Source organism: Phaeobacter sp. CC-HEC084 (genome assembly GCF_059429255.1).
Window position 1 is genome coordinate 111487 of the sequence record NZ_JCAIJQ010000004.1, and the last position, 53212, is coordinate 164698.

At 61.7% G+C, this 53212-nt stretch carries 65 protein-coding genes (2 of these 65 running past the window's edge); 26 read left to right on the top strand and 39 right to left on the bottom strand.

Annotated features, from left to right (window positions below):
- Window positions 1-443, top strand: partial view of a phosphoenolpyruvate carboxykinase gene (locus AC5SSZ_RS14455; protein WP_274833362.1) — the end only. It extends 1156 nt beyond the left edge of the window; only the last 443 of its 1599 coding nucleotides appear in the window; the start codon falls outside the window, past its left edge; its stop codon occupies window positions 441-443.
- A 75-nt stretch (window positions 444-518) separates the two neighbouring features.
- Here AC5SSZ_RS14455 and dgt read toward each other — a convergent pair whose 3' ends face one another.
- From dgt to AC5SSZ_RS14470, 3 genes are all read right to left on the bottom strand, one after another.
- A complete protein-coding gene (dgt, locus tag AC5SSZ_RS14460) occupies window positions 519-1874 on the bottom strand; it encodes a dGTP triphosphohydrolase (RefSeq protein WP_495438835.1) in 1356 nt (451 codons plus the stop codon).
- A gap of 75 nt (window positions 1875-1949) precedes the next feature.
- Entirely contained in the window at window positions 1950-2849 is a 900-nt protein-coding gene (locus AC5SSZ_RS14465) for a cation diffusion facilitator family transporter (RefSeq protein WP_495438477.1), read from the bottom strand.
- Between the two features lie 63 nt (window positions 2850-2912).
- Complete coding sequence (locus AC5SSZ_RS14470; RefSeq protein ID WP_495438479.1) at window positions 2913-3680, bottom strand: sulfite exporter TauE/SafE family protein; 768 nt, start codon at window positions 3678-3680, stop codon at window positions 2913-2915.
- 144 nt (window positions 3681-3824) lie between these two features.
- Between AC5SSZ_RS14470 and AC5SSZ_RS14475 the strand changes: the two genes are divergently transcribed.
- Window positions 3825-5510 (top strand): acyl-CoA dehydrogenase family protein, encoded by a 1686-nt coding sequence (locus AC5SSZ_RS14475; RefSeq protein ID WP_495438481.1) that lies wholly within the window; start codon window positions 3825-3827, stop codon window positions 5508-5510.
- Between the two features lie 276 nt (window positions 5511-5786).
- On the top strand, window positions 5787-6212 hold the full coding sequence (locus tag AC5SSZ_RS14480; RefSeq protein ID WP_495438483.1) for an META domain-containing protein: 426 nt from the start codon (window positions 5787-5789) through the stop codon (window positions 6210-6212).
- Here AC5SSZ_RS14480 and recO read toward each other — a convergent pair.
- The 12 genes from recO to folK form a co-directional block, all read right to left on the bottom strand.
- On the bottom strand, window positions 6196-6921 hold the full coding sequence (gene recO, locus AC5SSZ_RS14485) for a DNA repair protein RecO (protein ID WP_274835487.1): 726 nt from the start codon (window positions 6919-6921) through the stop codon (window positions 6196-6198). The genes AC5SSZ_RS14480 and recO overlap by 17 nt on opposite strands.
- Window positions 6922-6924: 3 nt before the next feature.
- The gene (locus AC5SSZ_RS14490; RefSeq protein WP_495438485.1) at window positions 6925-7254 is read right to left on the bottom strand and encodes a DUF1491 family protein; all 330 of its coding nucleotides are present in this window, start codon (window positions 7252-7254) and stop codon (window positions 6925-6927) included.
- Window positions 7251-8159, bottom strand: a complete 909-nt coding sequence (gene era, locus AC5SSZ_RS14495) for a GTPase Era (protein WP_065271520.1) — start codon at window positions 8157-8159, stop codon at window positions 7251-7253. Before era ends, AC5SSZ_RS14490 begins: the two co-directional genes overlap by 4 nt.
- Window positions 8156-8842, bottom strand: a complete 687-nt coding sequence (gene rnc, locus AC5SSZ_RS14500; protein ID WP_065271521.1) for a ribonuclease III — start codon at window positions 8840-8842, stop codon at window positions 8156-8158. Before rnc ends, era begins: the two co-directional genes overlap by 4 nt.
- A complete protein-coding gene (gene lepB / locus AC5SSZ_RS14505) occupies window positions 8839-9675 on the bottom strand; it encodes a signal peptidase I (RefSeq protein WP_065271522.1) in 837 nt (278 codons plus the stop codon). Before lepB ends, rnc begins: the two co-directional genes overlap by 4 nt.
- Window positions 9676-9734: 59 nt before the next feature.
- On the bottom strand, window positions 9735-10166 hold the full coding sequence (acpS, locus tag AC5SSZ_RS14510; RefSeq protein WP_495438488.1) for a holo-ACP synthase: 432 nt from the start codon (window positions 10164-10166) through the stop codon (window positions 9735-9737).
- A gap of 16 nt (window positions 10167-10182) precedes the next feature.
- Window positions 10183-10620: an ABZJ_00895 family protein gene (locus AC5SSZ_RS14515; RefSeq protein ID WP_495438489.1), complete on the bottom strand. Its 438-nt coding sequence runs from the start codon at window positions 10618-10620 to the stop codon at window positions 10183-10185.
- On the bottom strand, window positions 10617-11387 hold the full coding sequence (locus tag AC5SSZ_RS14520) for a pyridoxine 5'-phosphate synthase (protein ID WP_274868488.1): 771 nt from the start codon (window positions 11385-11387) through the stop codon (window positions 10617-10619). Before AC5SSZ_RS14520 ends, AC5SSZ_RS14515 begins: the two co-directional genes overlap by 4 nt.
- A 100-nt stretch (window positions 11388-11487) precedes the next feature.
- Window positions 11488-12210, bottom strand: a complete 723-nt coding sequence (locus AC5SSZ_RS14525) for a DUF2062 domain-containing protein (RefSeq protein WP_065271526.1) — start codon at window positions 12208-12210, stop codon at window positions 11488-11490.
- 33 nt (window positions 12211-12243) lie between these two features.
- Window positions 12244-14388, bottom strand: coding sequence for a RelA/SpoT family protein (locus tag AC5SSZ_RS14530; protein WP_065271527.1), 2145 nt, complete (start codon window positions 14386-14388; stop codon window positions 12244-12246).
- Window positions 14389-14426: 38 nt separating this feature from the next.
- Window positions 14427-14780: a DNA-directed RNA polymerase subunit omega gene (gene rpoZ / locus AC5SSZ_RS14535; protein WP_065271528.1), complete on the bottom strand. Its 354-nt coding sequence runs from the start codon at window positions 14778-14780 to the stop codon at window positions 14427-14429.
- 90 nt (window positions 14781-14870) lie between these two features.
- Window positions 14871-15443: a 2-amino-4-hydroxy-6-hydroxymethyldihydropteridine diphosphokinase gene (folK, locus tag AC5SSZ_RS14540; protein WP_274835490.1), complete on the bottom strand. Its 573-nt coding sequence runs from the start codon at window positions 15441-15443 to the stop codon at window positions 14871-14873.
- A gap of 135 nt (window positions 15444-15578) precedes the next feature.
- Here folK and AC5SSZ_RS14545 point away from each other — a divergent pair, with 135 nt between their 5' ends.
- A complete protein-coding gene (locus AC5SSZ_RS14545; protein WP_274830289.1) occupies window positions 15579-16151 on the top strand; it encodes a LabA-like NYN domain-containing protein in 573 nt (190 codons plus the stop codon).
- A gap of 169 nt (window positions 16152-16320) precedes the next feature.
- Here AC5SSZ_RS14545 and AC5SSZ_RS14550 read toward each other — a convergent pair whose 3' ends face one another.
- On the bottom strand, window positions 16321-18522 hold the full coding sequence (locus tag AC5SSZ_RS14550; RefSeq protein ID WP_065271531.1) for an ATP-binding protein: 2202 nt from the start codon (window positions 18520-18522) through the stop codon (window positions 16321-16323).
- A 267-nt stretch (window positions 18523-18789) separates the two neighbouring features.
- On the opposite strand from AC5SSZ_RS14550, the gene ispH reads away from it, so the two are divergent.
- The 6 genes from ispH to AC5SSZ_RS14580 all read left to right on the top strand — a co-directional run bounded on the left by ispH (window position 18790) and on the right by AC5SSZ_RS14580 (window position 22725).
- Window positions 18790-19785 carry a 4-hydroxy-3-methylbut-2-enyl diphosphate reductase gene (gene ispH / locus AC5SSZ_RS14555; RefSeq protein WP_495438492.1) on the top strand — a complete coding sequence of 332 codons (996 nt, stop codon included), beginning with the start codon at window positions 18790-18792 and terminating at the stop codon, window positions 19783-19785.
- A 142-nt stretch (window positions 19786-19927) separates the two neighbouring features.
- Complete coding sequence (locus AC5SSZ_RS14560) at window positions 19928-20542, top strand: LysE family translocator (protein WP_274830291.1); 615 nt, start codon at window positions 19928-19930, stop codon at window positions 20540-20542.
- Window positions 20539-20991: a DUF3429 domain-containing protein gene (locus tag AC5SSZ_RS14565; protein WP_274835493.1), complete on the top strand. Its 453-nt coding sequence runs from the start codon at window positions 20539-20541 to the stop codon at window positions 20989-20991. The genes AC5SSZ_RS14560 and AC5SSZ_RS14565 overlap by 4 nt, the downstream gene beginning before the upstream one ends.
- Window positions 20988-21581 (top strand): class I SAM-dependent methyltransferase, encoded by a 594-nt coding sequence (locus AC5SSZ_RS14570; RefSeq protein WP_495438493.1) that lies wholly within the window; start codon window positions 20988-20990, stop codon window positions 21579-21581. Before AC5SSZ_RS14565 ends, AC5SSZ_RS14570 begins: the two co-directional genes overlap by 4 nt.
- Window positions 21574-22044, top strand: coding sequence for a ribonuclease HI (rnhA, locus tag AC5SSZ_RS14575; RefSeq protein WP_065271536.1), 471 nt, complete (start codon window positions 21574-21576; stop codon window positions 22042-22044). The genes AC5SSZ_RS14570 and rnhA overlap by 8 nt, the downstream gene beginning before the upstream one ends.
- 57 nt (window positions 22045-22101) lie before the next feature.
- Entirely contained in the window at window positions 22102-22725 is a 624-nt protein-coding gene (locus tag AC5SSZ_RS14580) for a trimeric intracellular cation channel family protein (protein WP_274830294.1), read from the top strand.
- 5 nt (window positions 22726-22730) lie between these two features.
- Here the strand turns inward: AC5SSZ_RS14580 and AC5SSZ_RS14585 are convergent, their stop codons facing one another.
- From AC5SSZ_RS14585 to def (AC5SSZ_RS14605), 5 genes are all read right to left on the bottom strand, one after another.
- Window positions 22731-22967 carry a GlsB/YeaQ/YmgE family stress response membrane protein gene (locus AC5SSZ_RS14585; protein ID WP_065271538.1) on the bottom strand — a complete coding sequence of 79 codons (237 nt, stop codon included), beginning with the start codon at window positions 22965-22967 and terminating at the stop codon, window positions 22731-22733.
- Window positions 22968-23061: 94 nt separating this feature from the next.
- Window positions 23062-23967, bottom strand: coding sequence for a methionyl-tRNA formyltransferase (gene fmt / locus AC5SSZ_RS14590; RefSeq protein ID WP_495438494.1), 906 nt, complete (start codon window positions 23965-23967; stop codon window positions 23062-23064).
- A 14-nt stretch (window positions 23968-23981) separates the two neighbouring features.
- Entirely contained in the window at window positions 23982-24479 is a 498-nt protein-coding gene (def, locus tag AC5SSZ_RS14595) for a peptide deformylase (RefSeq protein ID WP_274835498.1), read from the bottom strand.
- Entirely contained in the window at window positions 24476-24982 is a 507-nt protein-coding gene (gene def, locus AC5SSZ_RS14600; RefSeq protein WP_495438495.1) for a peptide deformylase, read from the bottom strand. The genes def (AC5SSZ_RS14595) and def (AC5SSZ_RS14600) overlap by 4 nt, the downstream gene beginning before the upstream one ends.
- 36 nt (window positions 24983-25018) lie before the next feature.
- Window positions 25019-25540, bottom strand: coding sequence for a peptide deformylase (gene def / locus AC5SSZ_RS14605; protein ID WP_065271542.1), 522 nt, complete (start codon window positions 25538-25540; stop codon window positions 25019-25021).
- 98 nt (window positions 25541-25638) lie between these two features.
- On the opposite strand from def (AC5SSZ_RS14605), the gene AC5SSZ_RS14610 reads away from it, so the two are divergent.
- Complete coding sequence (locus AC5SSZ_RS14610) at window positions 25639-26811, top strand: MalY/PatB family protein (RefSeq protein WP_495438497.1); 1173 nt, start codon at window positions 25639-25641, stop codon at window positions 26809-26811.
- A 93-nt stretch (window positions 26812-26904) separates the two neighbouring features.
- On the opposite strand, the gene AC5SSZ_RS14615 is transcribed toward AC5SSZ_RS14610, so the two are convergent.
- Window positions 26905-27273: a hypothetical protein gene (locus AC5SSZ_RS14615; protein WP_495438499.1), complete on the bottom strand. Its 369-nt coding sequence runs from the start codon at window positions 27271-27273 to the stop codon at window positions 26905-26907.
- Window positions 27274-27496: 223 nt separating this feature from the next.
- On the opposite strand from AC5SSZ_RS14615, the gene AC5SSZ_RS14620 reads away from it, so the two are divergent.
- The 4 genes from AC5SSZ_RS14620 (at window position 27497) to AC5SSZ_RS14635 (ending at window position 31701) form a co-directional block, all read left to right on the top strand.
- Window positions 27497-28471 (top strand): glutathione S-transferase family protein, encoded by a 975-nt coding sequence (locus AC5SSZ_RS14620; protein ID WP_495438501.1) that lies wholly within the window; start codon window positions 27497-27499, stop codon window positions 28469-28471.
- 143 nt (window positions 28472-28614) lie between these two features.
- Window positions 28615-29577: a threonine-phosphate decarboxylase CobD gene (gene cobD, locus AC5SSZ_RS14625; RefSeq protein WP_495438503.1), complete on the top strand. Its 963-nt coding sequence runs from the start codon at window positions 28615-28617 to the stop codon at window positions 29575-29577.
- Complete coding sequence (gene cbiB / locus AC5SSZ_RS14630) at window positions 29574-30488, top strand: adenosylcobinamide-phosphate synthase CbiB (RefSeq protein WP_495438505.1); 915 nt, start codon at window positions 29574-29576, stop codon at window positions 30486-30488. The genes cobD and cbiB overlap by 4 nt, the downstream gene beginning before the upstream one ends.
- Before the next feature lie 43 nt (window positions 30489-30531).
- Window positions 30532-31701, top strand: a complete 1170-nt coding sequence (locus tag AC5SSZ_RS14635; RefSeq protein ID WP_495438506.1) for a lytic murein transglycosylase — start codon at window positions 30532-30534, stop codon at window positions 31699-31701.
- On the opposite strand, the gene AC5SSZ_RS14640 is transcribed toward AC5SSZ_RS14635, so the two are convergent.
- From AC5SSZ_RS14640 to AC5SSZ_RS14660, 5 genes are all read right to left on the bottom strand, one after another.
- Window positions 31698-32075, bottom strand: coding sequence for a hypothetical protein (locus tag AC5SSZ_RS14640; protein WP_495438508.1), 378 nt, complete (start codon window positions 32073-32075; stop codon window positions 31698-31700). The genes AC5SSZ_RS14635 and AC5SSZ_RS14640 overlap by 4 nt on opposite strands.
- A 78-nt stretch (window positions 32076-32153) precedes the next feature.
- Window positions 32154-32627 (bottom strand): YbjN domain-containing protein, encoded by a 474-nt coding sequence (locus tag AC5SSZ_RS14645; protein ID WP_495438510.1) that lies wholly within the window; start codon window positions 32625-32627, stop codon window positions 32154-32156.
- Window positions 32628-32732: 105 nt separating this feature from the next.
- A complete protein-coding gene (locus AC5SSZ_RS14650) occupies window positions 32733-36188 on the bottom strand; it encodes a chromosome segregation SMC family protein (protein WP_274838257.1) in 3456 nt (1151 codons plus the stop codon).
- 166 nt (window positions 36189-36354) lie between these two features.
- Window positions 36355-36642 (bottom strand): hypothetical protein, encoded by a 288-nt coding sequence (locus AC5SSZ_RS14655; RefSeq protein ID WP_495438513.1) that lies wholly within the window; start codon window positions 36640-36642, stop codon window positions 36355-36357.
- A 51-nt stretch (window positions 36643-36693) separates the two neighbouring features.
- Window positions 36694-37953, bottom strand: coding sequence for an aminotransferase-like domain-containing protein (locus AC5SSZ_RS14660; protein WP_495438515.1), 1260 nt, complete (start codon window positions 37951-37953; stop codon window positions 36694-36696).
- 205 nt (window positions 37954-38158) lie between these two features.
- On the opposite strand from AC5SSZ_RS14660, the gene AC5SSZ_RS14665 reads away from it, so the two are divergent.
- Window positions 38159-38929 (top strand): FadR/GntR family transcriptional regulator, encoded by a 771-nt coding sequence (locus AC5SSZ_RS14665; RefSeq protein ID WP_065271554.1) that lies wholly within the window; start codon window positions 38159-38161, stop codon window positions 38927-38929.
- Window positions 38930-38982: 53 nt separating this feature from the next.
- Here AC5SSZ_RS14665 and AC5SSZ_RS14670 read toward each other — a convergent pair whose 3' ends face one another.
- From AC5SSZ_RS14670 to AC5SSZ_RS14700, 7 genes are all read right to left on the bottom strand, one after another.
- Complete coding sequence (locus tag AC5SSZ_RS14670; protein WP_274830310.1) at window positions 38983-39357, bottom strand: CZB domain-containing protein; 375 nt, start codon at window positions 39355-39357, stop codon at window positions 38983-38985.
- Between the two features lie 191 nt (window positions 39358-39548).
- A complete protein-coding gene (locus tag AC5SSZ_RS14675; protein ID WP_495438516.1) occupies window positions 39549-39755 on the bottom strand; it encodes a hypothetical protein in 207 nt (68 codons plus the stop codon).
- A 211-nt stretch (window positions 39756-39966) separates the two neighbouring features.
- Window positions 39967-40527 (bottom strand): F0F1 ATP synthase subunit B, encoded by a 561-nt coding sequence (locus tag AC5SSZ_RS14680; RefSeq protein ID WP_065271557.1) that lies wholly within the window; start codon window positions 40525-40527, stop codon window positions 39967-39969.
- A 4-nt stretch (window positions 40528-40531) separates the two neighbouring features.
- On the bottom strand, window positions 40532-41080 hold the full coding sequence (locus tag AC5SSZ_RS14685; RefSeq protein ID WP_274833337.1) for a F0F1 ATP synthase subunit B': 549 nt from the start codon (window positions 41078-41080) through the stop codon (window positions 40532-40534).
- 85 nt (window positions 41081-41165) lie between these two features.
- Entirely contained in the window at window positions 41166-41402 is a 237-nt protein-coding gene (locus tag AC5SSZ_RS14690) for a F0F1 ATP synthase subunit C (protein ID WP_008205040.1), read from the bottom strand.
- An 83-nt stretch (window positions 41403-41485) separates the two neighbouring features.
- Entirely contained in the window at window positions 41486-42289 is an 804-nt protein-coding gene (locus tag AC5SSZ_RS14695; protein ID WP_065271559.1) for a F0F1 ATP synthase subunit A, read from the bottom strand.
- A 40-nt stretch (window positions 42290-42329) separates the two neighbouring features.
- On the bottom strand, window positions 42330-42674 hold the full coding sequence (locus AC5SSZ_RS14700) for an AtpZ/AtpI family protein (RefSeq protein WP_197492345.1): 345 nt from the start codon (window positions 42672-42674) through the stop codon (window positions 42330-42332).
- A 275-nt stretch (window positions 42675-42949) separates the two neighbouring features.
- Here AC5SSZ_RS14700 and AC5SSZ_RS14705 point away from each other — a divergent pair, with 275 nt between their 5' ends.
- On the top strand, window positions 42950-43300 hold the full coding sequence (locus tag AC5SSZ_RS14705) for an ArsR/SmtB family transcription factor (RefSeq protein WP_495438523.1): 351 nt from the start codon (window positions 42950-42952) through the stop codon (window positions 43298-43300).
- An 18-nt stretch (window positions 43301-43318) separates the two neighbouring features.
- Here the strand turns inward: AC5SSZ_RS14705 and AC5SSZ_RS14710 are convergent, their stop codons facing one another.
- Together AC5SSZ_RS14710 and AC5SSZ_RS14715 are read right to left on the bottom strand one after the other, a co-directional pair.
- Complete coding sequence (locus AC5SSZ_RS14710; RefSeq protein ID WP_274830315.1) at window positions 43319-44230, bottom strand: DMT family transporter; 912 nt, start codon at window positions 44228-44230, stop codon at window positions 43319-43321.
- Window positions 44218-45096, bottom strand: coding sequence for a LysR family transcriptional regulator (locus AC5SSZ_RS14715; protein ID WP_065271561.1), 879 nt, complete (start codon window positions 45094-45096; stop codon window positions 44218-44220). The genes AC5SSZ_RS14710 and AC5SSZ_RS14715 overlap by 13 nt, the downstream gene beginning before the upstream one ends.
- Before the next feature lie 130 nt (window positions 45097-45226).
- Here AC5SSZ_RS14715 and AC5SSZ_RS14720 point away from each other — a divergent pair, with 130 nt between their 5' ends.
- Window positions 45227-45808 carry an FMN-dependent NADH-azoreductase gene (locus tag AC5SSZ_RS14720; RefSeq protein ID WP_065271562.1) on the top strand — a complete coding sequence of 194 codons (582 nt, stop codon included), beginning with the start codon at window positions 45227-45229 and terminating at the stop codon, window positions 45806-45808.
- Between the two features lie 98 nt (window positions 45809-45906).
- Here the strand turns inward: AC5SSZ_RS14720 and rpiB are convergent, their stop codons facing one another.
- Entirely contained in the window at window positions 45907-46356 is a 450-nt protein-coding gene (gene rpiB / locus AC5SSZ_RS14725) for a ribose 5-phosphate isomerase B (RefSeq protein ID WP_065271563.1), read from the bottom strand.
- 49 nt (window positions 46357-46405) lie between these two features.
- Window positions 46406-46945, bottom strand: coding sequence for a prolyl-tRNA synthetase associated domain-containing protein (locus AC5SSZ_RS14730; RefSeq protein WP_495438527.1), 540 nt, complete (start codon window positions 46943-46945; stop codon window positions 46406-46408).
- 313 nt (window positions 46946-47258) lie between these two features.
- Here AC5SSZ_RS14730 and ffh point away from each other — a divergent pair, with 313 nt between their 5' ends.
- The 7 genes from ffh (at window position 47259) to rimM (ending at window position 51982) form a co-directional block, all read left to right on the top strand.
- Window positions 47259-48797: a signal recognition particle protein gene (ffh, locus tag AC5SSZ_RS14735; RefSeq protein WP_274868442.1), complete on the top strand. Its 1539-nt coding sequence runs from the start codon at window positions 47259-47261 to the stop codon at window positions 48795-48797.
- 6 nt (window positions 48798-48803) lie between these two features.
- Window positions 48804-49349, top strand: coding sequence for a GNAT family N-acetyltransferase (locus AC5SSZ_RS14740; protein ID WP_495438528.1), 546 nt, complete (start codon window positions 48804-48806; stop codon window positions 49347-49349).
- Window positions 49349-49951, top strand: coding sequence for a GNAT family N-acetyltransferase (locus AC5SSZ_RS14745; protein WP_495438530.1), 603 nt, complete (start codon window positions 49349-49351; stop codon window positions 49949-49951). Before AC5SSZ_RS14740 ends, AC5SSZ_RS14745 begins: the two co-directional genes overlap by 1 nt.
- A gap of 1 nt (window position 49952) precedes the next feature.
- Window positions 49953-50252, top strand: a complete 300-nt coding sequence (locus AC5SSZ_RS14750; protein ID WP_495438532.1) for a chorismate mutase — start codon at window positions 49953-49955, stop codon at window positions 50250-50252.
- A gap of 58 nt (window positions 50253-50310) precedes the next feature.
- On the top strand, window positions 50311-50688 hold the full coding sequence (gene rpsP, locus AC5SSZ_RS14755; protein ID WP_495438534.1) for a 30S ribosomal protein S16: 378 nt from the start codon (window positions 50311-50313) through the stop codon (window positions 50686-50688).
- Between the two features lie 4 nt (window positions 50689-50692).
- A complete protein-coding gene (gene bluB / locus AC5SSZ_RS14760) occupies window positions 50693-51349 on the top strand; it encodes a 5,6-dimethylbenzimidazole synthase (RefSeq protein WP_495438536.1) in 657 nt (218 codons plus the stop codon).
- A gap of 129 nt (window positions 51350-51478) precedes the next feature.
- Window positions 51479-51982, top strand: a complete 504-nt coding sequence (gene rimM, locus AC5SSZ_RS14765) for a ribosome maturation factor RimM (protein WP_495438538.1) — start codon at window positions 51479-51481, stop codon at window positions 51980-51982.
- 30 nt (window positions 51983-52012) lie between these two features.
- Here the strand turns inward: rimM and AC5SSZ_RS14770 are convergent, their stop codons facing one another.
- The gene (locus AC5SSZ_RS14770) at window positions 52013-53068 is read right to left on the bottom strand and encodes a phosphotransferase family protein (protein WP_495438541.1); all 1056 of its coding nucleotides are present in this window, start codon (window positions 53066-53068) and stop codon (window positions 52013-52015) included.
- Between the two features lie 55 nt (window positions 53069-53123).
- Between AC5SSZ_RS14770 and trmD the strand changes: the two genes are divergently transcribed.
- On the top strand, window positions 53124-53212 hold the beginning of the coding sequence (gene trmD / locus AC5SSZ_RS14775) for a tRNA (guanosine(37)-N1)-methyltransferase TrmD (protein ID WP_495438543.1). It continues 709 nt past the right edge of the window; 89 of the gene's 798 nt are visible here — the first part of the coding sequence; its start codon is at window positions 53124-53126; the stop codon falls past the right edge of the window.

Genomic DNA, 53212 nt, shown 5'->3' on the forward strand with positions numbered 1-53212 from the left:
GCGGCGTGACCGAGCCGGAGCCGACCTTCTCCACCTGCTTTGGCGCGCCCTTCATGCCGCGCCGCCCCGAGGTCTACGGCAACCTGCTGCGTGACAAGATCGCCCAGCATGGCGCAACCTGCTGGCTGGTGAACACTGGCTGGACCGGTGGTGCCTATGGCATCGGTTCGCGGATGCCGATCAAGGCGACCCGCGGCCTGCTGACTGCCGCGCTGGACGGCTCGCTGGCAGAAGTCGAGTTCCGCAAGGACAGCAACTTTGGCTTTGACGTGCCGGTCGCCGTGCCCGGCGTTGCCGAAGTTCTGCTGGACCCGCGCCGCACTTGGGACGATCAGGACGCCTACGACAAGCAGGCCGCCAAACTGGTTCAGATGTTCGCAGACAACTTCGAACAGTATCTGCCCTACATCGACGAAGATGTGAAAGCCGCCGCAATCGGCTAAACTATTTCGTCAGATCAAACGAAAAACCCGGCCATTGGCCGGGTTTTTTGTATCACTAGAGGTCCGGAGCCTAGATCAGCCCTGCGAAATGCGTCCTTCGACCATGTCGCGGACCTTCACCGCATAACGATCCGTCATGCCCGAGACGAAATCGCCGAGCGAATGCAGCGCGGTATACTCATCCGTTACCCCGCGCAGGTCCAGATCGACGGCCCGGATCAGTTTCGCCCAATAGCCATGCCGCGCCTTCAGCGCCTCGACGTTCCAGCCGCAGGCCTTCAAATCCTCATAGAGCCCGCTGAAGTGATCCAGAAGCCCATGCAGCACCTGACGGCCGGAAATCTCGAGCTCGGTCTTGCGCCGCGCGGTAAAGATGCGGGCGTTCGAAATTTCTTTCAGCTTGGCAAAGGCGTCCGCCTTGGTGGACACCTCCATCAGCCCGTCGCTGAACTCCCCCATCATGATGGCATCATAGTTGGCCATGAAGGCCTCGACCGCGCTTTCGATGGCGGCCCCGATAGCCATGGCCCGTAGCATTCCGACACGGTCCCGCAGGGGCATAGCGGCATCTTCGGGATGGTTCGCCTTGCCGGTGATATCTTCCAGAATGCCCGCCACCAGATCGCTGTCCAGATCGCCCACCGTGGCGGCATCCTCGATATCCAGAATGCGGTAGCAGATGTCATCCGCCGCCTCGACGAGGAAGGCAAGCGGATGGCGCCGCCAGACCTGCGCCGCTCCCGTGCCGTCCGAGGGCAGGCCCAGCGCCGTTGCAGCCTCGGCGAATAGATCGCGTTCAGATTGGAAGACGCCGAATTTCTTCAGGCCCACGTAGTTCCCCGAGGACAGCGCCTTGGCCTCTGCCGTGCAAGGGTATTTGGAAAAGGCCCCAAGGGTCGCATAGGACAGGCGCATGCCGCCTTCGCGCTGGCCCATCTCCAGCCGGGCAACGATACGAAAGCCCTGCGCGTTACCCTCGAATGCTTCGAACTCGGGCCGCACTTCGGCGGGCACTCCGGCAGCAAGGCCGGTGCCGCTGGCGAACTGGCGCGCGAACCACTCGCCGATGCTGTCCTCGCCGGAATGACCAAAGGGCGGGTTGCCGATGTCATGCACCAAACAGGCCGCCTGCACCACGCCTGCCATCACATGCTGCTGCCCTTCGGCCAGACTGCCGCGTTCAACCAGTTTCTGCCCCACCTGAATGCCAAGGGAGCGCCCCACGCTGGAGGTTTCCATGCTGTGGATCATCCGGTGATGCACGTGGTCATGGGAATGCAGCGGATGCACCTGCGTCTTTTGCGCAAGACGGCGAAACGGTTCGGAAAACAGGATACGGTCGTAATCCTGCAAATAGGCGGGGCGGCCCGGCTTTTCCTCAAAATCGGGTCGGCACAAACGCCCCGGGTTCAACAACCTGTCCCATTCCATCGCCATGTGCTGCGCTCCTGCCCTGTGCCTCTTTGGCATGGGTTAAACGGAAACTGGTGCGGAAATGCAATCACCTCAGCGCGGAGAGATACCCGTCTTCTCCAGCTTGTGCTCGGGCTCCACGTGGATGTTCACCTTTGCCTCTGGCAACTCGGCCCGGATCGCGTCCTCTACCCGGTCGCAGATGTCATGGGCCGCACGCACCGTCATCATGCCCGCAACCACCATATGAAATTCCACGAACAAAGCTGTGCCCGCCCGGCGCGTCTTTAGCCCGTGCACCTGCAGGGCACCTTCTGCAGAGCGGTGGATGATTTCCTCGATCTCCTCCCGCTCGTCCGGCGGAGCAGCCGAATCCATCAAGCCGTTGACCGAGGAGGCCACCACTCCATAGCCCTCGCGCAGGATATTGACCGCCACGATCAGCGCCAGCGCCGGATCCAGCCAGCTCCACCCTGTCCACAGTGCCAGACCAAGGCCGAACAAAACCCCAACCGACGTCCAGACATCACTCATCAGGTGACGCCCGCCTGCCACCAGAGCCGGAGACCGCAACGCCCCACCCCGCCCGATCAGCAGGCGCGCCCAGAGCAGGTTGACCACCATCGCGACAGCGTTGATCCAAAGACCTGCCATTCCCCAATCAGCGGGCGCGATAGGCCGCATTAATGCATAGATCGACTGCTCAAGGATCAGGAAGGCAGCGATGATGATCATGATGCCTTCGGCAACGGCCGAAAAATATTCCGCCTTGTGGTGCCCGAACGGGTGGCCCGCATCCGCAGGACGGCTTGCATAGCGCACCGCAAGCCACGCCAGGAATGCACCGCCCACATTCACCAGGGACTCAAGAGCATCGGAAAATAGCGCAATGGACCCGGTGACCCACCAGGCGACAAGCTTGAGCGCCAGAACAATCAAGGAGATCGCGATTGATCCAAGCGCAAGCTGGCTTGCATTCAGACGGTTGCCCATGTCGGTCTTCCTGCCCCTGCTTGTAGTCTTCAGGCCCGGATCTGTCTAATCAACGGATACTGATCACAGCATCAGCGCGCGGCGGAGCAAATTCAACCCCGCAACCAGCAGGACGAACAGCGTCAGACGGCGGAAGGCAACCTGATCGATACGATCATGCAGACGTCCGCCGATCCACATGCCCATCATCGCAGGCAGGATCAGTGCCACCGAAAACGGCGCGGTTTCAGCCCGCATGACACCCGAGCCGATGTGCCCCGCCAACAGGGCGACCGCCCCCATGCCGTAGATCACACCCTGCACACGGATTTGCTCGTTCTTTTCCGTGCCAAGGGCGGTCAGATAGGCCACCGTCGGCGGCCCCCAGATGCCCGACATGCCGCCGATCAGCCCGGCAAAGCCGCCCACCAGCACTTCGGACCGGGGCGTGGGCCTGGCGAGTGTCAGCTGCTTGCCCATCAGCTGTGTCAGGGCGAACAGCGATACCGGCACGCCGATAATCAGCAGCATCACCTGCTGCGGCAGAACCCGCACCAGCTGGGCACTGGTCAGAAGAAACACCAGCCCCACCAGAAGGAACAGCCGGAAGCGTTTCAAGGACTGAACCGCTGCGGCAAAGCCGTGCCGAAAGGCCTGCATTCCGTTGGTCACAACCGTCGGCAGGATCAGCCCCGCCAGCGCGATTTCCGGCGGCATGAACATGCTGAGCCCGGAGACGAGAATCATCGGCATAGCAAAACCGACCATTCCCTTGACCGTGCCGGCCACCAACGCAACGGCAAAGGCCGCCGCCAGTTCAGACGGTGTGAAAGCGGAAAAAAGACTTGTCATGCCTCTTCATAGCGATAGCTCCAAACCGCTGCACCAGCAAAATAAAGACGAAATTTTTGGTCGATATGCCGCATCGCGGCGTATTTTTATTGCGCTGCACATGCGAAATGTTTACCACCAAGCGACCGAAGAAGGATGTGACTCATGGCCCACGACGGACAGGACTTGCAAATGAAGCCGACTGTACTCCCCGACCTGCTCTCGCTGACCGCAGCGACGCTTGGCCCGCTTGACCAGCTGCTGGAGGCCGCCCGCAGCGCGGTCCGCGATCTGGTCACAGCCGATGGCCGCGTTTCCGGCGCACTGGTAGAGCAGCACCAGACCGCCGCCCACGGGCTGTCCTGGCTTGCCACCTATGTCTACAGCCTGCGCCAGATGCAGAACTGGGCGGGCCGGATGCAATCCGAGGGCAAGTTCAACGAAATGGAGCAGCTGATCCACCAGATCGCCTTTGGCGAATACCTGGCGCAGATGCGCGGCGGCATCCAGATGAACCAGGGTGAGATCATCCGCCTGAACGATCTGGGACTGGACGCCTCGGCCCAAAGCCTGCTGGACAGCGCAGAAATCACCACCCTGTGCCAGGCTGGCAACTCCGCTGCCGCCCGCACCCGTCTGGTCGAACTGATGCAGGAGCAGGCTGGGTCTGTCATGTTCGGCGCCTCGGGCCTTGATGAAGAACTGGAGATGATCCGCGACCAGTTCCGTCGCTACGCGCTGGAAAAGGTCGAGCCCTTTGCTCACGAATGGCACCTCAAGGATGAGCTGATCCCGATCGAGATTATCAACGAGTTGGCCGAGATGGGCGTCTTTGGCCTGACCATCCCTGAGGAATTTGGTGGCTTCGGACTGTCCAAGGCGTCGATGTGCGTGGTCTCCGAAGAACTGTCGCGCGGTTATATCGGCGTCGGCAGCCTTGGCACCCGCTCTGAAATCGCGGCCGAGCTGATCATCGCCGGCGGCACGGATGAGCAGAAAGCGAACTGGCTGCCCAAGATCGCCAGCGCCGAAATCCTGCCCACGGCCGTCTTTACCGAGCCGAACACCGGGTCGGACCTTGGCTCGCTGCGCACCCGAGCGGTGAAGAACGCCGATGGCGATTACGAGGTTACCGGCAACAAGACCTGGATCACCCATGCGGCCCGGACCCATGTGATGACCCTGCTGGCACGCACCAACCCCGACACCACCGATCACCGCGGCCTGTCGATGTTCCTGGCGGAAAAAACGCCCGGCACTGATGAGAACCCCTTCCCGACCGAAGGCATGACCGGCGGCGAGATCGAGGTTCTGGGCTATCGCGGCATGAAGGAATACGAACTTGGCTTTGACGGCTTCAAGGTCAAGGGCGAGAACCTTCTGGGCGGCGAAGAGGGCAAAGGCTTCAAACAGCTGATGGAGACCTTTGAAAGCGCCCGCATCCAGACCGCAGCCCGCGCCATCGGCGTGGCACAATCGGCGCTGGATATCGCGATGCAATATGCACAGGACCGCAAGCAGTTCGGCAAATCCCTGATCAACTTCCCACGCGTGTCGTCGAAACTGGCAATGATGGCGGTGGAGATCATGGTTGCCCGCCAGCTGACCTATTTCTCGGCCTGGGAAAAGGACAACGGCCACCGCTGCGACCTTGAGGCCGGCATGGCCAAACTGCTGGGCGCCCGTGTCGCCTGGGCGGCAGCGGACAACGGTCTGCAGATCCACGGCGGCAACGGCTTCGCGCTGGAGTACAAGATCTCCCGCGTGCTGTGTGACGCCCGGATCCTGAACATCTTCGAAGGGGCCGCCGAAATTCAGGCGCAGGTCATCGCCCGCCGACTGCTGGCCTGACCCCCCTTCACACCTATCACTCCCCGGGGACATCCCCGACTGGCCCGGCCTTGTGCCGGGCCTCTTTTTTATTGAGGTAACGGCTCCCGGCAGACGGTGTTCCTCTGGATCACCGCCGCATGGCCCCCATGAAGTGACCCACTTGGTTACCGGTCGGCGCTGGTGTCCCACGGCAATCTGTCCTACCACGCGACGAACCTAGCCCCCCGTCGGTTGAAGACCCGCAAAAATTGACCGCGGATTGCTGCTCTGATTGAATACGAAGAAGGCTGCCCTATGCCCGTTTCCCATTTCACAAAAATGATTTCATGGCCCGCCCGTCTGGTACCGGTCCTGCTGGTTGCCCTAACTGCCTGCGCCGGGGACGAAACCCTGTCGGCCTATGGTGCAGCGGGCAAGACATGGCGGCTGAGCCAGATTGATGGCGCGCCCTTCAGCGCCGCCGCGACGCTGGAATTCCCCGCCCCCGGCAAGATCGCGGGACAGGCGCCCTGCAACGCTTACCGCGCCGAATCCACCGCACCCTACCCCTGGTTTGATGCCACAGGCCTATCATCGACCCGCAAGGTTTGCCCCGAATTGCTGGAAGAGACCCGCTTCCTTGAGGCGCTGCAAACCATGGGCGAGGCCGAAGTCACCGGCAACGTGCTGATCCTGCGCAACGGGTCAGGCCGCGAGATGCTGTTCAAGGCCGACGGCTGATCAGATCCACCAGCCGCCCGCGCGCCTCGGGCAGCGGGCGGTTGCCCAAGGCCCGCGCCAGATGGCTTTCGAGGAAATAACCAGTGGTGCGCAGGGCAATCGCGATCTCGGGATCCTCTGCCGCCCCCTGCCCCAAAAGCACCGGTGGCAGCGGCAACAAACGGTCCGCCCAATCCCCTGCCCCCGCCGCCGACACCGCGCGCCCGGTTTTGGGCGAGACATAGACCAGCCCCTCCTCTGCCCCGGTGACGGCGCAGGCCGTCAGATCCAGGCCAAAGCCCATCTCCTCCAGCAGCGCCACCTCCCAATGCAGATAGGCCAGCGGCCAGAGGTCTTCTTGATCGAGAAGATCCAAGAGTTGTTCGGTCCGCGCGTATAGCGCCGGGTAGGCTTCGCGTTCCGGCAGACAAAAGGACAGAAGCGCTGTCACCGCATTAAGGCCCGCCAGCGCCTGCCGTCCGGACAGGGCCGCCGCCGCGCGGCTGCGCAGGGGTTCAGCCTGATAACTGCCCAAATGTTCCTCAAGCCGCGCGCGCCAAGTCAGATCCAGCTGCGCCCCCGGCTGCAGGATCGGCGCCATCCGCCGCCCGGCCCCGCCGCGCACGACCCCGGCATGGCGCCCGTGCCCTTCGGTGAAGACATCGATGATGGCGGCGCTTTCCCCGTGGCGGCGCACGGTCAGCAATATGCCGTGGTCACGCCAGTCCATCGCCTACTCCAGCCCCGGTTCATCCAGCAGGTGACGCCCCTGCCGGTCCTCGACCTCGATCACCCAGAGGTCAGGGTCAAACTCGCCCTGCCGCCGGACCGAGGCATCCACATCAGTCTCTGGCCCTTCGGCCAGCAGAACCCATTTGCGGTCGCCGCTCATCAGATCGTAAGAGCGATGAAAGGCCTGCGCCTGCCCGTCCAGCGTGTTGAGCTTGACCAGAACCGCGCCGGCAGTGTCGTCGCCATGCGCGGCCACAAAGGCCGGAATGTCAGAAAACCGGAGCCGGGCAAGATAGGCATCGACCCAAAAGCGCGCGGTCAGACGGCTCATGCGTTTCCGTCTTTGAAATCAAGTCCCATCTCCGAATAGCGTTCGGATTCTTCGAGCCAGTTCGGCCGGACCTTGACCTGCAGGAACAGATGCACCTTGCGGTCCAGGAACTCTTCCAACTCGGCGCGGGCGGCCTGGCTGACGGCCTTGATGGTTTCGCCGCGCTTGCCCAGAACGATGCCCTTGTGACCATCGCGAACCACATAAATGATCTGGTCGATCTTGGCGGAGCCATCCTTGCGCTCTTCCCAGTTCTCGGTCTCGACGGTCAACTGGTAGGGCAGTTCCTGATGCAAGCGGAGCGTCAGTTTCTCGCGGGTCATCTCTGCCGCGATCATGCGCATGGGCAGATCAGCGATCTGATCCTCAGGGTAAAGCCACGGCCCCTCGGGGACCTGCTCTGCCAACCAGTGACGTAGATCCTCGACCCCGTGGCCGCGTTCGGCGGAAATCAGGAAGGTTTCGGAGAATTCATAGGCGTCGTTCAGCTTCTTGGTCAGCGCGAGGAGGTCCTCCGCCTGCACCTTGTCGATCTTGTTGATCGCCAGCGCCACAGTGCGGCCCTTGCCTATGTCGGCCAGCCCTTCAAGGATGCGCTCCACGCCTTCGGTAACGCCGCGATGGGCCTCGATCAGCAGTACCACGACATCCGCATCCGCAGCGCCGCCCCAGGCGGCCGCTACCATGGCGCGGTCCAGTCGGCGGCGCGGTTTGAACAGGCCGGGCGTGTCGACAAACACCAGCTGGCTGTCGCCCTCCATCGCCACGCCCCGGATCCGGGCGCGGGTGGTCTGTACCTTGTGGGTCACGATCGAGACCTTGGCCCCCACCATGCGGTTCAAAAGGGTGGATTTGCCTGCGTTCGGCTCTCCGATCAGGGCAATGAACCCGGCGCGTGTGGTCATGTGTCTTGCTCCAATCGTGTCAAAAGCGCCTTGGCAGCGGCCTGTTCAGCCTGCCGTTTCGACCCGGCGCTGGCCTGTTCCTCAGTCCCGTCATCCAGTCGGACCGCGATGGTAAAGATCGGCTGGTGATCCGGGCCTTCGCGGGCAACCTGCACATAGGCCGGCGGGTTCTGGCGGCGCGCCTGCACATATTCCTGCAAAGCGGTCTTCGGGTCGCGGGCGTCGTCCTCGACCTTGCCGATACGCGATCCCCACAGCCGCAGGATCATCTCCTGCGCTGCTTCGAACCCGGCGTCCTTGTAGACGGCGGCGATTACCGCCTCCATCGCATCGCCCAGCAGGGCCTCCTTGCGGCGCCCGCCGGACATCATTTCAGACCGGCCCAGTTTCAAGACGGACCCAAGGTCGATCTCGCGGGCGACATCGGCGCAGGCTTCCTTGCGCACCAGCGCGTTAAAGCGCGGCGCCAGCTGGCCTTCGGTCGCGGTCTTGTCATGTTCCAACAGCGCGGTGGACATCACGAGGCCCAGCACCCGGTCGCCGAGAAATTCCAGCCGCTGGTTGTCCTTGCGGTTCGGCGAAGACACCGAAGCATGGGTCAGCGCGCGCAGCAAAAGTTCGGGCCGGGCAAAGCTGTGCCCGATCCGATCCTCAAATGCCCGCATGTCTTTAGACAGTTTCACTCGATCCCCTTGAAGAAACGATCACCACGCCAGGTCCAGAAATACAACATCGAGCGCCCGGCAGAAGAGAACATGATGCGATCCGCGCGCCCGATCAGGTTTTCAAACGGTACGAAGCCGACACCTCCGGCAGATTGCGGCAGGCGGCTATCGCTGGAATTGTCGCGGTTGTCGCCCATGAAGAAATAATGGCCTTCGGGCACCTGATAAACGCCCGTGTGATCCATGCCCTGATTGGCGATATTCAAGATTACATGCTCCACCCCACCCGGCAAGGTTTCGATCTGCCGTGATTTGGCACAGGTCGCGCCCTCACCCACCGGTGCGTTCTCGCAGCGCGGGTAAGAGCCGATCGGCCCCTGACGCTCCATCAGCTCCTCGAAATCGCCTGCGTCCTGCAGCGCGACAGCAGTGCCATTGATCTGCAGAACGCCATTGGTCACCTGAATACGGTCGCCGGGCAGACCGATCAGTCGCTTGATGAAATCGGTACCGGTCACAGGATGCCGGAAGACAACGACATCACCGCGCTCGGGCTCGCTGCCCAGAATGCGAGTGTTTTCCCCGTCCAGAAAGCCGCAGATGTCGCTGGCATCGACGTCGATCCCGATGCTGCCCAGCCGCACGCTGGGGCAGGAAGCATAGGAATAACCATAGGCCATCTTGTTCACGAACAGGAAATCACCAATCAGCAGCGTCTCCTTCATCGACCCCGAAGGGATCCAGAACGGCTGAAAGAACAATGTCCGGAACACGCCGGCAATCAGCAGCGCGTAGACAATGGTCTTTATCGTCTCAAGGATCGAGTGTCCGGCATGGGATTTGGCCGTCATCAGGCTCTCCGGTGTTGTAGGTTGGGTCGGGGGCTACATGCGGCCCGGCTGGGTCTAAGTCAAGCATCCCCGCCGGATTCCCCCGCTGCGTCAGCAAAGGGTCGCGCTTCGATCATCACGATGGCCTGCGCCCAGGGGTGATCATCGGTCAGGGTGACATGGATATGCGCCTCGTGGCCCGGCGGGGTCATCTTGGCCAGCCGCTCCGCCGCCCAGCCGGTCACATGCATGACGGGTTGACCGGTGCGCAGGTTGCTGACGGACATGTCTTTCCAGGCGATGCCCATGCGCAGCCCGGTGCCGAGCGCCTTGGAACAGGCCTCCTTCGCGGCCCAGCGTTTGGCATAGGTGCCTGCCACATCCAGGCGGCGTTCCGATTTGCGCTGTTCGACCTCGGTAAAGACCCGGTTGCGGAACCGGTCGCCAAACCGGTCCAGCGTGCGCTGGATGCGGTCAATGTTGGCCAGATCGGCCCCGATGCCAAGGATCATGAAGCACCCATGGCGGTCAGTCCCGCCCTTCTTTCTTGCGGATCGCGGTCAGCTGGGATTTCGCACCCATGCCGGTAAAGAACCGCACGAGCACAAGCCCCAGCGCCGCCTGCAGCAGCGCTCCCCCAAACAGGACACTTGCGCCAACCGGATCGCTCATCATCTGACGCAGCGGTGGCATGATGACGCTGAGAAGCACCACGAAGATCAGGCTCAGCCCAAGGATCATCAGCGCCGCAGCCTTTGCAAACCGCCACAGGACGGCGCTGTCCGGCACCGCACGTTCTGCCTTGGCATATCGTTGCCCTTCGACCATCGCCGCAACGATGGCAGGAATGATGCTCATCCCGCCATTGGCAATGTTATGACCCAAAAGGACCTGCACGGCATAGACAACCGCGATCACCCCAATGGCCGTAGCCACATAAACCAGCGTAAAGCGTTTGAGGTTCATGCCTCTGCCCCGCTGCGCGCGGCATCCATCCGGCGGCGCATTTCCGCGATGGCTGCAGGCAGCCCCACGAACAGGGCTTCGCCGATCAGGAAATGACCGATGTTCAGCTCCATGACCTGCGGAAGGGCGGCGATGGGACCAACGCTGTCGTAGGTCAGACCGTGTCCGACATGGACCTCCAGCCCCAGATCATGCGCATAGGCGGCCATTTCGGTGATCTTCGCCAGTTCGGCGTCACGCTCGTCCCAGCGACCTTCGGCCCAGGCATCTGCATAGGCACCTGCGTGCAGTTCGATCACCGGCGCGCCGATGCGGTGGCTGGCTTCGACCTGGGCCTTGTCGGCAGCGATGAACATCGACACCCGGCTGCCCGCCTCGCGCAGGGGGGTGATGTATTCTGCCAGCGCATTGTCATTCCCGGCCACGTCCAGCCCGCCCTCGGTGGTGCGCTCTTCGCGCTTCTCCGGCACCAGGCAAACCGCATGGGGCTTGTGACGCAGGGCGATGGCCTGCATTTCTTCAGTGGCAGCCATTTCAAAATTCAGCGGCGCCTGCAGCACCTGCATCATGCCTTCGATGTCGCTGTCGATGATATGGCGGCGGTCTTCGCGCAGGTGTGCAGTGATCCCGTCGGCGCCTGCGTTCTGCGCCAGCAGAGCGGCGCGCACCGGATCCGGGTTGTCGCCGCCGCGGGCGTTGCGCACGGTGGCCACGTGGTCGATGTTGACGCCCAGCCTCAACCTGTTCTGTGCCTTGTTCTCTGCCATGATCCTCGGTCCTGAAAGGAATGTCCTGCGCCAGAGACTAGACAGGCAAACTCTGGGGGCAACCCCGATTTTCCATCCTGTTTCGGGAAACCACTACGGTCTAATCCGCGCGGCGTTTCACACGCGCACCCAGCGATGACTTGAGGCTGGTCTTCAACCCCTTCTTCGCCGGAGGTTCTGTGCTTTCCGCACCTTCCAGCGCGGCGCGGCGTTTGATCTCTTCAAACTTGGCCTTGATCTTGGCCCGGCGGCGCTGCTGGTAGGCCCGGATCAGCGGCAGGCTGACCATATAGCAAACCGTGGCGCAGATGATGCCCGGAATGATGCCGCCGATCATATAGGGATAGAACACCTCGTTGTAGAACACCTGCAACCCGTGCCAATCCGCCGGGCGGTCACTGTAGAGGGCAAAGAGGTTGTTCTTCAGATCGTCACCGGCAGCGAAAAATTTGCCCACCAGAGACTTATCCACTTCCTCGTCAAAATGGGTGCCCAGCAACCAGTGGCCGGTCTGCAGCGAGGCCACCCCGATCGGCACATAGGTCAGAGGGTTGCCGAAGAAGGTCGAGCTGAGCGCTGCAAGGATATTGCCATTCATCACCCGCGCGATGATCGCCGCCACAACGAAATGCATCCCGTAGAACGGTGTGAAGGTGGTAAAGACCCCAGCCCAGATGCCGCGGGCAATGCGTTCAGGCGAATCGGGAAGCCTGCGGACGCGGTGCTTGACGTAGTGAAACGCCCGGGTCCAACCGCCCCGAGGCCAGAAAAAATCCGCAACCGCACGAAGGGGCGGACGTCTGTCCCGGCGCCTGAATACCAACGGTCTGCGTCCTTCCCGGTTCCAGCCGAACCATTATCCCGGAATTGTGTGCTTTACCGGTTTTTCCCTGAACCGCACCACTTCGGCGACATGACTTTCCGCCTCCAACGTCAACATGAGGGAATGGAGCTGTTCCACATCCCGCAGCTCGACATTGATCATAAGCCGGTAAAAGTCTGGTTTCCGATCAACAAATTCCAGGTCCGAAATATTGGCCTTCTTCTCACCAATCAATGTACAAATCCGCCCCAGCACGCCTGCATCGTTGCCGACGATCATCTCAAGCGTGGTGTTGTAGACGGCCGGGTGGGTGCCGCTATGCCAATGCACATCGACCCAGCGCTCTGGCTGTTCTTCGAATTCGCCCAGCCGGTCACAATCGGCCGCATGCACGACTACGCCTTGGCCGCGGTAGGTGATGCCAATGATCCGCTCCCCAGGCAGGGGCTGGCAGCATGGCGCGCGTTCAAAGCTTTGCCCCGGCTCCAGACCGATCACCGCGCGGCGTGGCGAGATTTCCTCGCTCTCGTGGGCGGTCAGCTCAGGATAGACCGCCTGAACGACATCATGGGCCACGATCTCTGCCGCGCCCAGACGGGCAAGCAGTTCATCGACAGTACCGACGCGCAGCGCCCGGGCCGCTGTTTCCAGCGCCTTGTCTGTTGCCTTGCGGTTCACATGCTCAAAGGCCGAGCGCGCCAATTCATGCCCCAGCTTGACGAAGCGCGCCCGGTCCGCTTCGCGCAGCGAACGGCGGATGGCGGTGCGAGCCTTGCCAGTGGTGGCGATTTCCAGCCAGCTGACCTGCGGCGTCTGTCCTTCGGCGGTGATCACCTCGACCGACTGGCCATTGCGCAGCCGCGACCACAGCGGCACCCGGATGCCATCCACCTTGGCGCCAACGCAGGCATGGCCGATACGGGTGTGGATCGCATAGGCGAAATCGATCGGCGTCGCGCCCTTGGGCAGCTTGATCACGTCACCCTTGGGGGTGAAGCAGAAGACCTGGTCGGAATACATCTCCAGCTTGACCGCTTCGAGGAATTCATCGTGATCCTCCTCGGCGTCGAACTGTTCGGTGAGCGAGGAGATCCACTTCGCCGGATCCACCGCAAACGGATTTTCCGAGCGCACACCGTCGCGATAGGACCAATGCGCGGCAACACCGGTTTCGGCCACATCGTGCATCTGGCGGGTACGGATCTGCACCTCGACCCGCTTGCCGTCGCGACCCGACACCGTGGTGTGGATCGAACGATACCCGTTGGATTTCGGCTGACTGATGTAATCCTTGAACCGGCCCGGAACCGCCCGCCAGCGCTGGTGGATGGCGCCCAGCGCGCGATAGCTGTCTTCCTCGGACTGGGTAATCACACGGAAACCGTAGATATCGGAGAGGCGCGAGAACCCCTGATCCTTGGCCTGCATCTTGCGCCAGATCGAATAAGGCTTCTTGGCGCGACCAAAGACTTCGGCTTCGATCCCGGCCTTTTCCAACTCGGCGCGCATATCGCCGGTGATCCGGTGGATCACATCGCCGGTTTCCCGCTGCAATGTCACGAAACGGCGGATGATCGACTGGCGGCCCTCGGGGTTCAGCACCCGAAACGCCAGATCCTCAAGCTCCTCACGCATCCACTGCATGCCCATGCGTCCGGCCAGAGGCGCGTAGATATCCATGGTTTCGCGGGCTTTCTGCGCCTGTTTTTCCGGGCGCATCGCCTTGATCGTGCGCATATTGTGCAACCGGTCAGCCAGCTTCACCAGGATCACCCGCAGATCCTTGGACATCGCCATGAACAGCTTGCGGAAGTTTTCCGCCTGCTTGGTTTCCCGGCTCGACAGTTGCAGGTTGGTCAGCTTGGTGACCCCATCAACCAGCATGGCCACCTCATCGCCAAATCGGCGGGCAACCTCGTCATAAGACGCTTTGGTATCTTCGATGGTGTCGTGCAGCAGCGCGGTGATGATGGTCGCATCATCAAGGCGCTGCTCGGTCAGGATCGCTGCGACGGCCACCGGATGGGTGAAATAGGGTTCACCCGAGTGGCGGAACTGGCCTTTGTGCATCTCTTCGCCAAAGGCATAGGCTTCGGCGATGCGATCCGCGTTTGTCTTGGGGTTATAGTTGCGGACCAGAGCAATCAGATCTCCGGCGGAAATTTCAGCAGAAGTCATATCCGGTCCGCAGCCTCAGGTAGCAATCTCTGCGCCGCTCAGCCCTGGCTCTGGGCCTCCATCAGCGCACGCAGCAGTTTTTCCTCGGACATATCGTCCTCGGAGGGTTTGTCGTTGTCGGCCCCCATCAGCAGCGCCATCGAATCCTCTTCGGGCTCGTCGACTTCGATCTGGGTCTGGTTGCTTTCGATCAGACGCTCACGCAGCTCGTCGGCGCTCTGGGTCTCTTCTGCGATCTCGCGCAGCGACACGACGGGGTTCTTGTCGTTGTCACGCTCCACGGTGATCGGGGCGCCTGCGGAAATCTCGCGGGCACGATGGGCCGCAAGCATTACCAGCTCAAACCGGTTGGGGACTTTGTCTACGCAATCTTCAACCGTCACGCGGGCCATGGGCGACTCTCCAAAATATTAGTGGGTCCGGAAGGGAGACTTCTACGCCCATATGTTTTTATTGACAAGCGAAGAAAACCCCGAAACGGGTCAATATATCGGGATAACGCTGTCGATATCTGCTTTTGGCAGGGCATCCCGCATCTGGGCGGCTGTTTTATGCAGCACAGGATGACACCAATCCGGCGCGATATCGCACAGCGGCACCAGAACAAAGGCGCGGTCCTGCACCCGCGGATGCGGTAGAATCAGTTGGTCTGGCGTTGCCTCCATCTGCACTTCCAGCGGCAGATCGCGCCAGCGGACATATTCATCCTGATCCGGCAGGACACTGTCTCCTAACGAGATCAGATCGAGATCAAGCGTCCGCATACCCCAGCGCTCTCCGCGCTCGCGGGCATAATGCGCCTCGATCTCGTGCAGCCGGGTCAGCAGTGCCTGCGCAGAAAGGCTTGTTTCGATCTCAACGACAGCATTGGCATAGTCGGGCCCGGCCCCCGCAGGAAAACTGGGTGTCCTGAAAAACCGGGAAACCGCGCGCAAGGAAATTGCCGCACCGGGCAATTCCCCGACGGCCGCCGCAAGGGTGTCCTGCGGCAACAAATCGCGCAGGTTCAGGTTTCCTCCCAGCGCGATCAGTGATTTTGACCGGTTTTCGGTCATTTTGGCCTCGCTTCCGAAAATCCTTCCACTTGCGGCAGATGTCAAATAACTTACATTAAGTCCACCTGTTTCGCCGCTTTTTAGCATTCACTCACGGTACACTGGCGGAATAGTTATATCGGAAGGACAATTTTGATGTTTTACAAAGACGAACGGCTTGCGCTGTTCATCGATGGATCGAATCTATACGCAGCCGCCAAGGCATTGGGTTTTGACATCGATTACAAGCTTTTGCGGCAAGAATTCATGCGTCGCGGCAAGCTTCTGCGGGCCTTTTATTATACGGCACTGCTGGAAAATGACGAGTATTCTCCGATCCGTCCTCTGGTCGACTGGCTGCATTACAATGGCTTCACCATGGTTACAAAGCCAGCCAAGGAATACACTGACAGCATGGGCCGCCGGAAGGTCAAAGGAAACATGGATATCGAACTGACCGTCGATGCCATGGAGCTGGCGCCACGTGTGGACCATATCGTGCTGTTCTCAGGAGATGGCGACTTCCGCCCGCTGATCGCCAGCCTGCAGCGGCAGGGCGTCCGGGTATCGGTGGTCTCGACCATCCGCAGCCAGCCGCCAATGATCTCGGACGAACTGCGCCGTCAGGCCGACAATTTCATCGAGCTGGAAGAGCTCAAGGATGTGATTGGCCGCCCGCCGCGCGAATACCCGAACGAGCAGCGCACCCCCGCAGCGGCCCAGTCCTGACCTCACACAGCTGAATATTGGGGCTGCTCCGCCCTTCAGATATCAAAACAAAAGAAAGGCGCCCAACCACTCGGGGCGCCTTTCTTTGTATTCCGGTCCTTTGTCGAACAGAAACTGCAGGAAACACCGGCCGCTCTCGGCTCCCCCGCCCCCTTCTACCTTCGGGCTTTTATCCTCCGGCAGAACGGGCAGCAGGCGGTGGCCGCCCCAGCCCCTGCGGCAGCGCCGAGCCCGATGGCATATGAACGTTCAAAACCTTTTCAAGCGCGGCAATGGTCACCGGCTTTGACAAGTAGTCATCCATGCCCGCCGCAAGGCATTTATCCGCCTCCCCTTCCAGCGCATTGGCCGTGACGGCAATCACCGGCGTATGACCGCGCCCGTCCCGGGCCTCGGCCGCGCGCAGGGCGGCCGTCAGTTCAAACCCGTCCATCGTCGGCATCTGGCAATCCGTCAGCACAAGGTCAAACTGACCGGTCTCCCAGGCCTCAAGGCATTCCTTGCCGTCCCGGACAATCGTTGCGGAATACCCCAGCAGTTCCAATTGGGATTCAAAAACGGCCTGATTTATCTCGTTGTCCTCAGCCACCAGGATGCGCCCGCCTACATGTCCCGACGCTTCAGAGACGGGGGCGCCCCGCGTCTGGTCCTGCGGCGCCGCCCTACCGGACAGGTAAGCCAGACCGTCCCAGAAATGTTTGGGGATCACCGGCAGGTCCTGAACCGAATACCGTCCCGGGGCGCGAATGCCCGTGACATCGGTCCGGTCGCGGCTCAGGGACAGCAGCTTGACGCCTGGCGCTTCTTCTTCGATCCGGCTGCGCAGCCATTCACTCGTACGATCCTGCTCGGTCGGTGCCGTCAGCACAAAGATCTTGTCGGGTCCCGCCTTGCGCGCGATCGCCATGTACTCATCCCGGTTTGCGACCCATTTGATATCGCAATCCGCCGCCAGCGCATAAGAAGACCAGCAGGCCCGGTCGGTGCCCTTGGGCAGCATGGCAACGACTTGTTTCCCCGACAGCCGCAGGCATTTGAGCGGGCCGGAAGCATCCGCCACCGGCAGCCGCAGGGTAAAAGTCGCCCCGTCTCCCAGAGTACTATCGACCGAGATTTCGCCGCCCATCTTCTCTGCAAGCTGTTTGACGATGGTCAGCCCCAGACCATTGCCCTGGATCATACGCTTGACCACATCCCCGGAGCGCTCAAAGGGCTGAAAGATCGCCTTCTGAACCTCTGCATCCATGCCGATACCATTGTCTTCGACGACGAACTCGATCCAGTCGTCCCCCTGCAACTGCACCCGCAAGCTGACCTGGCCGACGGGTTCATCCGACTGCGGTGCCGAAAACTTGATCGCATTTCCGAGCAGATTCAGCAGCACCTGACGCAGACGACCGGCGTCTCCCAGGATAGAATCCGGCAGGTTCGCCTGCACCGACAGGGACAATTCGACCCGTTTCTGATCTGCATGGGCCCGCAGGGTTTCGGCGACGCTTTCGACAACGGGCAGCAAACGCATCGGCGCATTCGACAGCTCCATCTTGCCCGCTTCGATTTTCGACACGTCCAGAATATCGTCGATGATCCACAGCAGGGAAGACGACGATTCCTTGATCGCATGCAGGATACGCCGCTGTTCCGGGGAAAGCTCGGTGCTCTCCAGAATTTCGACCATGCCGATGACCCCGTTCATCGGGGTACGGATTTCATGGCTCATCGCGGCCAAAAATTCGCTTTTGGCACGATTGGCCTTGCGCTCTTTCTGATGCGATTTCCACAGTTCCTGACCATAGGAATCCGTCAGCTGCCCAAAGGCCATCATCTCGATCATGATAATACCGAAGACGGTCAGCATGATCGGTATCGACAGGTAGGTCCGAGAAAATTCCTCGTCAAAGATCGGAGAGCCAAAGTAATCGTAACCCAGCAGCCGGTACCCGATCCAGGCACACAGAACCGCCACGATCAGCCCGATGATATAGGGCTTTTCCCGCTTCAGAGAGAAGGCCATGAACGGCCCGCCGAGAAGCGCCACGAACATGAACTCGACGCTGCTGGCCGGGTGCAGGTTGAAAACCCCGCCCAGAACCGTGCACAGGCCGGCGACAAACCAGATTAGCCGCGCCGCCATTTTGTGCCGCGTGCGCATCAGATACCAGGCAGCCGCTGAACCGGCGCCGGCGATCAGAGCGATTTCGACGACCGTCAGCTCTCCCATGTAGATGCCAAAACCCATCCACAGAACACTCATCACCACAACAAGATTGGCCGTGGTCCGTACCGTACGGAACCGGCGTTCCATACTGTCCTCGACCGCGCGCCATTCAGCGGTGCTGCTGATTTTCTTTGTACTCGCTACGTCCGCCACTCCGGCCCCCAAGACCAAACGCTCGCCCTGTGAAGAGGGTTTCGCGAAAACCGGTGTTTTCAGTCCCGCACTCTAACCGCAGGCAAAGCCCTGAAATCACCTTATCCAAAACAGCAGCCTGCCTGCATCAGGTTAACATTCCGTCATTTCTGCGACAATCTACAGTCGTTTTCAGCAGGATGCCCTAGGGTGGCCTGCAACAGGCAGCTGCCTCTGGACCTTGCGGCCGGAAAACCCTACCTCTGGCCTGCAAGGAGATGCGCGACCATGACTTCAGACCTGTTCTCTGGCCAGCAGGCCCAGACCAATCAGCCCGCGAAACCGGCCCTGACCCTTTACCTGGCCGCCCCGCGCGGTTTTTGCGCGGGCGTGGACCGGGCGATCAAGATCGTGGAGATGGCGCTGGAGAAATGGGGCGCACCGGTCTACGTGCGCCATGAGATCGTGCACAACAAATACGTTGTTGATGGGTTGCGCGCCAAAGGCGCCGTCTTTGTCGAGGAACTGGACGAATGCCCGCTCGACCGCCCCGTGATCTTCTCCGCGCATGGGGTTCCGAAATCCGTCCCCGCAGAAGCGGAAAAACGTCAGATGGTCTATGTGGACGCCACTTGCCCGCTGGTGTCCAAGGTCCACATCGAGGCCCAGCGCCACGCCGAGGCGGGCCTGCAGATGATCATGATCGGCCACAAGGGCCACCCAGAGACAATCGGCACCATGGGCCAATTGCCCGAAGGCGAGGTTCTTCTGGTCGAAACCCCCGGTGACGTCGCCTCGGTCGAGGTCCGCGATCCGGACCGGCTCGCCTATGTGACGCAAACCACCTTGTCGGTGGACGACACCAAGGACATCGTTGCAGCGCTTGAGGCGCGGTTTCCCAACATCGTCGGCCCCCACAAGGAAGACATCTGCTATGCCACCACCAACCGTCAGGAAGCGGTCAAGGCGGTAGCGCCGAAATCCGACGCACTGCTGGTGGTCGGCGCGCCCAATTCCTCCAATTCGCGGCGGCTGGTCGAAGTCGGTGCCAAGGCGGGCTGCGCTTATTCACAGCTTGTGCAGCGGGCCGAGAATATCGACTGGCGCGCCCTCGAAGGCATCCGCAGCATCGCCATCACCGCAGGCGCCTCTGCGCCGGAACTGCTGGTGAACGAGGTCATCGATGCCTTCCGTGCCCGTTTCGATGTCACCGTCGACATCGTGGAAACTGCGGTCGAGCGGGTCGAGTTCAAAGTTCCCCGCGTGCTGCGCGCACCGGCCTGAAGCGGACCAGAACCGGGTCGGCCTTTATAGCAGATGGATCCCAAACACGCGCGACAGATCTGCCGCGTGCCGGGACTCCCCTGAACAGGCGCGGCGTGTTAGCAGTTGATCAACACCACTGCGCCGCAAGGAGGCCCGAGAGATGATTTCAATGCAGTTCCTGATCACCGCCCTTGTGGTTGTCATCGCGCCCGGCACCGGGGTCGTCTACACGCTGGCACTTGGGCTTGGCCAGGGAACGCGGGCTGCCCTCTGGGCGGCGCTTGGCTGTACCTTCGGCATCCTTCCCCATCTGGCAGCTGCAACGTTGGGCCTTGCTGCCGTGCTGCACAGTTCCGCCCTGCTGTTTCAGGTCGTCAAACTGGCAGGGGTTGCCTATCTGCTGTATCTGGCCTGGCAGGCGCTGAAATCCGGTGGTGCCCTCTCGATCACGTCGGACAGCCGCCCGCAATCAGGCCTGCGCATCGCCCGGCGCGGCGCGCTGATCAATATCCTGAACCCGAAACTGTCGGTCTTCTTCCTCGCTCTGCTGCCCCCCTTCCTGTCGGGCATCCCGGAGAGCGCTACCGCCGAGATGACCCTTCTCGGCGCCGTATTCATGGTGCTGACCTTTGTGGTTTTTGTTCTTTATGGCATTTTTGCCGCCAAGGCCCGCGACTTCGTTCTTGGCTCTGAACGGGTGCTGACCTGGCTGAACCGTGGCTTTGCCGCGATTTTTGCCGCTCTTGCCGTGCGGCTGGCGGCAGAACGGGCATGAACCGTATCCCGCTTGTCCCTCTGATCCTGGGCCTCGCCGGTCTGATCCCCTTTGTCTGGGGCGCGGCCACGCTTTGGCTGCCCGACCTTCAGGCCTGGGGCAGCAGCCATTTGGGTCCGCGGTTCGTCGGCCCCTATGTGCAGCTGTTCTATGGCTCGGTGATCCTCAGCTTCATGTCCGGCGTCCTTTGGGGGTTTGCCACAAAGACGAGCGGCGCCAAGGCTGCCGCGGGATATGCCCTGTCGGTGATCCCTGCCCTCTGGGCCTTCTTCATGACCGGCGGCGGACCGTTGAGCGCCGGGACCAACCTGATCTACGGTTTCGCAGGGCTACTGCTGCTGGACTGCGTCTTTTCTATCTGGAATCTGACCCCGCCCTGGTGGCTGCGTCTGCGGGTGCTGCTGACGCTAGTGGTCATCCTCTCCCTCTCTGTCGGAGTATACCTGTGAGCGATACTGAAACCATCAAGGTCTATGATGCCCGCGCGCAAGACTACGCCGCGCTGAATCAGGACTACCTCAGCAGCGATCCCAGGCTGGCCGCCTTTATCGCGGCCTGCCCTGCGAATGGCCGGGTTCTGGATCTTGGCTGCGGGCCAGGCACCTCGGCCGGGGTGATGGCAGAGGCAGGCCTGCAGGTTGACGCAACGGATGCCTCGGCGGAAATGACTGCCCTTGCCGCGCAGATCGACGGCGTGAACGCCTGGCAGGCACGCTTTGACGAGATCAGCGGAGACGGGATCTACGACGGGATCTGGGCCAACTTCAGCCTGCTGCACTCCCCGCGCAGCGACATGCCCCGGCATCTGCAGGACATCCACCGGGCATTGAAACCCAATGGCGCCTTTTACATTGCGCTCAAGCTCGGTAAAGGCGAGGCCCGCGACACCATTGGCCGCCTTTACACCTACTACGAGGAAGACGAATTGATCGATCTGCTGACCACCGCCGGTTTCACCCCTCTGGACCGCAGCCACGGCAAAGGCCCCGGGCTGGACGGTTCCGTCTCACACTGGATTTCGGTAGCCACCCATGGCTGATCTGTTTGCCTATACCGATGGCGCCTGTTCGGGCAATCCCGGTCCCGGCGGTTGGGGTGTGCTGCTGCGCGCGATGGACGGCGATGAGATCGTCAAGGAACGCGAGCTGAAGGGCGGCGAGCCAGAGACCACAAATAACCGGATGGAGCTTCTGGCGGCGATCAACGCGCTGGAGAGCCTCAGCCGTCCGACGAAAATTACCATCGTTACTGACAGTAACTACGTGAAGAACGGCATCACTGGCTGGATCTTCGGCTGGAAGAAAAACGGCTGGAAGAACGCTGCCAAGAAACCCGTGAAAAACGCCGAGCTATGGCAGCGTCTGGATGCGGCGCAGCACCAGCACGACGTGACATGGGAATGGGTCAAGGGCCACGCCGGGCATCCCGAAAACGAACGCGCCGATGAGCTGGCCCGCGCCGGCATGGCACCTTTCAAACCCGGCAAACGTAAATCGGCCTGAGACGGATCCGTCCCCGGCCCGGCCTCCCCCGAAGCACAGCCCAAGGGTTTTATGACCATGAGCTTTCTGACGCTGCTTGATTACGCTTCGGTGCTGGTCTTTGCCCTGACCGGCGCGCTGGTGGCCAGCCGGGCACAGCTTGATGTCGTCGGCTTTGCCTTTGTGGCCTGCCTGACTGCGGTAGGTGGCGGTACGGTGCGCGATCTGTTGCTGGACCGGCATCCGGTGTTCTGGGTGGATGATCCCAATTTCATCCTGCTGGCAGCGGGGGCCGCCGGTATCGTCTTTGTCACCGCCCACTTGGTGGAAAGCCGGATGAAATGGGTGATCTGGCTCGACAGTTTTGCCCTTGCCGTGGCGGTCCCGGCAGGCACTGGCGCCGCGCTGGCCATGGGCAAACCGCCGGTGGTCGTGGTCTTGATGGGCATGGCAACCGGATCGCTCGGCGGGTTGATGCGCGATGTGGTCTGCAACGAGGTGCCGCTGGTGCTAAAACAAGGCGAGCTTTACATCTCCTGCGCCATGGCGGGGGCGATCACTGCCGTAACCGCCATCTGGGCGGGGCTGGACACCGGGCCTGCCCTGCTGGCCTGCGGCGCAGTCTGCTGGGGGCTTCGCGCGGGGTCCATCGCCTTTGGCTGGCACCTGCCAGTCTACAAAAGCCGACCACCGCGCAGCTGAGGCTGCTACTTTTGCAGGTATTTCTGCCAGAGCCAGATCAGCAGCAGCGCCCCCAGTACCGCCCCGACCAGACCGGAGAGCATCCCCATCACCGCCAGCAGCGTGCGCAGCACCAACCCGCCAATCAGGGCGCCCGCGATGCCGATCGCCACGGTGGTGATGATATCCGCCTCGATCCGCATCATCCGCGTCGCCAGAAACCCGGCTGCGGCCCCGATGATGATAAGCGCGACAATGGACATCTGATTTCCTCCAATGGCTTGGCACGAGGATCAGCGCCCCGTTAGAGAAGAGGATGGCATTCACGCCCGGCAAAGGAAAGACGCAGCAGACCCGTTAAAGCCTGACACCCTTCGCCACCGGAAAGCCACGCAGAAAGATCTCGCGATCCTGCGCACCCTTGCCCGCCCGCTGCAGGCGCAACAGCTCGACCGCGCCGCTGCCGCAGGCAACGGTCAGGGCATCGTCCAGCACCTCACCCGCTTCGCCGCTGCCATCAGCAAGGCGCGAAGCAAGCAGTTTTACCCGCTGGCCATCAATCTCGCACCAGGCGCCGGGGAAGGGCGACAGGCCGCGGATCTTGCGATCCACCTCTTCCGCCGGTCTGGTCCAGTCGATCTGCGCCTCGCTCTTGTCGATCTTGCTGGCGTAGGTGACACCGTCTTCGGGCTGCACCTCAGGTACAAGCTCGGTCAGCTTCTCCAACGCCTCGACGATCAGGCCAGCGCCCATCGCGGACAGCCGGTCGTGCAATTGCGCAGTGGTTTCTTCGGCCTCTATGGCGGTGGCGCGGCGCAGCAGCACCGGGCCGGTATCCAGTCCGGCCTCCATCTGCATGATGCAGATGCCGGTCTCCGCATCCCCAGCCATGATGGCACGGTGGATCGGCGCCGCCCCGCGCCAGCGCGGCAGAAGGCTGGCGTGGATATTAAGACAGCCATGTTTCGGCGCATCCAGCACCGCCTGCGGCAGGATCAGCCCATAGGCCACCACCACGGCGACATCAGCGCCCAGCGCGGCAAACTCTGCCTGTTCCTCGGCGCCTTTCAGAGAGACCGGATGGCGCACCTCAAGGCCCAGCGCCTCGGCTCGGGCATGGACCGGTGTCGGGCGATCCTTCTTGCCACGTCCCGCCGGGCGCGGCGGTTGGCAATAGACGGCGGCGATCTCGTGACCGGCCTCGACCAGCGCATCCAGCACCGGTACGGAAAAATCGGGCGTTCCCATAAAGATGACACGCATCGGCCAGACCTCCCTTAACCGGTCAGTTTCTTGGATTTGCGGATCAGCATGTCGCGCTTCACCTTGCTGAGACGGTCGATATAGAGTTTGCCATCCAGATGGTCGATCTGGTGCTGCACCGAGGTTGCCTCGATCCCGACAAAATCCCGCTCGGTGATCTCGCCAGTCTCATCCATATAGCGCACGGTGACAGCGCGGGGGCGTTTCACCTTGGCCGACACGCCCGGCAAGTTGGGCGAGGCCTCGTCATGTTCGCGCAGCTGGGTGGAGGCATGCAGGATCTCGGGGTTCGCCATCCGCACCGCCTTGCCGCGCTCGGTCGATCCATCAACCACCGCAAGGCGCAGCATCACGCCGATCTGATTGGCACCAAGGCCAACGCCTGGCATCGCCTCCATCGTGTCGATCATGTCCTGCCAGATCTGCCGGATCTCATCAGTGATCTCTGTCACCTCTTCGGCGCGGGTGCGCAGGCGCTTGTCGGGCCAGGGCAGGCAGGGGCGGACAGTCATTCTGTGGTCCCTTTCAGGGCGTTGTATTCCGCCTCGACCACAGCGCGGGCCTCAGCGTCGAGGTGGTCAAAGGTCACGGTGCCATTGAGATGATCGAATTCATGCTGGATGCAGCGCGCCTCGAACCCGTCGAAATCGGCCATGTGAATGTCCCCTTCGGCAGCGGTCCATTGCACGGTGACCGCCACGGGGCGTTCGACCGGAACCATGACACCGGGGATCGACAGGCAGCCTTCCTCCATCGTCACCGGCACGCGTTCAACCGCCATGATCGACGGGTTGATCATGACCATGGGGGAGCGTTTCCCCTCTTTCCAGGTGCAATCCATCACGAAGAGGCGTTTCAGCACCCCCACCTGCGGCGCGGCCAGACCCCGGCCATTGGCGGCGTACATTGTGTCGAACATGTCGGCGATCAGATCGTCGAGCTGCTCCTGCTCCACCGGGGCGCAGTGCTGGCTGAGCCGCGGATCAGGCCATTTCAGGATCGGTAAAACGGCCATGGGCAAGCCCCCTCTTTCAACGTTCCGGTCAGAGCCTTACTGCTCCCGGGCGCGCTCGCGTTTCAGCTTTTGCATCTTGCGGGTGATCATCTGCCGCTTCAGCGGTTTCAGATAATCGATGAACAGTTTTCCGTTCAGATGATCGATCTCGTGCTGCACGCAGGTCGCCCAGAGCCCGTCAAAGGTTTCCCGCTGCGCATTGCCGTCCCGGTCCATCCATTCCACCTCGACCTCTTTGGGGCGGGTGACTTCGGCGTATTGCTCGGGGATCGACAGGCAGCCTTCCTCGTAGACGTTGGTTTCGTCCGAAGAGGCAATCACAGCGGGGTTGAACATCACCAGCGGGCGCGCATCGCCCTCGCCTTCCTTGGCGCAATCCAGTGCGATCACCCGTTGCAGGATGCCAACCTGCGGCGCCGCCAGACCGATGCCCGGCGCCGCATACATGGTTTCCAGCATGTCATCAGCCAGGGTGCGCAGATCGTCCGAAATATCGGCAACCGGTACGCAAACCTTTTTCAGGCGGGGGTCGGGATGGATCAGGATAGGACGTTTCATGCGCTTGATTTAGGCGATTGCACCCCGCCCTGCAACGCCCCCCTTGCGCGCAGCGTCATTGTGCGTAGCTTCTCTGCCAAACAACCGGAGTTTAAACCATGGATTTTGACACCCTGATCGACCGTCGCGGCACCCATTGCGCCAAATGGGACATGATGGAGAGCCTTTATGGCGTCTCGCCTGATGAGGGGCTTGCGATGTGGGTGGCCGATATGGATTTCCCGGTGCCCCCTGCGGTCACCGACAAGATGCGCGAAATGGCAGATCACGGCGTCTATGGCTATGTAAACTGCGACGAGCCCTACAAGAACGCAATCCAATGGTGGATGCAGAACCGCCACGGCTGGCAGGTCGAAGCCGATGCGATCTTCACCACGACCGGCCTCGTTAACGGCGTCGGCATGTGCCTTGATACCTTCACCCAGCCGGGCGATGGCATCGTCCTGTTCACCCCGGTCTACCACGCCTTTGCCAAGGTGATCCGCAATGCGGGCCGCGAAGTAGTCGAATGCCTGATGACCAACAATAATGGGCATTACGAGATGGATTTCGACGCCTATGACGCGCAGATGACCGGCAAAGAGAAGATGGTCATCCTGTGTTCGCCGCACAATCCGGGCGGCCGCGTCTGGAGCCAGGAAGAGCTGCAGGCGGTTGCGGATTTCGCCAAACGCCACGACCTGATCCTGTTGTCGGACGAGATCCACCACGATCTGGTCTACCCCGGCCACACCCACATCCCGATGCAGAACGCCGTGCCCGAGGTGACCGAACGGCTCTTGATGCTGACCGCACCGTCGAAGACCTTCAACTTTGCCGGGCTGCACACCGGTCAGGTGATCATCCCCGACCCGCATCTGCGCGAACAGTTCCAGCGCCGCATGCTGGCCCTGGCGCTGGCGCCGAATTCGGCCGGGCAATACGCCACCGCTGCCGCCTATTCCCCCGAGGGCGCCGCATGGGCAGACCAGCTGATCGCCTATCTGGATGGCAACCGGAAGGTCTTTGACGCAGCGATCGAAAAGATCCCCGGCCTGTCCTCGATGCCGCTGGCAGCCACCTACCTGTCCTGGGTCGATTTCTCCGGCACCGGGATGAGCCGCGAGGAATTCACCAAACGGGTCGAACAGGGCGCAAAGATCGCCGCCAACCACGGCACCACCTTTGGCACCGGCGGCGAGAACTTCCTGCGGTTCAACCTCGGCACCCAGCGCTCCCGCATCGAGGAAGCCTGCCGCCGCCTGACCGAAGCCTTCTCGGACCTTCAGTAATTACACAGAAGCGGGCGCAGCGATCACGCTGCGCCCGAAAATATCGGCCCGATCTTCGGGCTCGGAATTGGAATAGGTCAGAGCGGGCTCGGTTCAGGCCTCGCCATGCACCCCGTCATAAGCGATCAGAGCCACCGGCGCGTCCGGCGCGCGGTAGAAATCCAGCGGCGCGGTTTCGGCGGCAGCAGTGGCACGCTTGAACTCGTACCGCATCTCGCCGCCTTCCGATTCAGAGGCGACGATCAGGCACTGCGAGATGTGGCGGGCACCATCATAGAGATCGACGAGGCCCCGCAGTTGCGGCGCGGTTGCCTCTTCCACCGAAAAACCGGTCTTCCACATGCGCAGAACCGGAAACTGCGACTCTCCGACCTGCACGCGCAGGCGGCTTTTCTTTTTCAGCCCCTGAACGCGGGCGGCGTCCAGCGCCTCTTGAACGGCTTTCGGAACATAGGTGGTCATGGCATCTGCCTTTCCGGTGGATCATCTGATCGGCTCTGCTGAGCCTCTCTAGGGTGACTCATAATTGCCTAAAATCAAGTGAACTTTTTTCAATGCTGCGGCGCCCGTGGCTGCTGCTTCCTGCAGGTTGTGCAGATCCGCAGGGAGGCTGCGCGCCTGTCGGCATGGGCGACACCCTCCGAAGTGCCTAGTTTGCGGGCATGGAACGGAAGGAGCGAAAACAATGGGTCTTTTGATCGACGGTACCTGGCACGACAAATGGTATGATACCAAATCCACAGGCGGCGCCTTTGAACGCTCCGTATCGCAGTTTCGCAACTGGATTACGGCGGATGGCAGCGCCGGGCCATCGGGCGATTCTGGCTTTGCCGCCGAAAGCGGGCGGTATCACCTCTATGTCTCTCTCGCCTGCCCCTGGGCCCACCGGACGCTGATCTTTCGCCAGCTGAAAGAGCTGACCGACCATATCTCAGTCTCAGTGGTGCATCCCGACATGCTGGACCGGGGCTGGACCTTTGAGAAAGACGAGCATGGTGCCACCGGCGACACCCTGTTCGGTCACGATTACGCCTACGAGATCTACACCCGCGCCGATCCGACCTATTCCGGGCGCGTCACGGTGCCGATCCTCTGGGACAAGCAGCGCGAAACCATCGTGTCGAACGAAAGCTCGGAAATCATCCGCATGTTCAACACGGCTTTTGATGATCTGACCGGCAACCGGGACGATTACTGGCCCGAAGAACTGCGTGAGCCGATCGAGGCGGTGAACGCGCGCGTCTATGACACGGTGAACAATGGCGTCTACCGCTGCGGCTTTGCCACCAGCCAGGCCGCCTATGACGAAGCCGTCACCCCGCTCTTCGACACGCTGGACTGGCTGGAGGACCTCCTGTCCGAACATCGTTACCTGCTGGGCACACGCGTGACCGAGGCCGACTGGCGCCTGTTCACCACCCTCCTGCGGTTCGATCCGGTCTATCACCTGCATTTCAAATGCAACCGCAAGCGCATCATCGATTACCCGAACCTCTGGGCCTATACGCGCGAACTGTATCAGTGGCCCGGTGTGCAGCAGACCATCGGTATGGATCACATCGTGCGCCACTATCACTATAGCCATGACACCATTAACCCGAACCGGATTCTGCCCATCAACCCGGTGATCGACTGGCTGGAACCGCACGGGCGAGGCTAAGGAATTCCTTACTTTTGGGGCTTTCGGGCCTGCATTGCAACTTCTGATTGCGACATTCGGTTGCCTTATCACCCGGGCTGTTTCATACGGCCCGGGTCCGGCACCGGGATGTCCCGTGGCCTTTTCACGAGTCAGGGCCTGCAATGGTAGCAAGCAATACAGCAAGCAAGAACGCGCAGCGCGATCACGGCGGCAATCTCGCGGCCGCGATGGAACAATACGGCGGGACACGAGAGGGTTGGATCGACCTCTCCACCGGCATCAACCCGACCCCCTACCCGCTGCCAGACTTCACGGCGGCAGACTGGTCGGCGCTGCCCGACAGCGCCGCCGCCGAGGATCTGCATCAGGCAGCCCGCCGGTTCTGGAACGTTCCGGATGGAGCCGAGATTCTTTCCGCCCCCGGTGCGTCCTCCCTGATTGCCCTGGCCCCTGCGCTGGCCGATCCGCGCTGGGTGCGGATTGAGACACCGACCTATAACGAACACGCGGCCGCCTTTCGCGCCCATGGCTGGAGCGTCACGGGCCAAGGCCCCGCCGAAGCCTGCGTCGCGGTACACCCCAACAATCCGACCGGCCGCCAGTGGCAAGCCGAAGAGCTGGCTGCGCCCTTCCGTATCATCGATGAAAGCTTTTGCGACATCTGCCCTGATCAGAGCCTGATCCATCTGGCGGCAGAACCCGGCACGCTGGTGTTGAAAAGCTTTGGCAAGTTCTGGGGGCTGGCCGGTCTGCGCCTTGGCTTTGCCATTGGCGATCCTGAGCTGATTTCCCGCCTCTCTGAACTGCAAGGCCCCTGGTCAGTGTCCGGTCCGGCGCTGAAAACCGGCATCCAGGCGCTTTCGGATACAGATTGGGCGGCGCAGACCCGCACAAGGCTGGCGGAGGACGCTGCTCGGATGGACGACATGATCCTGCCCAAAGGCGCGGAACTGGCAGGCGGCACCGATCTGTTCCGTCTCTATCACGTCGATGATGCCGCCGCCTGGCAGCAGCGACTGGCGCGCGCCCATATCTGGAGCCGCATTTTCCCCTATTCAGACACCTACCTGCGCCTTGGCCTGCCTCCGGCAGCAGGCTGGGACCGGCTGGAGGCCGCCCTTTGATCACCGCAACCCTTCTGATCCCCGCCCTGATCCTAGACGCCATTCTGGGGGAACCCCGTTGGCTATGGAACAGATTACCGCATCCGGCGGTGCTGATGGGACAACTGGTTGGTGCCCTCGATGCACGGCTCAACTCCGGCGCCGGGCGCCGGGCCAAGGGCGTGGTCGCCGTTCTGGTCCTCGTCCTCACCGGCCTTCTGATCGGTTGGCTGCTGTCACTCTTTGGCGCCTTGATGGAGGTCCTCGTGGCCGCAATCCTGATCGCCCAGCGCTCGCTCTGCGATCATCTGCAGGCGGTGGTTCAGGGCCTGCAAAAGGACGGTCTGCACGGCGGCCGCGCGGCAGTTGCCATGATCGTCAGCCGCGACACCACCGAGATGACCGGCCCACAGGTCGCCCGCGCGGCCATCGAAAGCGGCGCCGAAAACATGTCAGACGGTGTGATCGCCCCCGCCTTCTGGTTTCTGATCGCCGGGCTGCCCGGATTGCTGGCCTACAAGATGATCAACACCGCCGACAGCATGATCGGCTACCGCAACGCGCGCTATCGCGACTTTGGCTGGGCGGCGGCGCGGCTCGATGACCTGGTCAACTGGATCCCGGCGCGGCTGACGTCGCTTTTGATGGCGCTGGCCGGAGGAACCTTGCGGGACTGGTCCGCGATTGCCGAGGACGCCCGCAAGCATCGCTCCCCGAATGCCGGCTGGCCTGAGGCCGCCATGGCGCGGGCGCTTGATGCTGCCCTGTCCGGACCGCGTTCCTATGACGGCGAGATGCAAGAATTTCCCTGGGTGCACGAAGATGGTGCCAAAGGCATCGGCGCCGAGGCAATCCGGCGCTGCACCGAGATGCTTTGGAAAACCTGGGGACTTGGCCTGCTGCTGACGGTTGCTATTGCGGTGATCTTCTAGCACACACTTGGGGCAATCACGGTCTAGAAAGGACGCCCAAGTCATGCGCAAACTGATCCTGGCCCTGGCAGCCGCGATGCTGCCCACCGGCACCTTCGCCCAATGCGGCGGTAGCTTCTCTGACTTCGTACAGGGCCTGAAACAGGAAGCGGTGACCGCGGGCTACGATGCTGCCACCGTGAATGCGTTCTTCAAAGGCACCAAACAGGACCCCAAGGTGCTGCGCGCAGACCGGGCGCAGGGTGTGTTTCAGAAACCCTTCATCGAGTTTTCGCGGCGACTGATTTCCCAGAACCGGATCGACCGGGGCCGGGCCATGTCGAAAAAACACGACAGCACCTTCCGCCGCATCGAAAACACCTACGGCATCAACCGCGGTGTGCTATTGGCGTTCTGGGCGTTTGAAACGGACTTTGGCGGCTTTCAGGGCGATTTCAACACCCGCAATGCGCTGGTTACCCTGTCCCACGATTGCCGCCGCCCCGAATTGTTCCGCCCGCAGATTTTTGCCGCGCTTGAGCTGTTCCGGCACGGCGATTTTGACCCGGCCCGCACCACTGGCGCCTGGGCCGGAGAGATCGGCATGGTACAGATGCTACCCCGCGATATTCTGGACAATGGCGTTGATGCCGATGGCGACGGGCATGTCACCCTGAAAACCTCGGCACCGGATGCACTGATGTCGGGAGCCAAGATGCTGTCGCATCTGGGCTGGCAGCCGGATCAGCCCTGGATTCAGGAGGTGACGCTGCCCAAGGGTCTGGACCTGTCGCTCACCGGACCTGCGCAAAAGCTGTCGGTGGCGGACTGGCAGCGGATGGGCGTCGTACCCCGCGAAGGGCGCCTGCCCGATCCAGCCATGCGCGCCTCGCTGATCGTCCCGCAGGGCCATAAGGGACCTGCCTTCCTCGCCTACCCCAATTTCGATGTCTATTTCGAATGGAACCAAAGCTTTACCTACGTGATGACGGCCGCCTATTTCGCAACCCGGCTGGAAGGCGCGGCGATCTATGACGCCGGAAGCCCCGATCAGGGCCTCAGCGGCGCCGGGATGAAACAGTTGCAACAGAAACTGCAGGCGCGCGGTCACGACGTGGGAGACATCGACGGCATTTTGGGCGCCAAGACCCGGATCGCGGTACAAAAAGAGCAAGAACGCCTTGGCCTGCCCGCTGACGCCTGGCCCACTCCGGCCCTGCTAAACCGGCTCTAACGCACGGGAAACCGGTCGCCAGCCTGGTTGATCAGCACCACCCGGCCATGGCTGTGCACATAGAGATCGCAGCGCGAAAACCCGTCGACGTAGTCGATGCAAACGCTGCCATCTTCTGCGATCCGGTAGCTGCCCCAGCTGGTGGCCCCGCCATTGGCGGCCGAGTTGGTATAGGAATAGGCACCATCCTTGCCGAACCGCGCCTCACCGTCATCAAAGAACACAAAGGCCTGCCCAGGCAGCGCCGCGAGCTCAGACGGAGCAAAGGGCTGGTCGGCGGGTTTCAGGTTCCAGTCTTCCGCATCGGCCGGGCCTGCGCCAAGACAGATCGTGGCGGCGGCAAGAGAGCAGGCAATAAGGGAAACACGTGTCATGCCCCCGGTATATCGCAAAAGCCGCCGGGCGCAGGTCACGATCCGGTGACGCCGAAAATACCTGTTCCGCGGGCGTGCCTACCAGTCGATGAAGGTTTCGAAGTCTTTCATCGCCCGTGCCCAGAGTGACACCTGCTGGGCAAAGTCATCAGCACTGACACCGTCCCGGCCCAGATAGATATCCATCTCGATGCGGGCCGACCCTTCATCCGAGATATAGGCACGTGCAAACCGGTTCTCCGTGTTCCATTCATTGATCGTTGCCAGCCGTACCGATCCTTCGGTCTGGTAGCCGGAAAAGAACTGGACCGCGTTGCAATCGGTATTGTTGTCACAGCCGTAGTAATAGACTGAGAAATCACTGCCGTAATAAGTCACGCGCAGCTTGGGATCGCCAACATTGTCCGTTGTCGCTTCGACCTCTGCCCCTTCATTTTCGAAGAACCTGTAAAGGCTATCGCCATCCGTCGCAAAAACGGGTTCGGCCTGTGCTGCAATGGGCAGAGTCAGCGCAACGGCCGTGAGGATGGCGAGGCATCGTGAAGGGTACATACTAGGTCTCCTGAAAACACTTGTACCGATCCTAAGCAGGACGTCTCGGCCACACAAGGAAGTCGCCCGCGCCATAACCTAAAGCCGCACTGCTGCGACCACGGATCAGGCGACCAGCGCTTCTGCCTTTTTCAGATCGACAGAAACCAGCTGGCTGACGCCTTTTTCCTGCATCGTCACCCCGAACAGCCGGTCCATGCGGGCCATGGTGACCGCGTGGTGGGTGATGATCAGGAACCGGGTATCAGTCTGGCGGCACATCTCGTCCAGAAGATCGCAGAACCGGGTCACATTGGCATCATCCAGCGGCGCGTCGACCTCGTCCAGCACACAGATCGGCGCCGGGTTGGACAGGAAGACGGCAAAGATCAGCGCCATCGCCGTCAGGGTCTGCTCACCACCGGAGAGCAGCGACAGGGTCGACAGTTTCTTGCCCGGCGGCTGGCACATGATCTCCAGCCCGGCGTCCAGCGGATCGTCGCTTTCGACCATCACGAGGTTGGCCTCGCCGCCACCGAACAGATGGGTGAACAGCATCGCGAAACTGGCGTTGACCTGCTCAAACGCGGTCAGCAGCCGCTCGCGCCCTTCGCGGTTGAGGCTGGCAATCCCGCTGCGCAGGGTCCGCACGGCCTCTTCCAGATCCTGTTTTTCCGACACCAACTCGTCATGTTCGGTCTGGATCTCCCGGGCATCTTCCTCGGCCCGCAGGTTTACCGCACCCAGCGCATCCCGCTGCCGCTTGTGACGGGAGACCTCGGCCTCCAGCGTCTCGGCCGTGGGCATCTGATCAGGGTCGGTATCAAGCTGTTCTAGTAGTACCTGCGGCGCGCAGTTCTGCTCCTCTGCGATCCGTTCCGCAGCATGGGTCACGGTTTCCCGCGCTGCCTCGAACCGGGCTTCGGATCTGGCCCGCGCCTCGCGCGCTTCGGAGGCCAGACGCTCGCAATCGCGTTCAGCCTGCACCGTCTCGCGCAGCACCGCCTCTGCCGCGATCAGCGCATCGGTCGCTGCCGCCTTGCGTGCTTCGGCCTCTTCAATGGCCTCGTTCAGCTCTTCGCGCTTTTCGGCAATCTCGGCGGGTACCGCGTGGGCGTCTTCCAGCTCTTCCTGAGAGGCCTCGCGCCGTTCGGCCAACTCAGCGATCCTGCGCTCGGCAGTGTCTAACCGGTGACGCCAGCCCGACAGATCCTTGGTGACCTGCTGCGCCCGTTTGGTGCGTGCTTCGCCTTCGCGGCGCAGCTCATCGTGGGCCGAGCGGTGGGTCAGCATGGTAATCCGCGCCGCCTCCACCTGCTGCTTGATCTCCTCGACCATGGCGCGGGCCTGCTCCAGATCCCCGAGTTCTTCCAACGCGGTCTCGGCATCTGTCAATTGCAGGCGGGCGGCCATGGCGTCTTCTTCATGCCGGGTCACCGCGATGCCAAGGGTCTCTAGCTTGCCCTCGGCCATATTCCGGTCAGCCTCCGCCCTGCTCAGCGCCCGGGCGGCATCGGCAACGCGTTGATCGGCGGCGCGGCGGGCCTGGCGAGCCAGCTGATCCGCCTGAGACACCTCTTCCAATTTGCGCAGCAGCGCATCATGGGCGGCGCGGGCGCCATCCGCGCGGGCACCAACGCGTTCCAGATCCTGTTTCAGCGCCTCCAGCCGGTTCAGCTGTTCCAGCCGCAAGGCGGCGGCGCTTGGCGCATCTTCGGCCCAAGACCGATAGCCATCCCAGCGCCACAGATCGCCCTCCAGCGTTACCAGACGTTGCCCCGGTTGCAGCTGCGACTGCAGATCGCGGGCCGTGTCACCATCTACCAATCCGATCTGTCCGATCCTCCGCCCCAGCGCCACCGGGCCAGACACATATTTCGCCAGTGGCTCTACCCCATCAGGCAAAGGCACATCGCGATCATATCCCGCCAGTGTGACCCAGCCGGTCGGTCCGTCCACATCGGCCATCGGCGCACGCAGATCATCGGCGAGCGCCGCGCCAAGCGCCTTTTCATAACCCGGGGCCACGCTCAGCTCATCCAGGATCTGGCCGCCTTCAGCAGTGTCCCGTTCCACCAGTTTCGCCAGTGCCGTGACCTCGGCCCGCAGGGTGCCCAACTCGCCCTCGGCCTCAGATCGCTGCGCGCGCGCCTCGGTTTCGCGTTCCTGCGTGTCCGCCCGCATTTCATCGGCAGCAGCGAGCGCCTCTTCGGCGGCCTCTGCGGCCTCGCGGGCGTCCTCCTCGGCAGTGACAGCCTCTTCAAACCGATCGGAGGCTTGTTCCAGTGCCTCTTCGGCCTCTGCCTGGGCGCCGCGGGATTTTTCGCCTTCATCGGTGGCCCGCTGCAGCGCGCGCTGGCAATCCTCGACCAGACGCCGCGCCGATTGGTGACGGGCCACCAGACGGGCCACATCCTCGGTGACCTGCGACAGGTGGTCCTCGCGGGCCTCAAGGATCTGCCCTGCATCGCGCGCCAGATCAGAGGCCTCGGCCAGACGATCCTCGTGGCCTTCGCTGGCCTTGGCCAGTTCCCGCTGTTCCCAATCCAGCCGTTCGATGGTTTCGCCCGCATCCCGGTTCAGACCAGTCTCACGCTCGATATCGTTGCCGAGCTGCTGAATGCGGGAGGTCAGCCGCTCAATGGCCTGACGCGCCTGCGCGTCCTGATCACTCAGCGCATCGCGCTGTACCATCAGCCGCTGCAGGATCGCCGCCGCAATTGCTTCTTCTTCGCGCAGGGGCGGCAGGGCGGCTTCATTCTCAGCCCGCTTGGCGCCCGCTGCACGGCTCAGCGCCTCAGCCTTAGCCGCCTGGGTGACGCGGGTACTCAGCTCTTCCTCGGCTGCAGCGCGGGCGTCGTCTGCCTCACGCCAGCGGCGGTACAGCAGCATGCCCTCGGCGAGGCGCAGTTTCTCCCCGATATCACGATAGCGCTGCGCCTGTTTCGCCTGACGCGCCAACTGCGACAACTGCGCCGCCAGCTGTTCGATCACATCATCGACGCGCAGCAGGTTCTGTTCGGTATTCTTCAGCTTCAGTTCTGCCTCGTGGCGGCGCTGATAAAGCCCCGAGATCCCGGCCGCCTCTTCCAGAATACGGCGGCGCGCCTTCGGTTTGGCGTTGATCAGTTCGGAAATCTGCCCCTGCCGCACCAGCGCAGGCGAATGCGCCCCGGTCGAGGCATCGGCAAACAGCATCTGCACGTCCCGCGCTCGCACATCCTTGCCGTTGGATTTATAGGCGCTGCCTACATCGCGGGTGATCCGGCGCACGATTTCCAGCTGATCGCTGTCGTTGAACCCCGAGGGTGCCAGCCGGTCGCTGTTATCAATCTGCAGGCTGACCTCGGCGAAATTGCGCGCCGAACGGGAGGTCGTCCCGGCAAAGATCACGTCCTCCATACCGCCGCCACGCATGGCCCGGGCGCGGGTTTCGCCCATCACCCAGCGCAGCGCTTCCAAAAGGTTCGACTTGCCACAGCCATTCGGCCCGACAACGCCGGTCAGCCCATCCGCGATGATAAGATCGGTCGGATCGACAAAGCTTTTGAAGCCGTTGAGCCTGAGTTTGGAAAAGCGCAAAGCCGCCCCTGAGTGATTCCGTGATAGTGAACCTCAGCAGGTTCGCGGGTCTTGAGTCAACGCTACAGCCCCCAAATCGGGCAAGCCTACCTGCTTTGGCCACTATATCTTGTGGATAACACCGAGAAATACAGCCTCAGCGGGAAAAATTGCCGGAACTTGCCTTTTACGGGCAGGACAAACGCCCGAAAAGCACCGCCTGATCACCGCTGACCCAGAGGACACGGCAGCCGGTAGAGGCCGCCATTGCCCGTCTGGCCCGGTGCCGCAGTGGTCCCAGCCGGGGCGCATATTGCGGGTTGATGCGCACCGCCTCGACCAGAGTTCCGCGCTGACGGATATCAAAGGTGCTGCCCTCAACCGTAATCCGCGCAGGCGCAACACCCCGAAAATGCGCACTCGGGGTATCACAGCCCGCCACCAGCAGAACGCACAGAAGACTCAGTACACGCATGGCCGCCTCACGGTTGCTTCCTCGCCCTCAATAGGAGAGGCTCGGAGGTGACTATACCACCTCTGCGCTGACCTGCCGAGGCGACACAGCGTCCAGCTCTGCCAGTGTCTCTGCGATCAGACGGGCCAGACGAGCAATCCCCTCTTCGATCGCCGCCTCATCCAGCACCGAATAGCTGAGCCGGATCGTGTTGGGGCCACCGCCATCGGCAAAAAAGGCCTGACCGGGCACAAAAGCCACCTTCACGCTGTCCAGCGAGCGCGCCAGAAGCTGCGCCCCGTCCAGCCCCGCAGGCAGAGTAATCCAGATGAACATGCCGCCTTCGGGGCGGGTCCAATCCACGCCCGGCGGCATGTGCTGCTTCAGCGCGCGCAGCATGGCGTCCCGGCGCGCCTTGTAAGCGGCGCGGACCTTTTCCACATGGCTGTCGAACTGCTGTCGTGCGACGGTGTTTACCGCCATCTGGTTCAGGGTTGGCGAGTGCAGATCCGCCGCCTGTTTGATCAGCACCATCTGTGCAATCACCGGCCGGGCCGCGACGATCCAGCCAACGCGAAGCCCTGGCGACAGGGTCTTGGAAAAGGTACCGCAGTAGATTGTGCGGCAGTTGTCCAGCGTTCCCTTCTTCGCCTGCTCAAGCGCCAGAATGGGCGGCACCGGATCGCCGTCATAGCGCAGGTCCTGATAGGCACCGTCTTCGACGATGGCGCATTGCAGGTCTTCGGCGAGATCCAGCAGACGTTCCCGGTCGGCCTGACCGACGGTCTCCCCAGTCGGGTTGGCAAAATCCGCTGACAGATAGGCGAATTTGACCGCCCCACCATTCTGTGCGGCGCCATCGCGATAGCTTTGTGCCGTGCGGTTCCCGGAAAGGTTCAGCTGATCATAGCGCGGTTCGTAGGCGTTGAAGGCCGCCAGCGCCCCCAAATAGGTCGGCGCCGTCACGAGCGCGGTGTCCCCTGGCGACAGGAACAGTTTGCCAAGGTAATCCAGCCCCTGCTGCGAACCAGAGGTGATCAGGATGTTGTCCGGATCACAGTCAACGCCCATGCGCGCCATCTGGCCAACGATCCATTCTTTCAGCGGCGGGTACCCTTCGCTGACCGAATATTGCAGGGACTGTGCTTGCTGTCCGCCGGACAAGGCCCCTTGGAACGCTTCGGCAAAAGCCTCGGCCGGGAACAGGTCCGGGTCGGGAATGCCACCTGCAAAGGACAGAATGCCCGGCTGATCCAGAAGTTTCAGCAACTCGCGGATTTCCGACGCCTTCATCCGCATCGCACGACTGGCAAATATGTCTTTCAGCTGCATGAGACCCTCCTGACTGCACGCCTTTGGGCGATTGGCAATCTTTCTTTCAGGTAAGTCAATATAACTGACCTTTTATTTCAAAAAGGTGATCGGGCTTTTACGGATCTTGCGCATGACTTGCGGTCTTGCCTGAGATGCGGTCATATGATTTGACCAATTTGGGGAAACCACTCCCGTCCTGCAATACACAGATCCCGAGGCTCCGATGCCGTTTCAGAAAGTTCAGCCGGAAAAACTATCGACCTCGGTCGTGCGCCAGATCGAGCAGCTGATTCTGCGAGGTATCCTGTCGCCTGGTGAGCGCCTGCCGGCCGAGCGGGAACTAGCGGAACGTCTGGGCGTATCACGCCCCTCGCTACGCGAAGCCATCGGTGAGTTGCAGGAACGCGGGCTTTTGACCTCGAAAGCGGGATCAGGTGTTTTTGTCGGCGATGTTCTGGGCTCGGCCTTTTCCCCCGCGCTGGTGCAGCTGTTTTCCAGCCATGATGAGGCGCTGTTCGATTACCTGTCCTTCCGCCGCGACATGGAAGGTCTGGCCGCCGAACGTGCAGCGCGGCTGGGGTCAGACGATGATCTGAAAGTAATCCAGACCATCTTTGACAAGATGAAAGCCGCTGGAAACCCCGCCGAATCCGAAGAAGCGGCAAAGCTGGATGCGCAGTTTCATTCCGCGATCATGGATGCCAGCCACAACGTGGTGATGCTGCATATGATGCGGTCGATGATTGATCTGCTGCGCGAAGGGGTGTTCTACAATCGCAAGGTCATGTTTCAGCAGTATACCTCGTATGAGGCGATCCTGGAGCAACACGAAGCCATCAATGCCGCATTGCAAGCGCGTGATCCCGCGGCAGCGCGCGCAGCCGTGGAACGGCATCTGGATTATGTGAAACAGGCCCTGATGGACCACCAGCGCGCCGAGCGGAACGCCGATGTTGCCCGGCAGCGGCTGGAACACGAAAAAAGCAAATCCTGACCCAGACGGGCGGACTTTGAACGACTGCGCCCACGCGACACAGCCATCTGCGCCTAGTGCAGGCTTTTCCGCCAGTCGATGATCGCCTTGCCAAGCCGATCCGCGATCTTCTGAAAATCGCCACTGCTCAGCAGCTCTGCCGCCGCATCACGCCGGTTCTTTTCCACACAGGTCGCGATATGACCCGCCGCCTGATGAAAACGACTATGCGCCTGCGCTACAGCCTGAAAGTACGGAGAGTCACCGATTTCGGGATCCTGGCGCAGCTTTACCAGCCATTTTCCAAAAGTGCATTGGTCGTCCTGGGAAATCTGCTCTGCCGACCAAGGCAGCTTGCCGGTCGCAACGGCCTCTTTCAGCTGTAGTTTCCAGCATCCATGCGCGCCGACCGCGTCTTTAATCTGCCGGTCCAGATCTACCTTGTCCATCCGGACACCTTTCAAAACTGCTACTCATAACAACCATAAAACCATAACCGAGCATACGTAAATGATGGTTAACGCCGCCGGGCTGCTGATCCGTGAAATACTACCGGCCCGGTGGCGCCGCCTGTGGAGAGAGCACAGGGACGTCCATCCGGGCGGGAGAAGGGGCGCGTTGCAAACCGTTTTAATCTTCTTCAGGCGGCTGCAAAATCCATCAGGAAGCCACGCGACGGATCGGTCTCTGCCAGCCGTTTGCGAACCGGTCCCAAGGCGCCAAGGCATTGCGTGTCGATGATGCTTGCACCTGCGGTTTCCATCGCCACGGCGATTGCCAGCGGTTCAAACGCACCCGACGGTCCCATCGGGTGAAATGTCTTCAGGCGGCTTTGCTGCGGCGTCATAGCGTCCTCCGGTTCCTTTGAACGTTGCTCAATCCACCGTACCCGACAGGCCTGCGCGCCGCAGCACGGCAGGAGAACAGTCCGCGATGCTGACGGGTTAGCCCTCCTATCCAAAAGGATGGGAAACGGTCCCGGCCCGCAGAAGACCCCGGAAACGCAAAAACCCGGGCGTTACTGCCCGGGTTTTCTAAGGTTTTAAACTGACTGTGGATCAGTGCAGTTTGGCGTCCACATCCGCGATGGCCGCGTCGATCAGCTTGTTCGCCTCGGTTGCAGTCATCTGCTTGGCGATAACCTGATCCGCAGCTGCAACCGCAATGGAAATGGCCTGATCACGCACTTCCTTCACAGCCGATGCTTCGGCAGAAGCGATCTGCTCTTCGGCTGCGGCCAGACGGCGTGCAATCGAGGTTTCCAGATCGGATTTTGCTTCATCTGCGGCTTTGACGGCGTCCTCGCGGGCGGCCGCAACGATGCGGTCGGCCTGCGCCTGGACTTCCTGCTGCTTACGCTCGTAGGAGGCCAGGATGGTCTGGGCTTCTTCCCGCAGGGCGCGGGCTTCGTCCAGCTCTTTCTGGATACCTTCGGCGCGCGAATCCAGCTGGCTGCCCAGCAGGCTCGGCACCTTCACGAACAGCAGAATGCCGACGAACAGAAGGAAGGCGATCAGAACAACAAAGTTGGTGTTGCTCATGGACAGGAACGGACCACTTGCGGCAAAGGCCGGGGAAGTGGCGCCAAGGGTCAGGGCAATTGCCAGAACTGTGCGCATGTCCTTATCCTTTCATCCGTTCATCGACCGCAGCCGATACCGCTTTCGCGTCCGCCTTGCCGCCCAGTGCTGCAACCAGCGCCTCTGCGGTGTCGGTCGCCACAACCTTCACGCTTTCCAGCGCGCCGGCTTTGATCTCTGCGATGGCCTTTTCGGACTCGGCGGCCTTATCGGCGATCTGTGCATCCGCCTTGGCGATTGCATCGTTCAGATCGGCCTGAATTTCCGCGCGGGTCTCGGCGGCGATGCGCTGCGCCTCGGCGCGTGCGTCGGCCAGAGCCTTGTTATATGCGTTTTCGGCCTCGACCGCTTTGGCTTTCAGATCTTCAGCCGCGGCGAGGTCATTGGTGATCGTTCCCTGGCGTTCCGCCAGTACCGCCGCGATGCGGGGCAGAGCCACGCGCGACAGAATGAGGTAGATCACGACCAGCGCAACGGCGAGCCAGAAGATCTGGTTTCCGAAGGTCGAGAAATCCAGTTGCGGCATGCCCGGTGCAGACCCGTGCGCTGCGTCCGCCGCGCCGTGTGCTGCCTCTTGCGTATTTGATGCCATGTCGTTCTCCTTGGGAACTTGCCGTTACACCGGGCAGCGCGATGATCCGCACTGCCCGGCCGTAAGGATTGAGGTTCCTGAGGTCTTAGACAGCGAACATCAGCAGCAGAGCGACCAGGAACGAGAAGATGCCCAGAGCTTCTGCAAAGGCGATGCCGATGAAGAGGGTTGCGGTCTGGCCGGCGGCTGCCGACGGGTTGCGCAGAGCGCCTGCCAGGAAGTTGCCGGCTACGTGGCCCACACCGATTGCGGCTGCGCCGGAACCGATTGCTGCCAGGCCTGCGCCGATGAACTGACCGAGTTGTGCGATATCGCCTTCCATGGGTTTTCTCCTTACGATGGAATTGGTGATTTAGGGTCTCGGGTGAGCCGGACAGCTCACCCGGATGAGGGAACGATCCTGCCTTAGTGGCTCGGGTGCAGTGCGTCCTTGAGGTACACGCAAGTCAGGATGGTAAAGACGTAGGCCTGGATGAAGGCCACGAGAACTTCGAGAGCGTAAACTGCGGTGATGGCAAAGATCGGCAGGAAGCTGAATGCGCCCAGAGCGGCGGCAAAACCTGCGAACACCTTCAGAACCGCGTGGCCAGCCATGACGTTACCCGCAAGACGAATGGAGTGGCTGACGGGGCGCACGAAGTAGGAAATCAGTTCGATGATGGCCAGGATGGGGCGCAGCGGCAGCGGCGCGCTCGACACCCAGAACAAGCCCAGGAAACCAGCGCCGTTCTTGACGAAACCAACGATGGTCACTGTGAAGAACACCAGCGCAGCCAGAACCGCGGTCACGGCGATGTGCGAGGTGGTGGTAAAGGACATCGGCAGCAGACCTAGGAAGTTCGCCATCACGATGAACATGAACAGGGTCATGATGTAGGGGAAGAACTTCACACCGTCCTTGCCTGCAACGTCTTCAACCATCTTGTAGATGAAGCCGTAGGCCAGTTCCGCAACCGACTGGGCACGGCTCGGCACGATGGCGCGGCGCGAAGATCCCAGAACCAGCAGCGCGAAGACTGCAACAACCGCGAGGCCCATCCACAGGGTCACGTTGGTGGGGGTGTACCAGGAAATGTGGTCACCGCCGAACAGCGGGGTCACGATGAACTGATCCATCGGGTGGATCGCCAGGGCGGCGTGCTCGGGTGCAAACACAACCCCTGCTACAAGGGCCAGCGCCAGTGCCGCGTAAAAGAAAATCTTGCCCATCTGTCCGTGTCTCCTGTCGCCAGTGCCTTCCCCCTTAGGGTCAGCCCCGGTCTTGCGCATTTTTGTCGGCCTCTTCGGCCAGTTTCTCGTTCTGGATCTCCTGCGCCGTGCGAAGCATCGTCTTCACCCCGGCGGCAAGCCCCAGCATTATGAACAGCACCATGAAGATGGGCAGGGTTCCAAACAGATGGTCCAGCCCGTATCCGATGCCAAAGCCGATCCCGAGACCGGCTACCAATTCGATCACCATCCGCCAAGCCTGATTGGCCAGAGAGTAGTGTTCATCCACGCGCGGCTTGGGCTCCTGGGCCTTACGCGCCTCCGCCAGCTTTGCCTCCAGCTGCGCCATGCGCTGCTTTTGGTCGTCATCTGTCACGGGCGCCATCCTCACGTGAATTCTGAAGAGGGTGCTAAGGGGTGCGGGGCTCAGAGTCAATTGCCCAGATAGGGCTGCGACAAGCAGCCTACCGCATTGAAATTAAACCACATTCCAAACCATCGCCATCGCCGGGTTTGTCGAACAGGAGGCCAGATGCGTCGATTCCGGGTAAAAACCCTTATTCAACTTTTCGGTTAAGTAAGAAAACAGCACCCAAACGCGCTATACGACAGAGCATGCTGGGCCTTGACCGGTGGGCGCGCTGCGTCTAACGCCAAAGGGTGACTAACCGCGCCGATCTCGATACCGTCTTTGCCGCTCTCGCCGATCCCACCCGGCGGGCGATCCTGACCATGTTGCTCGAAGACGACATGGCCGTCACTGATGTGGCCGACCCGTTTGAGATGTCGCTGGCGGCGATTTCCAAGCATTTGACCATCCTGACCCGGGCCGGGCTCATCGCGCAGGAAAAACGCGGCCGGGTCAAATGGTGCAAGCTGCAACCGGACGCCCTGCGCAGCGCCTCGGTCTGGATGCAGGGGTTCGGCCAGTTCGAGCCGGTGAACCTTGATGCCTTTGAACGGTTCCTCGCCACCGAACTGGGCAACGATACGGCAGAGACTCGCGATTAACCCCCTCTGGCCCGGCGCTCAGGTCGGGGCGCGGGCCGGTTTCGCGTCATCTTCCAGCAGCAGCACGAGCGCGATGACCGTCAGAGCGATCCCTACCAGCAACAGCCCCGATGGCACCGGACGCCCTAACGCGATTTCCCAGACAATCACCCAGCTGGGCGTCAGATAGGTATAGGCCATGACCTTGGCCGAGGGCAGGTGCAGGGTCGCATATTGGAGCAGCACAAAGGTCGTCGCGCTGGCAAAGATCGCCAGATAGAAAAGTCCGACCCAGACGATGCCCGGCAGGTTCATCCAATCCGTGCTGCGGATATCGTTCCAGCCAAAGACGGTCAGGATCATCCCGCCAGCGATCAGCATCCCGAAGGTGAAGACCACCGCAGGTTCACCGCGGTTCAGCTTGCGCACCATGGGGGTATAGACCGCATGGGAAACGCAGCCGATGAAATAGATCATTTCGCCCTGCCCGATCTCAAAGGCGGTAAAGGCGGACCAGTCGGCGCGGAAAATGACCCAGAGCGCGCCGGTGGCTCCGATGGCCAGCGCCAGCGCCATACGCGGCGTTGTCACCTGCCGCAGCAGGATCCAGCCGAAGACCCCGCTCATCACCGGGGTCAGGGTAAAGACCGCTGAGGCGCTGACCGGATCTGCTGTCTTCAGCCCATAGAACATCAGCACAAAATAGGCCGCGAACAGTCCGCCCAGCACCAGAAACCGCCAGGGAGCGCGAAAATGGCTGGCGCGGAACTTCCGCGTGCCGAGCGCCACAGCCCCGATCAGCACCGCCGCAAGGGCAAACCGCGCCGCGTTGAGCGCCGCCGGGGCGATTTCATTGGCAACCATGACCCCAAGCGAGAAAGACCCCGCCACCAGAGCCGAAAACAAAAGCATGGCGATGTGGCCGCGCAGCGCCGGGGTCAGGCCACCCATTCTTTCGACCTTTCCTTCAGGAACTTCAGGAAGCTCTGCACCTTGTTGGTGCGGTGCAGATCGACATGGGTGACCAGCCACAGGCTGCCTTCCCACTCCTTCAACGGCTCCATCATCGGCACCAGATTGCTGTGCCGGGCGGCTTCCCACAGGGACATGAAACCGATCCCGGCATCGGCCAGAATGGCCTCCTGCATCGCGACACCGTCCGTGCAGCGGAACATGATCGTCTCGGGCGTCGTGTGATCCCGCAGCCACCTGTTAAAGGGCGCCCGGCTGTCTGCGTTGTCGCTGCCGACGAAACGGTGGTTCGGCAGATCCTCGACACCGTTCAGCATGCCGTGCTTATCCACGTAACTCTGGGTGGCGAACAGCCCCACTCGCTGACTCAGGAAGGGTTGTACCACGTTGTCGGGCTGATCGGGGGCATTGCCTGCCCGCAGCGCCACATGCGCCTCACCATACTCCAGCCGAAACAGGCGCTCACCGGTCAGATAGCGGATGATCAATCCAGGATGCATCTGCTGGAACTCGGTCAGCACCGGCACCAGAAGATGCGACAGGGACGACAGAGAGGTCACCACCAGTTCACCCGTGACTTCATCCCCCTGCCCTTTGAGCCGCCCGGCCAGCTGGCTGAACTGATCATCCGTGGTCTGCGCCACCCGCAGCAGATCCTGCCCCGCTTCGGTCGGGGTATAGCCGCGCGCGTGACGCTGGAACAGTTTCACCCCCATCCGGGCTTCGATTGCGTCGATATGGCGAATGACCGTGGCGTGGTGGACCCCCAGAACCTCTGCCGCGCCGCTGACCGTTCCCATGCGAGCCACCTGATAGGCCGTACGCACCTCATCCCAGTTTTCCATTCCGGTCTCCGTCTGCAAATTACCCAGTTGCGCACGCACGCACACGAGCTGTGATTTATCAGCGATTGTGTTCAGTTTTGCAATCGTACATCTCAATAGCAGAGCTTCACTCGTGAACAGGAAAAAGACAATGACCAAGACCGTATTGCATATCGACTCCTCGGCCCGCCGCGAAGGTTCGGTGTCCCGTGACCTCAGCGCCAAGATCGTTGACCGTCTGGCGGCAGACACAGTTGTCCGCCGCGATCTGGCCACGCCGCTGCCGATGCTGAGCGAGGACTGGATCAACGCCAACTTCACCCCGGCCGATCAGCGTAGCGACGAGCAGAAACAGCTTCTGGCCCAGTCCGATGCCCTGGTGGAAGAACTGAAAGCCGCTGACACACTGGTCATCGGCGCGCCGATCTACAACTTTGCCGTTGCTTCCAGCCTCAAGGCCTGGATCGATCTGGTTGCCCGCGTCGGCGTGACCTTCAAATACACCGATCAAGGCCCGGTTGGCCTGCTGGAGGGCAAGCGCGCGATTATCGCCCTCGCCTCCGGCGGTACCGAAATCGGCTCCTCCATCGACTTTGCCTCCGGCTACCTGCGCTACATGCTGGGCTTCATGGGCATCACCGACGTCGAAATCGTGGCAGCTGACACGCTGGCCGTCGATGCGGATGCAGCCCTGGCGCGCGCCAACACCCAGATCGAGTCGCTGGCGGCCTGATCCCCGGCCCTTCTCGGGACACACAAAAAACAAAAGAACCCCCGCATCGGGGGCTCTTTGCGTTTAAAATGCTGCCTGAATGGCAACAGGCCGGGCGATCAGGCCTCGATCTCTTTGATCATGTCGACGCGTGTTGCGTGGCGGCCACCTTCGAATTCGGCAGACAGAAAAGCGTCAGCGATCTCCAGCGCCAGACCTTCACCCACCACGCGGGCACCGATCGACAGGATATTGGCATCGTTGTGTTCGCGGATCATCCGGGCCGAAAACGGGTCAGAGCAAACGCCGCAGCGGATGCCTTTGACTTTGTTCGCGGCCATCATGATGCCCTGCCCGGTGCCACAAAGGATGATGCCCAGGTCGCAGTCACCCGAAGCCACTTTTTGCGCCGCTGCTTCGCCATGCTTGGGGTAATGGGTGCTTTCCGGCGTGGTGGGGCCGATGTCAACCACCTCCCAGCCCTGTGCCTCGATATGCTTGGCGATGGCCTGCCGCATGTCGATCGCGGCATGATCGCTGGAAAGAACGATACGTTTGGTGTCTGCCATGATACAGGTGTTCCCTTGATGATGTTGCAGATCAGACGGCGGCTGTGCCTCAGATCCAGTTTACCGCAACCCCGATGCGGTCGAAGAATGCCAGAAGATCGCCGCGCGGCATGACCACGGTGCGGTCGTTGACCAGCGGATGCATGTTGATCACATCCACGTCCTGCGCGGCGCGATCCAGATAGAATGTCACGTTCTTTTCGACACCGGTGATCATCGCCAGCGGGCTGACAGCGCCGGGCCGGATGCCCAAATGCTCCATCAACCGGTCTGCCGATCCAAAGCTGAGCCCGGGCGCGCCGATCTCCTTGCCCAGTGCCTTGAGGTCGATCTCGCGGTCCTGTTCGACCGAGATCAGATAATTCCGCTTCTTGCGGTCACGCAAATAGAGGTTCTTGATCTTCAGCGCCGAGACACCCGGCTCGGCCATGTCGGCCTCGACCGTCTTGGCCTCTTCCACGGTGCGCAGCGGCACGTGTTCATGCAGCCTGTAGGTCAGCCCCCAATCATCCAGCCGCGCCAAGAGCGCATCCGAGGAAACAGGCATGTCATCATGTTGATCGACTGTGGCGTCCGCTTTGGCTTCCATAGGCTCGCATTCCGCTCTATCTGAACTGTCCAGTTGGCCCCTCTATTGCCGCAAATCGGCCGCAGGCACAATGCGGCCCCATCGCAGGCGCGCCCTGCACCGGTCTGCTCTGGTCCGCGCGGTTGACTCCTGCCCCCATCCGGCGTATCGACAGCCAACTTTCCGGAAGATCGCCCGAGTCTTCCGGTCCCCGTGAATTTGCCGGGGATCGCCCTCCACCAGCGTGTTACGCCCGTGGGGGCATTTGTGCATGGGCGTCACGGCCCCTACATACGGGGCAGGAAACCGTAACCGGCTCAGGAGGCCGCAAGGCATGTTTGAAAATCTATCCGAACGCCTTTCCGGTGTTTTCGACCGGCTGACGAAACAGGGCGCCCTGTCCGAGGAAGACGTCAAGACCGCCCTGCGCGAGGTGCGCGTCGCACTGCTGGAGGCCGACGTTTCGCTGCCGGTCGCCCGCGAGTTCGTCAAGAAGGTGCAAAACCAGGCCACCGGTCAGGCCGTGACCAAATCGGTCACCCCCGGTCAGCAAGTCGTCAAGATCGTGCACGATGCGCTGGTCGAGACTCTGCAGGGCGAAGGCGATCCCGGTGCGCTGAAAATCGACAACCCGCCCGCACCGATCCTGATGGTCGGTCTGCAGGGCTCGGGTAAGACCACCACCACCGGTAAGCTGGCCAAACGGCTGAAGGAAAAAGACGGCAAGAAGGTCCTGATGGCCTCGCTCGACGTCTATCGCCCGGCGGCGATGGATCAGCTGGCCGTTCTCGGCACCCAGATCGGCGTCGACACCCTGCCCATCGTACCGGGCCAGAAACCCGTCGACATCGCCAAGCGCGCCAAACAGCAGGCGGCGCTGGGTGGTTATGACGTCTATATGCTGGATACCGCCGGTCGCTTGCAGATCGACGAAGTCCTCATGCAGGAAGTCGAAGACGTGCGCGACGTGGTTTCGCCGCGTGAAACCCTGCTGGTTGTCGACGGTCTGACCGGTCAGGTCGCAGTCGAAGTCGCCGAGGAGTTCGACGCCAAGATCGGCATCTCCGGCGTGGTCCTCACGCGGATGGACGGCGACGGACGCGGCGGTGCGGCGCTTTCTATGCGCGCCGTTACCGGCAAGCCGATCCGCTTTGTCGGTCTGGGCGAGAAGATGGACGCCATCGAGACCTTTGAGCCGGACCGGATCGCGGGCCGGATTCTGGGCATGGGCGACATCGTGGCCCTGGTCGAAAAGGCCCAGGAAACCATCGAGGCCGAACAGGCCGAGCGTATGATGAAGCGCATGATGAAGGGTCATTTCAATATGAATGACCTGAAGATGCAGCTGGAACAGATGCTCCAGATGGGCGGCATGCAGGGCATGATGCAGATGATGCCGGGCATGGCGAAAATGGCCAAACAGGTCGAAGATTCCGGCATGGACGACAAGGTGCTGAAGCGCCAGATCGCCATGATCCAGTCGATGACCAAGAAAGAACGCGCTAACCCTGCCTTGTTGCAGGCCTCGCGCAAGAAACGCATCGCGGCCGGCTCCGGCATGGAGGTCTCCGACCTCAACAAGCTTCTGAAGATGCACCGCCAAATGGCGGATGTGATGAAGAAGATGGGCAAGATGGGCAAAGGCAAGATGCTGAAACAGGCCATGAAGGGCATGTTTGGCAAAGGCGGCGGTATGCCCGATATGGCAGGTGGTCTGCCCGGCGGCATGGATCCCAGCCAGATGGACCCCAAGGCGCTCGAAGCCGCAGCCAAGGCGATGGGCGGCAAGGGTGGCCTGCCCGGCGGTCTGCCAGGTCTTGGCGGCATGGGCGGACTGCCCGGTGGCCTCTCCGGTTTTGGCAAGAAGAAGTAACAGCTCATGACCGTGACTATTCCTACCATCGAAACCGAACGCCTGATCCTGCGCGCGCCTGACCTGTCGGACTTCGACGTAATGTGCGAATTCTATGCGTCCGAACGCGCCACATACGTGGGCGGCCAGATGAAGCCCGAGCAGGTCTGGCGCCACCTCGCCTGCGAGATCGGTCACTGGCACATGCTGGGCTATGGCCGCTGGATGGTGGACGAGAAATCCACCGGCAAGGTCGCGGGCAACATTGGCCTCTGGAACCCGCACGGCTGGCCCGAGCCGGAAATCGGCTGGGACCTGTTCGAAGGTTTCGGCGGCAAGGGATACGCCACCGAGGCGGCAACAGCTGCGCGCTCTTTTGCTTATGACGTTCTGAGTTGGGACACCGTGATCAGCCTGGTGAACCCGGAAAACCACGCCTCTCGCGCGGTGGCAAAACGCCTTGGTGCGCGCCGCGATGGTGATTACACCCATCCGCGCCTTGGCACGCTGGAGCTTTGGCGTCACCTGTCCCCGGCAGAGGTCACCGACGGCGGCATGGAGGCTTATGCCTGATGCCAGCCTCCATCCCGACCATTGAAACCAAACGTTTGATCCTGAGCGGCCCCGAGCCCGAGGATTATCCGAACTTTAAGGCGACATTTTCGTCTTATCGCGCGCGTTTCATGGGCGGGCCGCTGAACCCGTATGAATCCTGGATGCTTTATGCCGCTGAAATCGGCCACTGGCAGATCCGCGGCTTTGGCATGTGGATGATCCACGACAAGGTCACGGACGAGACCTACGGCATGGCGGGCGGCTGGAAACCCGCAGGCTGGCCCGAGCGTGAAATCGCCTGGATCATCTGGCCCGAAAAGGCTGGAAAAGGCTACGCGCTGGAGGCGACCAGCGCCGCGCGGAGATATTTCTACGACACATTGGGCTGGGATGGGGCGGTCAGCTACATCGACCCCAAGAACCTCGATTCCATCCGCCTGGCCGAACGCCTTGGCGCCAAGAAGGACAATGATGCCGAGACCATCGACGGCAGCGACGCGGTCTACCGGCATCCCTCGCCCGAGGCGCTGAAGGGCAGCCAGATCGCCCATGGCATCGAGATGGAAATCAGCCACTACGCCGACCCGCTGTTCAAACCGAAAGGATGGGCCATTGACTGACATGAGCAATGATCCTGTTGCACGCGCCGCCGAAATCCTGAAAGGGCACCGCGAAAGCATCGACCGGCTGGACGCGATCCTTGTCTATACCCTCGGCGAGCGCTTCAAGCACACCCAGGCAGTGGGCAAGCTGAAAGCCGAACACGACCTTCCCCCGTCCGATCCGGCCCGCGAGGCAAAGCAGATCGCACGGCTTGAAGACCTGGCAACTCAGGCGGACCTCAACCCTGAATTTGCCAAGGCGTTCCTGAACTTCATCATCGATGAGGTCATTCGCCACCATAAGAAACACCAAGAATAAGCGGGATTGATCCGACAACCGGAAATCCCGTTCAACGCCATCAAAGGAGAATGAAACCATGGCAATGAAAATTCGTCTGGCCCGCGGCGGCTCTAAAAAGCGTCCCTTCTACCGCATCGTGGCTGCTGACAGCCGCATGCCGCGTGACGGTCGCTTCATCGAGAAGCTCGGCACCTACAACCCGCTGCTGCCCAAAGACAGCGAAGAGCGCGTGAAAATGGACATGGAGCGTGTTCAGGCATGGCTCGACAAGGGCGCCCAGCCCACCGACCGTATCGCCCGGATGCTGGAAGCCGCAGGCGTGCGCGCCAAGACCGAGCGCAACAACCCCAAGAAAGCTGTTCCCGGCAAGAAAGCTCAGGAGCGCGCTGAAGAGAAAGCCGCCAAGGCCGCCGACGCTGCTGAAGCCGCTGAAGCACCCGCAGACGCGGAATAAGACCATGACGCTGCGAAAGACCCGTGATCAGGGCGCCTTCCCTGAGGGCTTTCGCAGCGAATTGGACCGGTTGATGCGGCTCCGGCGCGATGTGCGCCGATTCCGCAGGGACCCTGTGGACGAGGCAGTGCTTGCGCGCTGCCTCTCTGCGTTTCTGCTGGCGCCCTCGGTGGGGCTCAGCGAACCTTGGCGCGTTCTACGTATCGAAAGCGATACCGCCCGCGCCGCAGCCCTTGAGAATTTCAAGGCCGCCAACGCCGAAGCTTTGCAAGGCTACTCTGGCGCGCAGGCCAAACGCTATGCCGGACTGAAACTCTCGGGCATGCAGGAGGCGCCGGTGCAACTGGCGATCTATTGCGACGATGCCACCAGCAAGGGGCACGGTCTGGGCGCAGGCAGCATGCCGGAAATGCGCCGCTATTCCGTGGTCTGCGCCATCACCCTGTTCTGGCTGTCGCTGCGCGCCGAAGGGTTGGGCCTTGGCTGGGTCTCGGTGCTGGATCCCGAGCAGCTGAACCGCGATCTAAAGGCCCCGGAAGGTTGGCGGCTGATCGGCTATTTCTGCATTGGCCACCCCGAAGTCACCGAGGACGAGACCCCGGAACTGGAACAGCAAGGCTGGGAAAGCCGCCGGGACGGCCTGCCGGTCGAAACCCGCTGATCCGCAAGACGGCATCTGCCAACCTCTTGGAGGCGGCCAGCGAAACTTCGCCTTGTCATGAACACCCCAATGGCTCAGATAGGGTTGGATGAAACCGGTCTGCGATCAACAGTTACACAGGATACAGCCATGAGCGATCTGATTTGCATCGGCGCGGTGGCCGGCGCCTTTGGGGTACGAGGCGAAGTCCGCCTGAAAAGCTTTTGCGCCAATCCCGAGGACATTGCGACGTATGGCCCGCTCAGTTCCGAGGACGGCAGCCAGAGCTATACCGTGTCACTGACATCGGTAGTCAAAAACGGCTTTGCTGCGCGCCTTGGCGGGGTGGAGACCAAGGAACAGGCGGATGCGCTGAAGGGGCTGCGCCTTTTTGCCCCGCGCGATCGCCTGCCGAGCCTGCCGGATGACGAGTATTATCATGCCGACCTGATCGGTCTTGATGTCTATGATACCGGCGGCACCCTGCTGGGGCAGGTGAAATCGGTACAGAACCACGGCGCGGCCGATTTGTTGGAACTGCATGGTCCGGGGATGAAGAACACGGTTCTGCTGCCTTTTACCCTTGCCGCGGTCCCAACCGTGGACCTTGAGCAGGGCCGGATCATCGCCGACCCGCCCGAAGGGTTGCTCTAAGCAACTGCAGAGCCTGCCACTCCTTACCGTTCAGTCGGTATGGTTTCTTTGAAACCAGTCAAAAACCGTCTCGACCCCACTCAGAAGGGTGCTGTCCCGCTCCTGCAGCTCTGCCCCCGGTGCGGGTAGGCGCAGCCATGAGCGGTAGAGGCGATGCAGAAACAGGAACCGGAAGACCGGATCCTCTGTAAACCGGGCGCCATACCCCGCTTCAAAGGCGGTCCAGTCGCTCTGCGCGACGCCGCCAAATCCAACCGCCTGCCCCTGCGCGCCGTCCCCTGTGGCCAGATGGTCGGGCAAGTTCGCCAACCAGAGATTGGCGATATCCGAATGCGGCAGGGAAAACCGGGCGTTGGAAAAATCGATGAATGAGACCAGATCCTCGGTGATCAGGATGTTCCTGAAATGAAGATCCCCATGCTGCAGCGCCGCCTGATAGGGCAGCCCTCGCGCCTCCCGCGCGAAGCGGTGCAGCATCGCACAGAGGCCCAGAAACCTATTTGGCTTGCGGATCTGCAAATCGCCCGCCCGCACCTTGGCGGCCCGGCCCTGCACCCGCGCCAGATGCGGTTTTGGCCAAAACCGGCGCTGCTCCACCGCTCCGGCCGCGTGCAACTGCGCCACGGCACGGCCAATCCGGCGCAGCAGAACCGCCCTATTGCCCAGACCGTGATCCGCAAAGGACAGCTCGCGATAAGCCGTTTCGCCGGGCGCAAACTCGAAAAGCGCGATGGGACGCTCCGGATCTAGCCAGACCAACTCCGGCACATTGACGCCCTGAACCTCCCGGAGCGCCTGCGCCGCCGCGCGATGGCGGTCGTGGTGGGCGCGCAAGGCCGCCAGATTGCCCTCAGCAAAATCCGCCCGCAGCACGAAACGCCGTTCGTCCGCCGTTCGGATCCCCAGCACGGCGCGGCTGTCCTGCCGGGACGAGTTCACCTGCATCATGCTGAAAGCGGCCCCATCCGGCGGCAGGCCCGCGTCTGCGGCAATCCCCGGCCAAAGCGCCATCGCGCGCTGCTCCACCTCTGCCACGGATGGCTTCTGGTGGAAGGCAGGCAGCCGGTTCATCATTTCATCGGGCATGGCGTGGACAAAGCTTTCTGTTGCGGCCGGCCCAGTTTCAACTAAACAACGGGATATGAGCAACCCGACAAAATCCCATGGCCGCAAGGCGATCCGCCCAACGCTGAAACCGCGTGAACTGATGACACCGACTCCGGATTTGGC

Bases quoted from the DNA above. Each gene is read 5' to 3' on its own strand.
- era (WP_065271520.1), bottom strand. From the start codon at position 8,159: ATGACCACACGCGCCGGGTTCATTGCCCTGATCGGAGAGCCGAACGCA.
- def (WP_495438495.1), bottom strand. From the start codon at position 24,982: ATGGCCGTTTTACCGATCCTGAAATGGCCTGATCCGCGGCTCAGCCAG.
- AC5SSZ_RS14560 (WP_274830291.1), top strand. From the start codon at position 19,928: ATGATTTCAATGCAGTTCCTGATCACCGCCCTTGTGGTTGTCATCGCG.
- AC5SSZ_RS14665 (WP_065271554.1), top strand. From the start codon at position 38,159: ATGCCGTTTCAGAAAGTTCAGCCGGAAAAACTATCGACCTCGGTCGTG.
- fmt (WP_495438494.1), bottom strand. From the start codon at position 23,967: ATGCGTGTCATCTTTATGGGAACGCCCGATTTTTCCGTACCGGTGCTG.
- AC5SSZ_RS14475 (WP_495438481.1), top strand. From the start codon at position 3,825: ATGGCCCACGACGGACAGGACTTGCAAATGAAGCCGACTGTACTCCCC.
- AC5SSZ_RS14745 (WP_495438530.1), top strand. From the start codon at position 49,349: ATGCCAGCCTCCATCCCGACCATTGAAACCAAACGTTTGATCCTGAGC.
- rpoZ (WP_065271528.1), bottom strand. From the start codon at position 14,780: ATGGCCCGCGTGACGGTTGAAGATTGCGTAGACAAAGTCCCCAACCGG.
- AC5SSZ_RS14670 (WP_274830310.1), bottom strand. From the start codon at position 39,357: ATGGACAAGGTAGATCTGGACCGGCAGATTAAAGACGCGGTCGGCGCG.
- AC5SSZ_RS14720 (WP_065271562.1), top strand. From the start codon at position 45,227: ATGACCAAGACCGTATTGCATATCGACTCCTCGGCCCGCCGCGAAGGT.
- AC5SSZ_RS14660 (WP_495438515.1), bottom strand. From the start codon at position 37,953: ATGCAGCTGAAAGACATATTTGCCAGTCGTGCGATGCGGATGAAGGCG.
- AC5SSZ_RS14470 (WP_495438479.1), bottom strand. From the start codon at position 3,680: ATGACAAGTCTTTTTTCCGCTTTCACACCGTCTGAACTGGCGGCGGCC.
- AC5SSZ_RS14545 (WP_274830289.1), top strand. From the start codon at position 15,579: ATGTTTTACAAAGACGAACGGCTTGCGCTGTTCATCGATGGATCGAAT.
- ffh (WP_274868442.1), top strand. From the start codon at position 47,259: ATGTTTGAAAATCTATCCGAACGCCTTTCCGGTGTTTTCGACCGGCTG.
- cobD (WP_495438503.1), top strand. From the start codon at position 28,615: ATGGTAGCAAGCAATACAGCAAGCAAGAACGCGCAGCGCGATCACGGC.
- AC5SSZ_RS14615 (WP_495438499.1), bottom strand. From the start codon at position 27,273: ATGACCACCTATGTTCCGAAAGCCGTTCAAGAGGCGCTGGACGCCGCC.
- rnhA (WP_065271536.1), top strand. From the start codon at position 21,574: ATGGCTGATCTGTTTGCCTATACCGATGGCGCCTGTTCGGGCAATCCC.
- AC5SSZ_RS14710 (WP_274830315.1), bottom strand. From the start codon at position 44,230: ATGGGTGGCCTGACCCCGGCGCTGCGCGGCCACATCGCCATGCTTTTG.
- recO (WP_274835487.1), bottom strand. From the start codon at position 6,921: ATGGACTGGCGTGACCACGGCATATTGCTGACCGTGCGCCGCCACGGG.
- ispH (WP_495438492.1), top strand. From the start codon at position 18,790: ATGACTTCAGACCTGTTCTCTGGCCAGCAGGCCCAGACCAATCAGCCC.
- AC5SSZ_RS14700 (WP_197492345.1), bottom strand. From the start codon at position 42,674: ATGGCGCCCGTGACAGATGACGACCAAAAGCAGCGCATGGCGCAGCTG.
- AC5SSZ_RS14740 (WP_495438528.1), top strand. From the start codon at position 48,804: ATGACCGTGACTATTCCTACCATCGAAACCGAACGCCTGATCCTGCGC.
- AC5SSZ_RS14655 (WP_495438513.1), bottom strand. From the start codon at position 36,642: ATGCGTGTACTGAGTCTTCTGTGCGTTCTGCTGGTGGCGGGCTGTGAT.
- AC5SSZ_RS14585 (WP_065271538.1), bottom strand. From the start codon at position 22,967: ATGTCCATTGTCGCGCTTATCATCATCGGGGCCGCAGCCGGGTTTCTG.
- AC5SSZ_RS14675 (WP_495438516.1), bottom strand. From the start codon at position 39,755: ATGACGCCGCAGCAAAGCCGCCTGAAGACATTTCACCCGATGGGACCG.
- AC5SSZ_RS14515 (WP_495438489.1), bottom strand. From the start codon at position 10,620: ATGAACCTCAAACGCTTTACGCTGGTTTATGTGGCTACGGCCATTGGG.
- AC5SSZ_RS14715 (WP_065271561.1), bottom strand. From the start codon at position 45,096: ATGGAAAACTGGGATGAGGTGCGTACGGCCTATCAGGTGGCTCGCATG.
- folK (WP_274835490.1), bottom strand. From the start codon at position 15,443: ATGACCGAAAACCGGTCAAAATCACTGATCGCGCTGGGAGGAAACCTG.
- acpS (WP_495438488.1), bottom strand. From the start codon at position 10,166: ATGATCCTTGGCATCGGGGCCGATCTGGCCAACATTGACCGCATCCAG.
- AC5SSZ_RS14770 (WP_495438541.1), bottom strand. From the start codon at position 53,068: ATGCCCGATGAAATGATGAACCGGCTGCCTGCCTTCCACCAGAAGCCA.
- rimM (WP_495438538.1), top strand. From the start codon at position 51,479: ATGAGCGATCTGATTTGCATCGGCGCGGTGGCCGGCGCCTTTGGGGTA.
- AC5SSZ_RS14490 (WP_495438485.1), bottom strand. From the start codon at position 7,254: ATGAGCCGTCTGACCGCGCGCTTTTGGGTCGATGCCTATCTTGCCCGG.
- rpsP (WP_495438534.1), top strand. From the start codon at position 50,311: ATGGCAATGAAAATTCGTCTGGCCCGCGGCGGCTCTAAAAAGCGTCCC.
- AC5SSZ_RS14635 (WP_495438506.1), top strand. From the start codon at position 30,532: ATGCGCAAACTGATCCTGGCCCTGGCAGCCGCGATGCTGCCCACCGGC.
- dgt (WP_495438835.1), bottom strand. From the start codon at position 1,874: ATGGAATGGGACAGGTTGTTGAACCCGGGGCGTTTGTGCCGACCCGAT.
- lepB (WP_065271522.1), bottom strand. From the start codon at position 9,675: ATGACGGCCAAATCCCATGCCGGACACTCGATCCTTGAGACGATAAAG.
- def (WP_274835498.1), bottom strand. From the start codon at position 24,479: ATGACTGTCCGCCCCTGCCTGCCCTGGCCCGACAAGCGCCTGCGCACC.
- AC5SSZ_RS14620 (WP_495438501.1), top strand. From the start codon at position 27,497: ATGGGTCTTTTGATCGACGGTACCTGGCACGACAAATGGTATGATACC.
- AC5SSZ_RS14565 (WP_274835493.1), top strand. From the start codon at position 20,539: ATGAACCGTATCCCGCTTGTCCCTCTGATCCTGGGCCTCGCCGGTCTG.
- AC5SSZ_RS14580 (WP_274830294.1), top strand. From the start codon at position 22,102: ATGAGCTTTCTGACGCTGCTTGATTACGCTTCGGTGCTGGTCTTTGCC.
- AC5SSZ_RS14750 (WP_495438532.1), top strand. From the start codon at position 49,953: ATGAGCAATGATCCTGTTGCACGCGCCGCCGAAATCCTGAAAGGGCAC.
- AC5SSZ_RS14465 (WP_495438477.1), bottom strand. From the start codon at position 2,849: ATGGGCAACCGTCTGAATGCAAGCCAGCTTGCGCTTGGATCAATCGCG.
- AC5SSZ_RS14530 (WP_065271527.1), bottom strand. From the start codon at position 14,388: ATGACTTCTGCTGAAATTTCCGCCGGAGATCTGATTGCTCTGGTCCGC.
- def (WP_065271542.1), bottom strand. From the start codon at position 25,540: ATGAAACGTCCTATCCTGATCCATCCCGACCCCCGCCTGAAAAAGGTT.
- AC5SSZ_RS14640 (WP_495438508.1), bottom strand. From the start codon at position 32,075: ATGACACGTGTTTCCCTTATTGCCTGCTCTCTTGCCGCCGCCACGATC.
- AC5SSZ_RS14730 (WP_495438527.1), bottom strand. From the start codon at position 46,945: ATGGAAGCCAAAGCGGACGCCACAGTCGATCAACATGATGACATGCCT.
- rpiB (WP_065271563.1), bottom strand. From the start codon at position 46,356: ATGGCAGACACCAAACGTATCGTTCTTTCCAGCGATCATGCCGCGATC.
- AC5SSZ_RS14480 (WP_495438483.1), top strand. From the start codon at position 5,787: ATGCCCGTTTCCCATTTCACAAAAATGATTTCATGGCCCGCCCGTCTG.
- AC5SSZ_RS14685 (WP_274833337.1), bottom strand. From the start codon at position 41,080: ATGGCATCAAATACGCAAGAGGCAGCACACGGCGCGGCGGACGCAGCG.
- AC5SSZ_RS14610 (WP_495438497.1), top strand. From the start codon at position 25,639: ATGGATTTTGACACCCTGATCGACCGTCGCGGCACCCATTGCGCCAAA.
- AC5SSZ_RS14680 (WP_065271557.1), bottom strand. From the start codon at position 40,527: ATGCGCACAGTTCTGGCAATTGCCCTGACCCTTGGCGCCACTTCCCCG.
- AC5SSZ_RS14520 (WP_274868488.1), bottom strand. From the start codon at position 11,387: ATGGCAGAGAACAAGGCACAGAACAGGTTGAGGCTGGGCGTCAACATC.
- bluB (WP_495438536.1), top strand. From the start codon at position 50,693: ATGACGCTGCGAAAGACCCGTGATCAGGGCGCCTTCCCTGAGGGCTTT.
- AC5SSZ_RS14645 (WP_495438510.1), bottom strand. From the start codon at position 32,627: ATGTACCCTTCACGATGCCTCGCCATCCTCACGGCCGTTGCGCTGACT.
- AC5SSZ_RS14690 (WP_008205040.1), bottom strand. From the start codon at position 41,402: ATGGAAGGCGATATCGCACAACTCGGTCAGTTCATCGGCGCAGGCCTG.
- AC5SSZ_RS14695 (WP_065271559.1), bottom strand. From the start codon at position 42,289: ATGGGCAAGATTTTCTTTTACGCGGCACTGGCGCTGGCCCTTGTAGCA.